Genomic DNA, 57671 nt, shown 5'->3' with positions numbered 1-57671 from the left:
CAGACCGGCAGGAATCATGCCGAAAGGCTCACCGGCAGCAGCCAGCTTATCCCACAGCTCAACAGCCTTCTCATTCGGAACGAACAGCTCAAAACCGTCCTCACCGGTGTAACCGGTACGAGCCAGCAGAACATCAACGCCAGCAACAGTCAGCGGCACCGAAGCGTAGTACTTCAGCTCGCGGACAGCCTCCTCATCAGAGACGCCAGCAGCCAGCAGAATCTCCTCAGCACGAGGACCCTGAACAGCAATCAGAGACGTCTGATCCGACTCATTGACGAACTCAACCTTGAAATCGCCCAGGCGCTCGCTCATCGCAGCAAAGTCAGTGTCAATGTTCGAAGCGTTCGGAACAACCATGAACTCCTCATCGCCCAGACGGTAAGTAATCAGGTCGTCAATCACGCCGCCCTTGTCATTGACCAGGATCGAGTACTTCGCCTTACCGACCTTCAGGATGGACATGTTCGACACCAGAGCGTAATCCAGGAACGCACCCGCATCCGGACCGGTCACACGGAACTCACCCATGTGGGACAGGTCGAAAATACCGGCACGGGTACGGACAGCCTCGTGCTCAGCAACGTCATTAGCGTACTTCAGGGGCATATCCCAGCCGCCGAAGTCGGTGAAAGAAGCGCCAAGCTTCTCGTGGACAGAGTACAGAGAGGTCTTCTTGGGGGACATTAGATTCTCCTCACGCACAGCCTTGTGCTGTTATCGTTCAATCGTCGTAGATTTGATTCACCCCCACAGACACAAGATACGCTGCGGAGGCGACCCCCACCCGCCCCCAGAAACCTGAGGACGGGTGAGGCAGGTAGACCGCTACAGCCTACCCAGGAGCGTTATAGGCTCCTTATGCTTCCAGGTCGAAAGCCTCCATCGGGGGGCATTCGCACACGAAGTTACGGTCACCGCCAGCGCCGTCAATACGACCCACCGAAGTGAAGTACTTGTTAGCGCGCAGGCTCGGAACCGGGAAAGCTGCCTGGGTACGGCTGTAGGGGCGATCCCACTCATCAGCGCTCACCACATCAACGGTGTGCGGTGCGTTGCGCAGAACCGAATCCTCCACAGCGACCTTGCCCTCAGCCACCTCGATAATCTCGTCGTAGATGGTCTCCATTGCCTCAATGAAGCGGTCCAGCTCTTCCTTCGACTCAGACTCAGTCGGCTCAACCATCAGGGTGCCCGGAACCGGGAACGCCAGAGTCGGAGCGTGGAAGCCGAAGTCCATCAGACGCTTGCAGACATCCTCAGCAGTCACGTGAGACTGATCGGTCAGCTGGCGCAGGTCCAGGATGCACTCGTGAGCGACCAGACCGCCGGGGCCGGTGTACAGCACCGGGTACTTGTCGTTGAGCTTCTTCGCAATGTAGTTAGCGTTCAGCACCGCGTACTGCGAAGAGTCCTTCAGACCCTGAGCACCAGTCATCGCAATGTACATCCAGCTAATCGGCAGAACACCGGCAGAGCCGAAGAACGCCTGCGAAATCGGCAGTGCAGCATCGTTGGGGAGCTTACCCTCAGCATCAGCGCGGTATGCGTCACCGGGCAGGAACTTCGCCAGGTGCTCACGAACAGCCAGCGGGCCAACACCGGGGCCGCCACCACCGTGAGGAATGGAGAAGGTCTTGTGCAGGTTCAGGTGCGAAACGTCGCCACCGAACTTACCGGGCTGAGCGAAGCCCATCTGAGCGTTCAGGTTCGCACCGTCCAGGTACACCTGGCCGCCAGCCTCGTGAACCAGCTGGCAAACCTCAGCAACCTGCTCCTCAAACACACCGTGAGTGGAGGGGTAGGTAATCATGATGCCGGCAACCTTGGGACCGTACTTCTCGATCTTTGCCTTCAGGTCGTCAACATCAATAGAACCGTCAGCCGCAGTTGCCACACCGGCAACCTTCAGACCAGCCAGAGCAGCAGATGCCGCGTTAGTACCGTGAGCAGACAGCGGAATCAGGACGGTGTCGCGCTCGTGGTCACCATTAGCCTCGTGGAAGGAACGGATAGCGCGCAGACCAGCGTACTCACCGGTCGCACCCGAGTTCGGCTGCAGGGAGATAGCATCGTAACCGGTAATAGCAACCAGCCACTCGCTCAGGTCCTTAATCAGCTCGTGCCAGCCCTCAGCCTGATCCTCCGGGACCAGCGGGTGAATATTCGCGAACTCGGGCCAAGAGATGGGCTCCATCTCAGCAGCCGCATTCAGCTTCATGGTGCACGAACCCAGCGGAATCATGGTGCGGTCAAGCGCCAGGTCCTTATCAGCGAGGTGACGCAGGTAGCGCATCATCTCGGTCTCGGAGCGGTACTTGTGGAAAATCGGGTGCTGCATGTAATCATCGGTACGCAGCAGCTCAGCGGGCAGATCGTACTGTGCATCTGCCTCACCCAGGGTGCCGCCCAGAGCCTCAACCAGGCTCTTGAGCAGTTCCTCACCGTGAGATTCACCCACGGAAATACCAACACGGTTCTCGTCGAAGCGGCGGATGTTCACGCCAGCTTCCAGAGCCTTCGCAACCAGCTCGTCAGCGCGGCCAGGAGCCTCCACCACAACAGTGTCGAAGAAAGTGTCGTGAGCAATGCCGTAGCCCGCAGCCTTCAGCGCAGTAGCAACACGAGCGGCGTTGGTGTGCAGACGGTTCGCGATAGCGCGCAGACCCTCAGGACCGTGGTACATCGCGTAAGCGCCAGCAACAATCGCCAGCAGAGCCTGAGCAGTACAAATATTGGAAGTAGCCTTCTCACGGCGGATGTGCTGCTCACGAGTCTGCAGAGCCAGACGGTACGCAGGCTTACCGGCAGAGTCCTTAGAAACACCCACCAGACGACCGGGCATAGTACGTTCCATACCCTTATGAACAGCCATGTACGCTGCGTGCGGGCCACCGAAGAAGAAGGGCAGACCGAAACGCTGAGTGTTACCCACAGCAATATCAGCACCCAGCTCACCCGGGGACTTCAGCAGGGTCAGAGCCAGCAGGTCAGCAACAACGGTGACCAGAGCATTACGCTCCTTAGCGGCCTTAATCAGCGGCTCAATATCGCGAATCTCGCCTTCATTACCGGGGTACGCCAGAACGACACCGTACAGGTCGCCCTCGGGCAGGCCCTCAGAGAAATCAGTAATCACGAAAGGAATGCCGAGCATCTCTGCACGACCACGAGTCACCGAAATAACCTGAGGCAGGCAACGGGAGTCAATAGCGAAGAAACCGTTCTTCACCTTGCGGTTTGCACGGTGCATCATGACAGCAGCTTCAGCCACCGCAGAAGCCTCATCCAGCAGGGAAGAGTTAGCAATCTCCAGGCCGGTCAGCTCCATCACGGTGTTCTGGAAGTTCAGCAGAGCCTCCAGACGACCCTGAGAAATCTCAGCCTGGTACGGGGTGTAAGAAGTATAGAAACCGGGGTTCTCCAGAATGTTACGGCGCAGAACCGCGGGAGTTACAGCATCGTAGTATCCGGCACCAATCATCTGGGCGAGAACCTTATTCTTCGCTGCATAGCCGGCAATCTTTGCCTGAGCCTCATGCTCCGACAGCGGAGCAGGCAGCTGCAGATCGCCGTCAAGGCGAATCTGAGAAGGGACAACAGCGTCCATCAGCGCATCCAGGGAAGAATATCCCAGGGTTTCGAGCATCTGCTCTGCGTCTGCGGAACGGGGGCCGAGATGACGTTCAATAAAGGACATAGGGTTCTCCTATTGGTCGGCGCAAACCGTAGAGGGGGCACGTCGCGCTATTGCGACGAGTCGAACATCTTAAGTGTCCCACATCTCCACAAAGTTTTGCCAGCTTTACCAACATTTGACATGCCTAAACATCAAACTCTTCTGCCCCACTAAACCCCCTCCCCGTCAGACGAAAAACAGCAGAAACACACAAAGTCCGGCTCGTTCCCTCCGAAGAGAAAACGAGCCGGACTCAGTCAAAACAAACTTCACATACATCCCGCAGAAGGATGTATTAGAAGACCCTACTTAGCGTGGTTGGGCTTGCCACCGTGCGGCACCAGGAACGCCGACAGGAAAGCCAGAGCCGCAGTCACAGCCAGCAGCATCAGACCGATGAAGTAGTTGTTGTGCTCCTGGTTGTAGGTTGCACCCATCACCAGCGGCGGGAAGAAGCCACCCAGAGCACCAGCAGCAGCAATCACACCGGACACCGCGCCAACGTTCTTCGGGTCAGCTGCACGACCCACCCAGCCGAAGACCGAGCCGTGGCCCAGACCCAGCAGAGCAGCCATCAGAATGAAGACAGCACCATACACGTGCTCAGCATTAGGCTGGAACGCGGTAATAACTGCCAAGATCACCACACCGCCCAGGGAGATGAGGGAGATAACCTTCGGACCGAACTTATCAGCCAGAACACCACCGAAGGGACGAGCGATCACAGCAGCAGCCGCAAAGCCAGCCGCACGCATACCAGCATCGTTAGCGTTGAAGCTGTAGATGTTGCTCAGGTAAGTAGGCAGGTAGTTCGAGAATGCCACGAACGCACCGAACACAACAGCGTAGAGGAAGCACAGCTGCCAAGTGGTCTTCACCTTGAATGCCTGAACAATCTTCGGCATCAGCGGAGTGACCTCACGGCCGATGGTTGCCGGGGAGTCCTTCAGGAACACGAAAGAAATCACAGCGGTCACTGCACAAATCACAGCGACCAGGATGTGAGTCGGGAAGTAACCGATACTCTGCACCAGGCGGGGGGTAGCGAATGCGGAAACCGCAGTACCCACCATGCCCGCACCGAACACGCCGGTTGCGAAGCCCTTCTTCGATACGTCATACCATGCCGAGCTGAAGGGAATACCCACAGCGAACACGGTACCAGCAATACCCAGGCAGAAGGAGACAATCAGCAGCATGGGCAACGAGTTCATCTGACCAGCCACGCCCACCAGCAGAACCAGCGGTGCACTGATAGCCAGAACAACGGTGAACATAATACGACCACCGTAACGGTCAGTCAGACCGCCGATAGGAATACGGCCGATAGCGCCGATAAAAATCGGCATAGCGACCAGAACACTGGTCATACCAGCGTCCAGGTGCATCTGCTTGGCATACATTTTTGCAAGCGGGCCGACGATGGTCCATGCCCAGAAACCAATGGTCGAGGCGAAGGTTGCCAGCAGAACGTTAAAGAGCTGACCCTTCTTTAGGTCGTAGCTCGGTGCAGCAGGGGTGCTCATATTTCCTCTTTTGCAATATGGATGTGTGTATTAGCGGTCGGCGCGCTCACGCGGGAGAGTGCCTACCGGATCCCAACCTCGACGTGCACCAACACGCTGGCCGCCACGAGAGCGGTACACGGTGTAGGGGCGGAAGAGGTAGTGCAGGGGCACAGTCAGTGCGTGCACCAGGCGGGTAAAGGGCCAAATGATGAACAGGACCATAGCCACCACGATGTGAATCTTGAAAGCCACAGGAATATTCACCATCAGGGCCACCTCAGGGTGGAAGTAGAACAGCGAACGGAACCAAACAGCAATGGTCTCACGGTAGTTGAAGTGAACCTCGTGACCATTCACCGGAGGCAAACCGCCCGAGGGGTTCACTGCCGAAAGCAGAGTAGCCGCGGTACCAGCGAGAATCACCAGAACCAAAACGACATACATCAGAACATCATTACGAGTGGTAGCCGAACGAACACGAGAGTTCGAAGCACGGCGACCAATCAGAATAAACATACCAATAATGGTCGCAATTGCTGCGGCAGAACCAACAACCAGCGCCATCATGTGGTAAGCATCTTCCGACAAGACGTAATCAGTCAGGAACTTAGGAACCACCAGGCCACCAACGTGACCAAGGAAAACGGCCGCAAGACCGTAGTGGAACAGGGGCGAAGCGATGCGCAGCAGCTTCGACTCATAGACCTGGGACGAGCGGGTAGTCCATCCGAACTGGTCAGTACGGTAACGCCAAATGGTGCCACCAATCAGAACGACCAGTGCAACATAGGGCAGAACGCCCCACAGCAGGATGTCAACAATACCCGGATCGGCTACAGCCTGTGCAGCATGTCCTGCGTTCTCAGAAGCAAGTACGTACACGTGTTGTCTCCTCACAAGGGATAAAACTAGTTAGAACGAGCCGAAGCCTGCTGAAGTAGCTGATGATCAGCGTAACCATTCAGGCCAACAGTCTCGACGGGAGGGCCGTAGCCAGCCATCTTCTGAACCTCCTCCTGAGTCTGCGGAGAGACGCCAGGAAGGGTATCGCAGATGCTCTGCAACAACCCGTAGTGGGGCAGATTTCCGTCCTTCATGGACAGACGAAGAAGCTCAAGGGACGGACGGTACGCCTGCAAAGCAGAACGGCCCTTACGGCGATCCACCAGCGCACAGAACTCCAGCACCAGCGGCAGGTAATCCGGAAGCTCACCATTCAAAACGGTCAACATACCGGAGTCGCGGTACATCTGCTTAAAACGCAGAAGAGTCTCACCACGGCGGCGGGTATCGCCATCGGTCCAGTAGGACAGATGCAGAGAATGACGGCGCGAAAGGTCGTATTCCTGCACGTACTCAGACTGCACATCCTCCAGGTCCTTAGAAGTCAGCCACTGCTGAACCGCATCAACGGCAGCAATGAAAGCCTCATCCTGGGTGGAAGCGGAGATCTCGACCAGTTCGGGCAGAACCTTCAGAATTTCCTCGTCAGGGTAGCCCAGGAGCATACCGCTCACCTGGTAAATCACCGAGTCCTTATCCTCGCCGGGACCGTAATCGATATCGAACGGGTTCTCCGGCTGAGCCGGCTCCGAGACCGCAGCCTCGGAACCGGCCTTGCCCATGAGCTTGGAAAAAAATCCAGCCACTTATTACTTCTTTCCGGTGGTATTCGGGAAGAGGCCATCAGGACGGGAAGAACCGTCCCAGCTGAACAAGCTGACCTTGTTGTTAGCCTCGTAGACACCGGTGGACACGGGGGTCGGGCGACCCTCCATGTCGTTGAACGCATCGCCGTACATGCCGGGTCCGCCATCCACGCTCAGGGAGCAACCCATTTCCTCAAGGTTGTGGGCGTCTTCCATGTGAGCCTTAGGAATGACGTAACGCTCGTTGTACTTAGCGATAGCCATCAGGCGGTACATCTCGTACACCTGCTGACCGGTCATGCCGACAGCCTGAGCGATCTCCTCGTTGCCTTCGCCACCGAGGTTGATGTCACGCATGTACGAACGCATTGCAGCCAGGCGGCGCAGAACGTTAGTAACAACCTCAGTGTCACCAGCAGTGAACAGCTCAGCCAGGTACTCAACCGGAATACGGAGAGACTCAATAGCGCCGAACAGGTTGTTGCTGTTCTCTGCATCGTGGCCCTGCTCCTTGAGCAGGTCAACAATCGGAGACAGCGGCGGCACGTACCAAACCATCGGCATGGTGCGGTACTCGGGGTGCAGGGGCAGAGCCACCTTCCACTCCTTCGCCAGCTTGTACACGGGCGACTTCTGAGCTGCAGTAATCCACGCATCGGGGATATCGTTCTTACGAGCCTGCTCAATCACAGCCGGATCCGAAGGATCAAGCATCAGCGACAGCTGAGCCTCGTAAAGGTCCTTCTCATCCTCAACCGAAGCAGCCTCAGTCACGCGGTCTGCATCGTAGAGGAAGATACCGATGTAGCGCATACGACCAACACAGGTCTCAGCACACACAGTCGGGATACCAGCCTCAATACGGGGGTAGCAGAAGGTACACTTCTCAGCCTTACCCGTCTTGTGGTTGAAGTACACCTTCTTGTAGGGGCAGCCGGTGATGCACTGACGCCAACCACGGCAACGGTCCTGGTCAACCAGAACGATGCCGTCCTCAGCACGCTTGTAGATAGCGCCGGAGGGGCAAGAAGCCATGCAGGAGGGGTTCAGGCAGTGCTCACAAATACGAGGCAGGTAGAACATGAAGGTCTGCTCGAACTCGAACTTAATCTTGTCCTCAGCCTTCTTGCGAACCTTCTCAACCAGCGGGTCCAGGTGACCGTACTCGGTCGCACCAGCCAGGTTGTCGTCCCAGTTCATACCCCACTCGACCTTGGTGTCCTCACCGGTGATGAGGGAGACCGGCTTAGCAGCCGGGAAGTCATCACCCAGAGGAGCACTGGTCAGGTTCTGGTAATCGTAGGTCCAGGGCTCGTAGTAGTCGTTCAGCTCGGGCTGAATCGGGGAAGCGAAAATCGTGAAGAGCTTCTGGAAGCGGTTACCGCTCTTGAGCTCCAGACGACCGCGCTTGTTCAGCACCCAGCCGCCCTTCCACTTCTCCTGATCCTCGTAACGGCGGGGGTAACCCTGACCGGGACGAGTCTCAACGTTGTTGAACCAGACGTACTCGGTACCGGCTCGGTTCGTCCATGCCTGCTTACAGGTCACGGAGCAGGTGTGGCAGCCGATGCACTTATCGAGCGCCATCACCATAGCAACTTGTGCCATAACGCGCATTAGAAAGTTACCTCCTGGGACTTACGGCGACGGATGTACGAGACGATGTCTCGCTGGTTACCGGTCGGTCCAAGATAGTTGAAGGCGAACGCCTGGTGAGCGTAGCCACCAATCATGTGGGTGGGCTTCAGAAGAATACGGGTCACCGAGTTGTGAATACCACCGCGCTTACCGGTGACTTCAGACTTCGGGCTAACCATACGCTCCTGAGCGTGGTAAACGAAGCAGACGCCCTCGGGCATACGGTGCGAAACAACCGCACGACCCACGAAGACACCGTTGGTGTTCACACACTCAATCCACTCGCCATCCTTGACGCCAATCTTCTCAGCATCCTGCGGGCTCATCCACGCAGTCGGACCACCACGGAACATGCTGAGCATGTAGTGGTTGTCGAAGTACTGCGAGTGAATTGCCCACTTGTTGTGCGGGGTCAGGTAGCGAACAGCAACCGAAACACCATCGGTAGTACCGAGCTCAGGCTCGTTGTACAGGCCGGTCATGTCCAGCGGCGGACGGTAAATCGGCAGAGCCTCGCCCATTTCGTGCATCCAGTCGTGGTCGAGGAAGAAGTGCATACGGCCGGTCAGGGTGTGGAACGGCTTCTTCTTCTCGATGTTGACGGTGAACGGAGCGTAACGGCGACCGCCGGTCTCCGAACCGGACCACTCGGGGGAGGTCATCACGGGCTGCGGTGCGGCCTGGGTCATGGGGAAGGTGATACGACGTTCCTCGTTACCTTCTGCCAGGTCCATCAGGTGCAGACCGGTCTGCTTCTCGAGCTCCTTGAAGCCCTTGATAGCAACCTCACCGTTAGAGGTACCCGAAATCATCATGATGGATTCGGCGATCTTCACATCGGTGTCCAGTGCCGGACGACCTGCGCCCTTACCGGAGTCCATCACACCGAATTCCTTAGCCATCTTGGCAACTTCGTGCTTCAGATCGTAAGTGATGTACTTGGTGGTGGCACCGAGCTTGTCGAACAGCGGGCCAACGGTGGTGTACATGTCGTACAGTGCGCCGTAGTCACGCTCGACAGTGACGAAGTTCGGCATGTTCTTGCCGGGCACACCCACCATACCGGGGGTGTTCTTCCAGTCGGGTGCGTGACCGCCAGGCTGAGCAATCTGGCCGGGGGTGTCGTGCAGCAGCGGGACCGAAACGATGTCCTTGCGGACGCCGAGGTGCTTCTTAGCCAGGCGAGTGAACTCGTACGCCAGTGCCTTGAAGGTCTCGTGGTCGGTCTTTGCCTCCCACGGCGGGTCAATTGCCGGGGAGAACGCGTGCAGGAACGGGTGCATATCGGTCGAGGAGATATCGTGCTTCTCGTACCAGGTAGCAGTCGGCAGAACGATGTCAGACAGCAGGGTCGTGGAGGTCATACGGAAGTCCGAGGTGACCAGCAAATCCAGCTTGCCCTGAGGTGCCTCATCAACCCACTTCACTTCGTTCGGCAGCTTCTCCGAATCGGAGCCCTGGACGTTGTCCATGCTACCGACCAGGTGCTTCAGGAAGTAGCTCTCACCCTTAGCGGAGGAACCGAACAGGTTCGAACGCCACAGGGTCAGGGTACGAGGCCAGTTGATGGGGTTGTCAACGTCCTCAACGGAGAACTCCAGGTCACCGGAGTTCAGGCGCTGTGCAATGTAGTCCGCGTTCGAGGAAGCCTCGCCGCGTGCCACTGCCTGCTCTGCCTTATCGGCCAAGTCCAGCGAGTTCTCGGGGAACTGCGGGTAGAACGGCATCCAGCCCATACGGGTAGAACGTGCCACAACGTCAGCAGTGTGAACATCGCGCAGCTCGCCCTTAGCTAGCGGGGACTGCAGGTAGTCGGTGGAGTATGCATCCTGACGGAACTGGTCAGTGTGCATGTACCAGAAGCCGGTACCGATCATGTGACGCGGCGGACGGCTCCAGTCCAGAGCGTTCGCAATGTTGGTCAGACCAGTCAGCGGACGTGCCTTCTCCTGGCCCACGTAGTGAGCCCAACCGCCACCGTTACGGCCCTGGCAACCGGTCAGGTTCAGCAGGGAGAGAATAGCGCGGTAGGTGGTGTCAGCGTGGTACCACTGGCAGATACCTGCACCGAAGATAACCATAGAGCGGCCGCCGGAATCCAGGGCGCTCTTAGCGAACTCGCGGGCAACGCGGATAACAGCCTCGGCGGGGACAGAAGTAATCTGCTCCTGCCATGCCGGGGTGTTCTGAACGTTCCAGTCCTCGTAGTCCTTAGCCCAGGTGCCGGGCAGACCCTCACGGCCCACACCGTACTGTGCCAGCATGATGTCGAAGACGGTGGTAACCTCGTGGCCTTCAACGTAGGCTACGGGCACACCGCGGGTAATGACGTCGCCGTGACCCTTCGGGTTATCGAAGGTCGGCATCTTAATCTCAACAGCTGCAGACTGGCCCTGAGGCAGGTCGCGGATCGACAGAATCGGCTTACGACCCTGCAGGTCCAGGTTCCACTTGCCCTGATCTTCCTGAGCGTAACGGTGGCCCATGGTGCCGTTGGGCACGAAGACCTCACCGGTCTCGCGGTCCATCAGGACGGGCTTGAAGTCAGCGTTAGCCTGCTCAGCCTCACCAGCGAGCTTAGCTGCGGTCAGGAACTTGGAGGGGACCTTCACGCCGTCTTCGCGGGTTTCCAGGGTGACCAGGAAGGGAAGGTCGGTGTAGGTCAGGGAGAAGTCCTCGAAGAACTCGACACGCTGGTCGACATAGTTCTCCTTGAGGATGACGTGGCCCATTGCCATAGCCAGTGCCGCGTCGGTACCTGCCTGTGCGGGCAGCCACTCGTCAGCGAACTTGGTGTTGTCGGCGTAGTCGGGGCTCACGGTGACAACCTTGGTACCGCGGTAGCGAACCTCGGAGACCCAGTGAGCGTCCGGGGTACGGGTCAGCGGAACGTTTGCACCCCACATGATGAGGTATGCAGCGTCCCACCAGTCGCCGGACTCGGGCACGTCGGTCTGGTCACCGAAGACCTGCGGGGAAGCCACGGGGAGGTCAGCGTACCAGTCGTAGAAGCTGGTCATCACGCCGCCCATCAGCTGGATGTAGCGAACACCCGCGCTGAAGGACACCATAGACATTGCCGGAATCGGGGTGAAGCCGGTGTTACGGTCGGGACCGTAGTACTTGATGGTGTGCACGTGAGCAGCAGCCATCAGCTCGAGAGCCTCAGCCCAGGTCGAGCGCACCAGACCACCCTTACCGCGTGCGTTCACGTAGCGTGCACGCTTAGCGGGGTCGGACACGATGGAATGGAAGGCGTCCACGGGGTCGTTGTGGATTGCCTTCGCTTCGCGGTACATCTCCAGCAGGAGACCGCGAACGTAGGGGTACTTAACGCGAGTGGGAGAGTAGGTGTACCACGAGAATGCTGCACCGCGGGGACAACCACGGGGCTCGTACTCGGGGCGGTCGGGACCAACCGAGGGGTAGTCGGTTTCCTGTGCTTCCCAGGTGATAATGCCGTCCTTGACGTACACCTTCCAGGAGCAGGAGCCGGTGCAGTTCACGCCGTGGGTAGAGCGAACTTCCTTATCGTGGCTCCAACGGTCGCGGTAGAAGGCGTCACCTTCACGGCCGCCTTCACGGAAGACGGCGCGGCCGTCTTCAGTCTCATCCCAGCGGGAGAAGAACTTACCGAACTTGATCAGCTGATCGGTAAGGGGGCCGTCCGGGCCCTTAATCTGTGATGCTTGTTCCATACTGCCCAATATATCGGATATTTGGCATGGAAAATACGAGATAAAAATCTTGCCTAATTCACACTAAATAAGGGTGTTTTAGACCGTAAGCCAGGCGGAAATTCCACCCTCCAGCATGTACACGGGACGCCGTTCCAGAGGCGCTATTTCACGAGCTGCCTCGACTGTTCTGGTGTATCCAGTGCAGTAAATAACGATTTTCTGGGCATTTGCGGGGATTTTACGCTCAATCAGGGCTTTGAGAGCGCCATTTCGACCCGCCTCAAGCAATTCAGTGAGGGGCAGATTAATGGCACCTTCAATAGCGAAAGCGTTGAACTCCACCTGCTCACGAACATCTAAAAGGGCAATATTTTCACTCGCTGACATCTTTTTAAGGTCCTGAGCGTTCATCGAGCGAAGCTCCGAGTTGACGGAAGAGCTTGTAAAATCCTGAGAAATATTACGAATTATTACAGGATTTTTGGGCTTATGACTCGTTTCTTGAGGCAAAACGGCACTTTTCTTAGGTACAGCTTGCACGCTAGCTACAAGAGGTATATATTCCCACCTCCCACTTAACGCCGAATATAGGCCAACCTCACCCATAAGTGGCTCCCCCACTCCGGTCAGCAGCTTCACCGCCTCCATGGCCATCGCAGCACCCACCACGCCAGCCATGGCACCCACCACACCAGCAGTACTACACGACGGCACGCTACCGGCAGCAGGAGCCTGCGGATACAGGTCCTCGTACACCGGACCGTGCCCAGCCCAAAACACACTCAACTGCGCATCAAAACCAAGAATCGCAGCCCATACATGCGGAATCCCGGCACGTGCCGCCGCCGCCGACACCACATAGCGCGACTCAAAATTATCGCTACCGTCCAGCACCAAATCAGCGCCTGACAGAAGCTCATCAACATTCGCCTCCGTCAAACGCTCACGCACCGGCACAACCTCAATAAAAGGATTCAGCGAGCGCAAAGACTCTGCGGCAGACTCAGCCTTAGAATTGCCCACCCTGGCATGCGTATGAATCACCTGGCGGTGTAGATTCGAAGCATCCACGAAGTCATCATCCACCACCACAATCTGACCAGCCCCGGCACCCGCCAGGTACAGCAGAGAGGGAGCGCCCAAACCGCCAGCACCCAGCACCACCACACGCGCGCCCTTGAGCGCCAACTGAGCCTCATAGCCCATTTCGGGCAGAATCAGCTGACGAGAATAGAAGGCACGCTCGGCGGCAGAGAGCTCGCTCGCGCCGGTTGAAGGCTGAGAAGACATAGGGGTTCCTCGAGTCACGTAGTAGAGGCGGCTTGAGATTTCTGGGATCCAAGCCTCAAGGAGAATAAGCCTGCCCGAGAGAAATCCCCCTGACAGGCTTATATAGATATATAAGAATATTCAGAAGGCTAAGCGGGCGAAGTATCCACGCCAACCCACTCGATGCTTCCATCGAGCAGTTCCTGTTCTTTCCAAATCGGCACACGAGCCTTCACACGGTCGGCAACGAGCTCGCAGGCGTCAAACGCGCGGCCGCGGTGAGCAGCCGCCGCCATCACCGTCAGAGCCGACTCGCCGATAGCAATCGGGCCCACGCGGTGCACAGCCCACAAGCGCACGCCGTCCAGCTCGGCAGCAACCTCGGCGGCAACCTCCGCAATATACTCACGAGCCTGCGGATGCGCGCTATAGGACAGCCCGCGTACCGCGCTACCGTGATCATGGTTGCGCACAATGCCGTCAAAAATTACCAGGGCACCCATGGCGTCAGTCATAACCTCAGCCTTAGCCGCCGCGTACAGCGGCTCCAAGGGAGCCTCCGTAATATCGGTGAACACCACGGTCGAGCCGCTCGGCTCAGCACCGTGCGTACCCGAATGGTCGAGGGAATCTTCGTTCTGCGACTTAGTGGTCATGGTAGTCCTCCATCTGACGGCAAATGTGCTCAACAATCGGGTCGAGGGTTGCCACGCCGTCCTTCACGCCGCCGCGAGAACCGGGCAGGGTCATCACGAAGGTGCGGTCAATGACACCCGCCACGCCGCGTGAAAGCACCGCCGCGGGAACGTTCTTCAGACCGTTCATCCAGAAGGCGTGCATAATGCCGGGAACTTCCTTGTCCAGGTGGGGGCGCACAGCCTCCACGGTCTGGTCGTCAGAGTTCAGACCGGTGCCGCCACTGGTCAGGATGAAGGTCGGCAGGGTGCCGTTCTTCTTACCATCGGTCACCAGGGCGTTGAAGTACTCGACAATATCGCGGTCTTCAATGACCACGGCATCCGGGGTGTCGAAGCCGCGCGAGCGCAGCCACTCCACGGCGATGGGGCCGGACTTATCCTCGTACACGCCGCGGGCTGCGCGGGTGGAGGCGACAATGACCAGACCGGTCAGGTTCTCCGGCATGGTGTACTCTTCGCTACTCATTGGAATTCCTTTTCTGTATTTACCAGATGGTGGTGGGGCGATGTTCCGCCGGGGCTTAGGAGTCCTCGCGGACAGACCAGTCGCCGGACTTGCCGCCGCTCTTCTCCAGAACACGAATATCGGTAATAACGGCGTGCTTATCGACTGCCTTAATCATGTCGAAAACGGTCAGTGCTGCCGAGGAGACGGCGGTGAGCGCCTCCATCTCCACACCGGTCACACCGCGGGTCTTCACGGATGCTTCAATACGCACGAAATCGGTGCCGCGCTCGAAGTCCACCGTGATCTTGCCCAGGGGCAGCGGGTGGCAGAGGGGAATGATTTCCGGGGTGCGCTTAGCGCCCATAATGCCGGCGACGCGTGCGACGGGCAGGGCATCACCCTTGGGCAGGTCGGCGTCAAAAATCATGGCGATAACGTCTTCGCGGGTGCGCACGGTCGCCTCAGCCAGGGCGGTGCGGGTGGTAACAGACTTCTCCGTAACATCCACCATGTGTGCCGAGCCGTCGGCACGCACGTGGGTTAGTTCCTGGTTGGGCTGAGAGGTAGAGGTCATCGTTTCTCCTGGCTTCTGTGCGGTGTTCTTCTGCCGCGAATCGTTAGTTAGTGTGAGTCTCAATTATTCCCTGTCGCTCTGGATGGGAACAATGCGGGGGTGCGTCGCCTAGTTATCGGTGAGGCGGATCCGGTGGTAGGGTACTGCTTCTCCCCCGGTGTAGGTGGTTCCGGGCGCCAGCTCAATGAGCACATCCGCCTGTGCGGCGCGGTGTAGCAGGTGCGAGCCGGAGAGCACGTCGGGGTAGAGCTCCACCCGGTAGGTTCCGGGTTCCACCTCCACCATGGCGAGGGTACCGCGCAGGAACTGGCGTTTGGTTGCCGGGGCGGTGAGCGGGGTGTCGGTGACGAGCACGCCTCGGGGAGCATTGTTCAGCGTTGCTTGTTCGGAGGCAACCGCATAGGGCACACCGTAGGGGCCGCCTGCACGCAGGTAGGGGCGCAGGATCAGCGCGTACGAGATGAGGGTGCTCACCGGGTTGCCGGGGAAGGAAATCATGGGCACGCGATGGCCCTTGAAGTCGAGAACGTTTACGCCCTGCGGTCCGCCGGGCTGCTGGCTGACGTGGCCGAACCAGGAGACGGGCACCAGGATGTCGGCTTCGTGTGCCTTGGCGATGGCGTTGCGCACCACTTCGTATTTACCGTGGCTGATGCCTCCGGAGGTGATGATGATGTCCGGTTTGAAGCTCTCATACTCTGCTACGAGGCGGTGCAGTAGCTCGATCGGGTCGTCACCGATAGCGATGCGCCGCACCTCCGCTCCGTCTTCGCGGAGCATGGCGGTGAGCATGGGGCCGTTGGCGTCAAAAATCTGCCCCTGAGCCAGCTCTTGCGAGGTAGCGGTGCCGTCTTCTTCAACACCGGAAAGAATCTCGTCGCCACCGGTGCATACGAGCACGCGGGGGCCTGCCGCAACGGTCAGGCGCGCATAACCCTGGGAGGCGAGCGCACCGAGCAGGGCGGGGGTGACGCGTTCACCGGCACGTGCGAGTACCTGGCCGGTGACGACGTCTTCACCGCGGCGGCGGACGAACTGTCCGGGCTTGCCGGGGGCGAGTTTGACCTTTTCGCTGGGGCGGCCGAAGGATTCGGGCAGGTCGGGGTATTCGATGCGTTCAGACTGTTCGACGGGGATGACGGCGTCGTAGCCCTTGGGGATGGGTGCGCCGGTCATGATGGGGTAGGTCAGGTCGTCGGAGGAGCGGGAGCGCTGTAGCGGGCGTCCGGCGGGGATTTCGCGGCCGACGGTGAAGATACGGTCTTCGCGGTCAACGGCTGCCGCGGTGAGGGCGTAGCCGTCCATTTGGGAGTTGTCGAAGCTGGGTACGTCCATGCGTGCGGTGACGTCTTGCGCGAGGATGCGTCCTGCCGCGTGGTAGAGGGGAACCGTTTCTGCGGTGCCGATAAATACTTCGCGCAACAGTAGCGCCAGGTAGGCGCGGTATTCCTCGGTGCTAGGGGTTCCATTGAATTCGGGGGAAATCATGGCGGTTCCAATCGTGCGGTGGCGGTTATGACTAGTGTAGGTGTGTGTTTGTGGGCTGGTAAATGCAGTTTTGCCTAAGGACCGGTGTATGCCGGGTGGTATGCGGGGCAGGCGGCGGAGTGGCTTATCGGGTGCTTTCGCGTAGTTTTTTGAGGGCGCGAATCAGGCCGAGGACCCCAAAGATTCCCAGGTAGAGGCTGATGAGGATCAGGGCGCTTCCGAGGGCGCTGGGAATGTCGCTGCTGTTGATGGCTAGGTCAATGGCGAGGGGTATGGTTTGGGTTTTGCCTTGCACGTTGCCGGCGAAGGTGACGGTTGCACCGTATTCACCGAGTGCACGAGCGAAGGAGAGGAGAAAGGCGGTGGCGAGTCCCGGCGCGGCGAGGGGCAACAACACTTTGAAAGTGATTTCTGCGGGTTTAGCGCCTTCGACGAGAGCGATTTCCTCATACTCACGGGGTATGGCTTGCAGGGTGGTAACCGCGGTGGCGACAAAGAAGGGCAGGGCGACGAAGACCTGGGCGATAATCACCGCGTTCGAGGTGAACGGGATAGAGATTCCTGCCTGGTAGAGGTAGGTACCGATCATGCCTTTGCGTCCCCAGAAGAAGAGTAGCCCAAGGCCGGAGACCACCGGTGAGAGAATCACCGGGGTGTAGATGATGGCGTAGAGGACCGACCCGAAACGGTGCAGCCGCGAGCGGTTGAGCACTTTAGAAAGCACGAGTGCCAGGGGTGCGCCGAGAAGACCACAGATGAGGGTGGATGCGGCGGCGGTGCCGAGAGAGAGGTTAGCCGCCCCGAGCACCTGCGGGGTGAAGATGCTGCCGAGCTGGCTCCAGGGGATGTTGAGGAAGAGCCCGAGAAGCGGACCCGCGATGAGGAAAATACCCAGCGACGCCGGAACCAGGAAGAGCACGGGCACGGAGGCGAAGAGGCTGCTCCCGGGCGTGCGTGAGGCGCCGGCGCGGCGGCGGGTGGTTGCGGTGCTGTCTGTCATGGGTATTTCTCGGCGTATTTCTTCGGGGTCTTGAGAGCGCGGCAGGAGACGCGTTCAGGATGCGGCGGCTTGCTCGTTGAGCGTGCCGCCGCATCCTGCGGGTGTCCGTTCTGCGCTCCGGGTTTCAGCGGTGCGGAACGGCGCTAGCGTTACTTGGCGGTGCTGAAGCCGTAGTCGGTGAGGATCTTCTTCGCCTCATCGGAGTTCTTCAGCCATTCGTTGAACTTCTTTGCGGCTTCGGAGGAGGAGCCGGTCTTGCTCAGCGCTGCGGGGTATTCGTTGCGTTCCACGTCGGTCAGTTCGACGGAACCGAGGTTGGCGCCCTTCTTCTTGGCGGCGGCGAGGTCGGTGGTGTAGATGAAGCCCGCGTCCGCGTTACCGGTGGTGACCTTGGTCGCTACGTCGGTGACCTTGCTTTCGGTGGTTGCGTTCTTGAGGGTGATGTCGTGCTTCTTCAGTTCCTGGTGGGCGATGGTGCCGCAGGGAACGTCTTCCTTGCAGACAGCGACGACGCCTTCGGTGGTCTTGAGGTCGTCAAGGCTGTTGATCTTGCCGGGGTTACCTTCGGCGGTGACGAGCACGAGCTTGTTGGTGACCAGAACGTTGGTTTCGGAAGTCGAGAACTGGTCGAGCTTCTTTGCCTTGTCCATGTTCTTGGTGTCTGCGGTGATGAGCAGGTCGGGGGTTGCACCCTGCTCGATCTGGTTGACGAGCTTTGCGGAGCCTTCGTAGACGAAGGTGACGTCTACGCCCGGGTTGGCGGCTTCGTATGCCTTTTCGAGGTCTGCACCGGCGTTGTTCAGGGAGGCTGCGGCGAAGACTTCGACCTTGCCGGAGGCTGCCTGGCTGCTTGCTGCAGATGCGGTGGACGATGAGGAGCTCTGGGTGGCGCCGCATCCGGTGAGGGCGAGGGTTGCTGCCGCGAGCGCGCTGAGGGCTGCGAGGGGGCTCTTCATGAGGTATTTCCTTGGTTGGTTCGTACTGCTATTGGAGGTGAGGTGCGTCCATGTGCGGGCTCTATGTGACGTTCCGTGTACGTCCCTAGCTTGTACACGTGTTGTTGCGTTGTCACGGTAGTCTGCGGTGGCGCAGTTGTAACTTACCCTTCACACACTATGTAAGGGGCGCCGGAACATGGAATAATCATATTGTCACCTGAAATATGCAAATTTTCCACATAGGTTTTACATGGCGTACACGGCGAATTCGGCCTCTTCTGAACTCATTGCGGGCCCAACGTTAAGCACCTTATCTTCTGCGGAGGGTAACGGGGCTGCTTTTGTTACGCCCGAAAAATCTGAGAGCGGCGTCAAGCCTGCGCGTAAGCTCCCTAATATTACGAACAGCGGTCCGCTCTTGGACCGTTGGGGTCGCGTGGCGACGGATCTGCGTATCTCTCTGACCGATAAATGTAATCTTCGTTGCATTTATTGCATGCCGGCGGATGGTTTGCAGTGGCTTCCGAAGGATAATCTGCTCTCCGCCGAGGAGATTGCGCGCCTTGCCGATATTGCGATCACTGAGCTGGGCGTGGAGGAGATCCGCTTTACCGGTGGTGAGCCGCTGGTCCGCGCTGATTTGGTGGACATTATTTCTCGCATCCATGAGGCGCATCCGAGCATTCCGTTGGCGATTACGACGAACGGTATTGGTTTGGAGAAGCGTGCCGCCGCCCTGGCGGAGGCTGGTCTGACCCGCATCAATGTTTCTCTGGATACGATTTGCCGTGAGACCTTTGCCGAGCTGACCCGCCGCGATAAGCTCGACGCCGTGCTGAAGGGCATTGACGGCGCTGCGGAGGCTGGTCTGTGGCCCATCAAGATTAATGCTGTGCTGATGCCGGATCTGAATGATGATCAGGCTCCGGAGCTTCTGCGCTGGGCGTTGGCGGGCGGCTATCAGCTGCGTTTCATCGAGCAGATGCCGCTGGATGCCGATAACCGTTGGACCCGCGAGGGCACGATTACTGCCGCTGAGATTCGCGAGAAGCTGTCGGCTGAGTACGTCCTGGGTTCGGTAGCTGAGGCGCGTGGTGACTCCCCCGCTCAACTGTGGGAGGTGTACCCGCTCGGTACTGCCCTGGATGAGGCGGGCTTCCCGACTGACGGTACCGAGTCGCTGGGCCGCGTGGGCATTATCGCCTCGGTGACGGAATCGTTCTGCAATGCGTGCACCCGCACCCGTCTGACGGCGGACGGCAAGATTCGCTCGTGCTTGTTCTCTGACACTGAGACTGACCTGATGCAGCTTCTACGTTCCGGCGCTGACGATAAGGAGCTGGCTCTGCGCTGGCGTGAGGGCATGTGGTTTAAGCCGCGTGCGCACGGTAAGGAAGACGCTGACTTCGATATTGAGGAGTTCGCGAAGGCGAGCCGCTCGATGAGCGCTATTGGTGGCTAAGACGCTACCCTATTTATTAGCCGAATATACAGTCAGATATGCGTGGGACAAGGTCTTTTACTGGCACCTTGCACCCCCTGGCTTTCGGCTACCCTACTCAGAGTTTGATCAAGGATTGAGGAGCATTATGCAGGTTCATTTTTTCGCTGCCGCACGTGCCGCGGCGGGTACCGCGCAGCTGTCGGTGCCCCTGGCTGAGCTGCCGTCTGCAACTCTTGGCGCGCTGATTGAGTATCTGGGCCAGAACTCGGAGGGCACGACCCCGTCGGGCCTGACTCTTGCGCAGGTCATGGAGCAGTGCTCGTTCCTGGTCAATGGCGCCCGTTCTGATGCGCAGGCACCCCTGCAGGATACCGATCGTGTGGACGTTCTGCCTCCCTTTGCGGGTGGATAATGCGGGCGGATAAGATGCCCGGTTCTGAGCTTGCCGCTGAGGGTGATTTTTCGTGCGCCGCGGTCGTTGTTGCCGGAGGCGCTTCTCGCCGTCTGAACCATGTGCCGAAGGCGTCCCTGTCTGATGGCACGAGCACCCTACTGGATTGCGCCCTGGAGGCGGTGGCCGCCGCGTCCCCGCGTGTGGTGGTGGGTCCTGAGAGCCTGCCGTTGCCTACCGGGGTGTTGCGTACTCGTGAGGATCCGCCGTTTTCGGGTCCTGCCGCGGCGATTCATGCCGGGTTGGAGTGTATTGCGGCGGATTGCGAGCGCTCGCAGACCCCGTTGCCGGGCTGGTGCCTGATTTTGGGTGTGGATACTCCGCGTATTGCTCCGGCGGTTCAGCAGTTGCTTACCGCTGCGCGGGGTGCCGAGCAGACCGCGACTACCTTCTCCACCACCGGTTCTGAAGCGCCCAGTGACTCTGAAGCTTCTGAGGGCTTCTGGGGTGTCTCTGAGGGCATCTATCAGCCGCTGGTGGGTATTTACCGCTTTGAGGCGATTCGTTCGGTCTTTTCGACCGGTACGACTGACGCTTCTGTTCGTTCTTTTTTGCGCCGTTTGAGCCCGGTGGCGGTTCAGATGTCTGCCGCTGACACCGCCGATGTTGATACGTGGGAGCAGGCGCAGGCTCTCGGCTATACGACCTCGCTCTGGTCGAGTTATTAGCACGAGTTATTAGCATCTGAGGCGCGCAGGAGCGCTAGTTGCCAAGCTACGAGTACCCTAGTGGTAGGTCTCAGTTCTTAACGCCCGACCGGGCGATGTTTTTGAGCTCGCGCGCTGTTGCGCGTCCCGCACACACTTTTATGAGGTACGATGTCTCACCATATTCCTTCTGTTTCGTGGCAGCAGGCCCGCCAGATTCTGCATGAGCAGGGTCTGGAGATTGCTCACCATGTGAAGACGGAGTCTTTGCCGCTGTTGGCGACGATTGGCCACTATTTGGCGGACGACGTTTATTCGATGATGCCGGTGCCCCACTACAGCTCTTCGGCGATGGACGGTTACGCGGTGGCGGGTGCGCCTCCGTGGCGTCTGGTGACCCCGGCGTACCCGGAGGATTCTCGCGCGAATATTCACCGCCTGACCGTGCCGATTGCACCGGGCGAGGCGACCCCGATTCTGACGGGTGGTTTGATTCCGGAGGGTGCTGAGGCGATTGTGCGTGAGGAGCATTCCCGCCTATATGAGGGTGCGGAGGCTTCTTTGCGTCCGGGCGTGAGCGCTCATTTGGAGACTCAGTCGAGCATTCATTACCTGGATATGGCGGAGGGTTTTGAGCCTCCGGCACCGGGTGCTGATATTCGCCATGCCGGTGCTGAGTTGGAGCGTGGCGAGCTGTTGGCGCGCCACGGCGACCGTATTTCTGCGCGTATGGCGGCGTTCTTGGGCACGAATGGTTTTGATGAGTTGCCGGTGTATGCTCCGATTCCGGTGCGTTGCGCGTTTACGGGTAATGAGGTCATTACGTTTGGTGTGCCTGCGCCGGGTCAGGTGCGTGATGCGTTTGGCGGCTTTATGGAGCATGCGATTATTTCTGCTGGCTGTGAGGCGCGCCCTTCGATTCGCCTGGCGGATGTTGAGTCTGAGTTCCGCACGTTCTTGTCCACGTCGACGGCTCGTGTGCTGGTGTTTACGGGCGGGTCGAGCACTTCGGGTGTTGATTTGGTGCGTAAGGTGCTCAACGATATGGGTGCGACGTATCTGTTTGAGTCGGTGGATGTGCGTCCGGGGCACCCTGCATTGGCTGCGCGCCTGCCGGTTCCGGAGACAGGCCCGAATTCGGGTCGTGAGCGTTTTGTGCTGGGTCTGCCGGGTAATCCTTTGGCGGCTTACACTGCCCTGTATTCGTATTTGCCGCCGCTTCTGGCTGGTATGAGGGACATGCCTCTACCGGAGCTGGATTCTGCGGTTCTGGGTGAGCCTGTTGATACGTTGCGTAAGCCGGCGGGGGCTCGTCTGCTTCCCGTGTCGGTGCGTGATGGTGTGGCGTATCCTCTGCCGAAGTCGGCGTCGCATATGCTGTCGTCGTTGGCGGCGGCTACTCACTGCGCGGTGTTGGATGATTCTTCGGTTCGGGGTTCTGCCCATGAGGTGGGGGCTCGGGTTCCGATTATTCCGGTGCTGTAGTAAGGCGCTATTTTCCGGCGTTGGAATGTTTATGCGGTATGCGGTCGGGGTATAGTAGAGAGATATGTCAATCGTTTAGCATACCGAAGGGAGCCTCCGTGGCTAAGCCCAAACTCAGCGACGTTGCGGCCCTGGCGGGAGTCTCCCCCACCACGGTCTCCCGCGTGCTCAACAACCGCGGCTACCTGAGCGAAAGCACCCGCACCAAGGTCCACGAGGCAATGCGGGAACTCGGCTACCGGCCCAACGCCATCGCCCGTAGCCTGCAAGGTCAGCGCTCGCAGATGGTGGGCCTCATCTTCCCCACGGTCGCTAACCCCTTCTACGGGGAGATGGTGTACCGACTCGAAAGCTACCTCGCCGAGGCCGGATACCGGGTCATTCTCTGCAATAGCGACGATCACCCCGAGCAGGAAAAGCGCTACCTCGAGATGCTTTTCTCCAATCAGGTGGACGGCATTATCAGCGGCGCTCACTCCGACGCATTGGTGAATATTCCGCATGCCCAGGCTCCCCTGGTGACCGTGGACCGCCTCGAAAGCGGCTTTTACCCGAATATCCGTTCCGATAACTACGGAGGCGCTCGCGCCGCCACGGAGCACCTGATCGCCACGGGTGCGCAGAATATTGTGCACGTGACGTCGACCCTGGGTGAGCACAATGAGCGTCAGCGCGGATACCGTGAGGCAATGCTCGAAGCCGGACTCATGCCGGAGTTCCTGGAGCTGGGTTTCCGCCCCTCCCTGGGCATTAAGCGTGAGGTGCTCTACCGCTACCTCGACGAACGCGCCGATAGCCCGGAGCCGGTGGATGCGGTCTTCGCCTCCAACGATAATTACGCCGCGTTGGCGCTGGGCTGGGCGCGCGCACGCGGTATTCGCGTTCCTGAGGATTTCCAGGTGATTGGCTACGACGGCACGCAGAGCGTTCAGCTGCTCATGCCGGAGTTGGCGACCGTGGTTCAGCCGATTGAGGGTATTGCGAAGCGTACCGCGCAGCGTCTACTGGAGCTCATTGAGCTACAGCAGGAGGAATCTTCAGAGAAGACCGCTCCCCCAATTACCCAACCCGAGGACGTACTCCCCGTTGAGCTGCATTTGGGGGCGACGGTGCGTTCTATCCCGAATCTGGATCAGATTCAGCCTGATACCTCTGCCCCGGACGAGCTCCAATAAGAGGCTCCTCTTCTGACAATAAAAATCCGCCCCACCGTGCGAGTGCTCACGGTGGGGCGGATTTTTCATATACATTTATCGGTTCTGCGCGCGTCCGGAAGTTTAGGAGGTGCGCTGCACAATCTCGGTGGGACCGGTGCCGGGGTAGACCATGCCGACGGCGTGTGCCTTGGAGAAGATTCCGTGGAGCGGGCCGAGGGAGAAGAATCCGCGGCGCTCGTAGAGGCGGGCACTGTCGTAGGTCGATGCTTCGAGGTAGGCGGGGTAGTCGCCGATGCGTTCGGTACCGTAGTCGAGTAGCTGGGAGCCAATGCCCCGGCCACGATACTCTTCGAGAACACCAATGTTGAAGAGGTACCAGTGCTTGTACGCGGGGCGGTACTTGAGCAGGTGCAGCTCCATCATGACTGCCCGCAGCAGGCTCTTGACGCCAAGTGCCTTGTAGTACGCGCTGATCTGCTTGAGCTCGTTCAGGAAGGAACCTTCGTGGGATTCGGGGGTGCTCCAGAGGCAGACGCCTACGATCTTGCCGGTGGATTCTTCGATGCCGATATCGATGCGGCCACGGTCGGAAAAGTTGCCGTAGACCTGAAGGGTCATGATGGCGCGGAGCCTGGCGAGTTCCTGTCGGCGGCTACCGCCTGCGATGACTGCCATCATGGCGGGATCCCCGTCGAATGCGGCAATCAGTACTTCGAGCGCTTCGGCATATTCATGAGGCTCGGCGGTGCGGACGGTATAGGAAGCTGAGGTCATATTCACCCTTTACAAAAGCTTGAAACTATACATAAATATTAGCTGGATTATTCACTCCTGGCTAATAGATTGTGCCTTATCAAGACATTTTTCATGACCATGCACCATTGTGCGCTAGCTAATATTGCACCAATATGCATAATTTTAATGCATATGTATTCACACACTTTTTTCACAGCATTGCAGGAAAAATTGAACACCCCGCACCAGCTCTAGGAAGAGCGGTACGGGGTGTACATCACGTTGAGGTTATCTACTCACTAAGAGTGCAGACTATGCGTTAGCCTTTGCCTTCAGTGCAACCTTCAGGAGCGAATCTGCATTAGTCACAGAAGCGCCCGAAGCCTGGACATCTTCAACCGAAGTAGCTGCCTTCTTGGCGTTGGTGATCACCATGGGGGTTGCCAGCGGGCAACCAGCCGCCTTGATGGCGGGGATATCAAACTCAGCGATGACGTCGCCGCGCTTGACGGTGTCGCCCTTAGCAACCTTGGGCTCGAAGTGCTTGCCGTCGAGCTCAACGGTGTCCATGCCTATGTGCATCAGCAGATCCAGGCCATCTTCGGTGCGCAGACCGTAGGCGTGGCCGGTGGGGAATGCAACGGTAATCTTACCGTCAGCCGGTGCGTAGAGCTTACCTTCGGTGGGCTCCACTGCGGTGCCTGCGCCCAGCGCGCCGGAGGAGAAGGTGGGGTCCTTAACGTCAGCCAGCAGAACCACGGAGCCGACCATGTGGGAGCCGATTTCGACGCTCTCGCCAGCCTCAGTTGCTACGGCAGCAGCGGGGGTTGCGGCAGCTGCCACGGGAGCCGCAGCAGCGGGCGCCGCAGCTTCCTCAGTGTTGCCAGCTTCGACCTTCTTACCCCAGATGAAGGAGGCAACGAAGGCGATGACGGTGGTCAGGACGAGGCAGCCCAAGAAGCCCGGGATACCGGCACCGACGGTTGCTTCAATCGAGGGGAAGCCAAGGTAACCAGCAGCGCCCAGCTTACCCGCCTTAATTCCAAGGATAGAGGTAACCATCGAACCAATACCCGCGGAAACGATTGCAATGTAGAAGGGCCAGCGCAGAGCCAGGTTTACACCGAACATTGCGGGCTCGGTAATGCCCAGGAATGCGGAAGGTGCGGCTGCCGAAGCAATACCCTTAATCTTCTTGTTCTTGGTGGTCAGCGCAACACCGGCCGCAGCAGCACCCTGAGCCACGTTAGACATGGAAGCAACGACGAAGATGAAGGAACCGCCGGTTGCCCACAGGCTCATCTCGATGGGCGGGAATGCCTGGTGCATACCGGTCATCACGATGAATGCGTAGAAGGTACCGAAGATCAGACCACCCAACGGGCCGGCAACGGTGTAGAGCCAGTTGATGCTTTCACCCAGCCAGGTACCGGCTGCGAACATGGGCGGGCCAACCAGGATAAAGGTCAGGAAGCCGGTGATGAGGATGGTCAGGGTGGGGGTGAAGATGAAGTCGATGGTGCCCTTGAGGATCTTGTGGAAGAACTTCTCAATGTTCGCCAGGATGAAGGCGACCAGCATGATGGGTAGCACGGTACCCTGGTAGCCCGCCTGCTGAACCTGCAGACCGAAGAGGTTCCAGTACTTCATCGGGTCGGCGCCTTCAGCACCCGCCAGAGATGCTGCGACCTTGTAGCCGTTCATCAGTGCCGGGGAGACCATTGCGGCACCCATGGTCAGACCGAGGTAGGGGTTACCGCCAAAGACCTTGGTGGCGGAGAAGCCGACCAGCACGGGCAGGAATGCAAAGGGAGCAGCGGAGAGCAGGTTGACAATGTCTGCAAAGTCAGCCCATTCGGGGAAAAGTTCAATAACAGCCTGAGGACCGAAAATACCCTTAGAGGTCAGGAGGCTATTGAGCGCCATCAGCATACCGCCGCCGACCAGCACCGGAATCAGCGGGACGAAGATGTCGGCAATGGTTTTGATGAAGCGGGAGACAAGGTTACCCTGCTTCGCGGCGATGCTCTTGAGGTCATCCTTGGATGCCTCGGGTGCGCCAGCGGCGATGAGGTGCTTGTGTACCTCGTTGACGTCGCCGGGGCCGACGATGATCTGGAACTGGCCAGCGTTGAGGAAGCTGCCCTTGAGGTCTTCGTCGTTGTCGATTGCTGCCTGGTCGACCTTGTCCTGGTTCTTCAGGACGAGGCGAAGGCGGGTTGCGCAGTGCGCGGCAGCAAGGATGTTGCCGACGCCACCGACGTCCTTCAGCACGCGCTGTGCCACTGACTTGTGGTCCACGCTCGCTCTCCTTTGTTTGGAGCACCACCGTATGATGCTTTGTGAATGAGGTGAGATATGTCTGTGTGTGCATGTCATGCATATGTCATACGTTTGACATATCGGATGTAAAACATGGTATCACGGGAAAGTTCTTAAAAGCGAGGACCCACCCTCCACATGGAAAGTGGGCCCTCAGATATATTTCCCCAACACAAATGCCACGCAGGAAACGCCCCTAAAGACAATACAAAACAAAAACTCCAGCGCATCCCCCCGACTGCAGCATCTTGTGCTATATTGAGTAACAACAATTTGCAGAAAGGTGCAACGATGCGTCGTCGATTTTTTGGAGTAGCCACCACTCTGGCGCTCCTTGCTGGGTTTATCCAGACTCCTGCTCAAGCATACAAGTGGTCTCCTCCTAGCTGGGGTGAGCTTACCTCTACCCAATATTACATGGGATATGATCTGCGTACTGGTCTTGATTGGGTTTCTGGTGGTGGGTACCATGCATGCATGAACCGCTATGGATATATTTCTCGATTTGGGGTGTACAAGATTACGTTCACACAACGCTACGCTATTGGAAGGGCCGACATCGTAGGACTCCCTCCTTATAATTTCAAGTGTTCTCTCTATTACAACAGCAACGGCGCTGGCCATATGTCAGTTACTGATTTGTACCAATAAATAATAAAGGTTGGAGGATCACTGGACTTTCCAGTGCTCCTCCAACCTTATTTTGTCGTTTCTAGAGGCGGCCGTACTCCAGGGACAGCACCTCGCCACCGGTCAGGCGGACGCGGCGCTTATCGCCCTTGAAGAAGGTGCGAGCGGTCATGACCTCAGCACCCATGGATGCGACCAGCTTGCCACCCACGTACAGTTCGGTTGCCGAGCCATCCACGAGCAGGTCAAACTCGCGAATCTTCGAACGCTTTAGGGTGCGGCGGCGCAGGCTACCGCCCTCGGTGTAGCGGGTACCGCCACGGTCCATCTGTACAAAGTCCTTATCCAGGACGATGCTCAGTGCCACGCCGTGGGTGTCCTTAATCTTCAGCTTCACGCGCTCATCAGAGACGTTCACACGACCGCGCAGGCGGAAGGTCAGGGCGTTCTTCAGCTCCACGAGCTTGCCCTTCTCCTCCTCGCGGTACAGCGGCTTCATCTCCATCGCGTCATTGAGCTGCGGCACCGGGCGCTGGAACAGCTTGCCGTTACGCAGGTGCAGCTCACGCGGGTAGGTGAACATGTGCACCCAGCGGTGGCTCCACGAGGGCAGGTCGTCCTGGTCTGCGTTGCCCAGCCACGCGATCATCACCGGGGCATCGCCGCTCACGGTGTGCGGTGCCTTCGGGTCAGCGGTCAGGCCGGTACCGGAGATGGTCTGCGGGGCGTAGAACTCGAAACCTGCATCCAGCTCGGTGAAGGGGGTCTCCACGGTGAACTTGAGGGTCTCGTTATCCAGCGAACCGACAATGTAGCCGCTCTGGAAAATGTTGTTGTACTTCTCGCCGAGGGGCTGCATGCCCTGCGGGCTGAAAATCAGCACGTCGCGAATTTCGCCGGTCAGCTCATCGCGCATGCTCAGCAACGAGGGGCACTCGTACATGTAGGTGCCTTTGAGGGTCTTATCCTTGATGCCCAGCTCGCCGCGGAAGGTCCACTCGCGGCGGTCCTTGGAGGTGTACACGACCACGGCGCCGGTCAGGTCCTCACGCTGAGCGCCAATGACCATCCACCATTCGCCGTTACGTTCAAAGACGTGCGGGTCGCGGTAGTGCGCAGTGTAGCCCTTTGCGGGGCCGGAAATCAGCGGAGGCAGCTGACGGGTCGGCTTCGCGTCCTCACCCGCGGTAGCAAGAATCTGGTAGGTTTCGCGGTTGCCTTCTTCGTCCTTCACGTTACCGGTGTAGAAGAACTCAAAACCGCCGGGAACCTTAATGCCGGAGCCGGAGTAGCAGCCGTGCGAATCGTAGCGGCTATCGGGAACCAGCGCGGTACCCTCATCGGTCCAGTGAGTCAGGTCCTCACTGACGGCGTGGCGCCAGTAGACCATACGCTCCGGGTGCAGGGGCGAGTACTGGTAGAAGGCGTGGTAGCGCTTACCGTCGAAGACCAGGCCGTTCGGGTCGTTCAGACGGCCCACGGGAGGTGCCAGGTGCAGAGCCGGGTAGTCGCGGTCTTCACGAACACCGGCACCGAAAGCGTCCAGAACCTGCTGTGCTTCAGCCGCCAAGTCGCGGGCGGGTCGCTCGGTTGCGCTCTTCTTCTTTTTCTTCTGCTCGCTCATGTCTATCCGCTTTCGTGCAAAGGAATGTCTGGGTTGTCTCATCCCATCATACGGCACCTCTCCCCCATTGCCGGGCTCCAGGAGAGAGGAACCACAGTGCTCTCAGCCTCTCTCATCCGAGGCACAGGGCGGCCACAGCGGCTTATACCGCCACCTGCCGATTATGTGGCGCATGCCCCGTTTGCTACAGGAGAAAAGAGCGGGCACGACGAAGCCCCGAACCTCCCCCAGTCTTCATACCGGAGTAGGTGCGGGGCCGTTAAATGCCGCGAGGCGGCGCATCCGATGGATGCACCGCCCGCGTAAGAATCGAGAAGAAGTCGATTACTTGAGGGTGATGGTTGCGCCAGCAGCCTCGAGCTGCTCCTTAGCCTTCTCAGCGTCTTCCTTGGAAACGCCCTCGAGCAGAGCCTTGGGAGCGCTGTCAACCAGGTCCTTTGCTTCCTTCAGGCCGAGGGAGGTCAGGGCACGAACTTCCTTGATCACTGCGATCTTCTTGTCGCCAGCGGACTCCAGGATAACGTCGAACTCGGACTTCTCTTCAGCAGCCTCGCCTGCTGCGCCGCCTGCTACAACTGCAACGGGAGCAGCTGCGGTGACGTCGAACTCTTCCTCGAATGCCTTGACGAACTCGGAAACCTCAACGAGGGACAGTTCCTTGAATGCTGCAATGAGTTCTTCGATGGACAGCTTAGCCATTGTTTGGCTCCTTCACTATCTGGTGCGGACTGACGCCCGCGGTGTAAAACTTCAGTACCTACCCGGAAAGGGTCGGTCAAATTTAGGGTGCGTTACACGCTATTCGCGTTCACGCTGCTGAGTATCTCAGCGCTGGTGCAGTAGCACGAAAGGGGCTTATGCCTCTTCCGAAGCCTCTTCGGCTGCAGCGGGAGCTGCGCCTTCCTGCTCCTCCAGCTTGACGCGCAGTGCGTCTGCAACCTGTGCGATACGTGCGATGGCTGCCTTTGCGCCACCTGCAACCTTGGACAGCAGAACCTCGCGGGATTCCAGGTCAGCGTAACGCTTGACGTCGTCCTCGGTCAGAGCGGCACCTTCGTAGTAACCGTTCTTCACGATCAGCTGGGGGTTAGCCTTGGCAAAGTCACGCAGGCCCTTAGCAGCATCAATCAGGTCACCCTTGATGAATGCCAGTGCGGAGGGACCCTGGAGGTGGCCTTCGAATGCGTCGATGCCAGCTTCCTTAGCTGCGATAGCAGCCAGCGTGTTCTTCACCACGGCGTATTCGGTCTCTGCACCGAGTGCGCGGCGCAGCTCCTTGAGCTGTGCAACAGTGAGACCGCGGTATTCGGTCAGGATGACTGCGTTCGAAGCTTCGAAGAGTTCCTTCAGCTCGGATACTGCAGCGATCTTTTCCTGAGTCGCCATGGTAGTTCCTTCTTCCGATTCTTGTAAGGTCGCCGGTAGAGCCTCGAAGCACTATTGCAAGCAATAAAAAATGCCCCGACGCGTAGGCGTACGAGGCACGATAGACGGCGCCCTACATGAGGGCAACGGCTATTCACTTCGAGTTACCTACGCGGGCGGCGATTTCTAGTGAAATCTGCTCTTATCAGAACTCTGTTCTTCGTCTCCATCGAGGTGGCGATAAAGGACATAGTTCTAGACCGGCGGTCTTTGGTTTATTCATCATCTCAGGTTAAAGCCCGAGTCGCAAGTTAAAAACGTGATTAAGCGGGGTTAATCACTTAAAGCTCCTCTTTAAGTCGATTAACCCGTGCTTTATCCCCTCTGAAAGGCCCGGTAAACCGTGTTTTAGAGGTAAAAACGCTTTCCCTCAGAGAACAAGAAGCAGCGCTCAGCAGCCACACCCAGGTGCACCTGCTCCCCCACGTTTAGGGAGGCGCCAGTCAGGGAGGTGCCATGCGCATCCGGGATAAAGAACTCAAGTTCCTGACAGGCACGCACACGGGCACACATTCGGGCGCTCAGCTCAGTTCCTGCTTGAGCCCGTTGAGATTCCAGAGGGAGGAACACCGCCTCCAACAGACGCCCGCGGTACAGCATGCCACCGACCAGGTGACGGTAGCCGAGCACCTGCACCGGCAGTGCGTGAGCAGCATCAGCCGCCACCGGATGCAAGGCGGTCGCACGAATCGCCAGCTCGCACCCGGCAGGTAGAGACGCAGAGTCCTCCAGCACCAATAGATTCAGCGCGGGCGCCGCCAAAAGCTTCGCCACCTGCAGAGTATGCGGATGCGCCAACAGATGCTCCGGAGTATCCACCTGCACCAGGTAACCGGCATCCATCACCGCAACCCGCTGACCCAGCATGAGCGCCTCATTCTGATCGTGGGTCACGTACAGGCCCGTAAAACCGTAGCGCTCGTGCAGACGCACAATATCCGCACGGATACTCGCGCTCATCTCCTCGTCCACGCTCGCCAGCGGCTCATCAAAAAGCACCACCGGAGCACGGCGAATCAGGGCGCGCGCAATACCCACACGCTGCGCTTGACCACCCGATAGCTGCGAGGGCTTACGAGACTCCAGACCCTCAAGCTTCAACGCATCCAGCAGCTCGCGGTAGTAGTCCATATCGACCCCACCGGAGAACGCTCCCAGACGGGTCGGGAACAGGATATTGTCCTTCACGCTCAGGTGCGGGTACAGAATCGGGCGCTGAAACACCACACCCACCGAGCCGCGCTCCAGCGGCTGACCGGCATAGGTCACCCTGCCGGCGCTCGGCTCCTCCAAACCGGCAATAATGCGTAGCAGAGTCGACTTACCCGTACCCGAAGAACCCACGAGGGAAATCAGCTCGCCGGGGTGCACATCCAGGTCAATCTCGTTCAGAACCGTCGTATCGGCGCCAAAGGTCTTAGCGACACCTCGAATACGCAGACCCTCAAAAGGCTCCGCCGCGGCAGAAGAATAGGATGCAGAAGTCATTCCCCCATTATCGCCGAAACTCACCCACAGCACCGGCACAGAAGATAAGCGCCGTCATACAACAGCACGCGAGCCTCGCGCCAGAATCTCATTGAGCACCCTAGCTCGGTCGTACCAGCAAACGCCCTTTCAACGCCAAATGCAGCGTGCCCGCCCACAGGAAAATCAGGAAAGCCGTACCCACCACCGTTAGCACAGGACCCGCCAATCCCAGCGAGCCAGCAGCCGTCAAGCGAATACCGCTCGCCACCATGGAAGCCATACCGAACGAGAAGCCCCACATGCTCATCGAGAAACCACCCTCAAGAGTCCACGGGAGCAAACGCATCAAGAAGAACAGCTGCAGAATGCCATAACCGGTCAGCACCAAAAAGAACCAGTCCACCGTGCCGCCATTAGCCGCCAGGTACGCGTTACCGCCCACAAAAGGCGGCGCCATCTGAATACCAATAATGCCGCGCTCCCCCTGAGGTAGCGGAGTCAGGGTGCGCAGGCGGCTCAGAATCGCGGCCTCAACGCTAAACCACGAAATCAGACCCGCACCGAAGAAGAGCATCGCCATATCGTGCCACCCCACAAAACCCATCGCCGTAGCGGTCGCAAAATTTGTCGCCACAGTCGGCAGATACAGCACCGGCGAGGCAGCTTCAGGCGCATACCCACCACGCCACGTACCGGCAATGCGGTGAGAGGCAAAGTACAGCTGGCCCACGCCTCCCAGTACCACCAAAGCGAGAGCCGGAGTCTCCGCATAGGGGTAGAGAGCCGCACCCACCTGCGCCGTCGTTGCCGGAATCAGCGAAAAGAAGCAAGTACGTGCCGGATGCTCCCAAAAACTGCACACCCACGCACGATACTTCACCACCGAGTGAACCAGAAAACCCATCAGGAGCAGCCACACCACAGCGTTAAAAGCCAGGATGCTCTCCCCCACCCATCCAGGAGCCATACCTTTCGAGGCTCCGGTACGCCAGGCAGCACCCAACGCGCCGGTACCCAGCGCCACCGCAAAATAATTGACCGGCACGCTGAGGCCGCGGCGGGCGCTCTGCTCGCTCTGAAGGGAAGAAGGCATTAGGTTTTACCTCTCATGGTTGTAGGGCAGACTGTGGGCACGCAGCCCCAATATATGTTTCGACGGTGCCGGGGCATGGGCAACGACCATAGGAACCAGGGACCAGAAAATCATTCTATGTTTTAAGCCTATACAAGCTGGAAGTCCGTGACGTACTTTAACCGATTCCGGTCACGCAATGTCTTGAATCTTCACGCTGTGTTTTGAATCTTCACACAGACAAAATCATGCACAAAAAATCGCCCCCGACGCCTAAACGTCGGGGGCGACTACTAGCTAATGCTAGAAGCTACAGGTGCATACCTTAGGCAGCAACGGAAGCCGGATCAACGGGGATACCGGGGCCGAAGGTGGTAGCAACGGTTGCCTTGGAGATGTAACGACCCTTAGCCGAAGAGGGCTTCAGACGGTTAACCTCTTCCAGAGCTGCCTGGAAGTTCTCCTCGAGCTGCTCAGCGGTGAAGGAAGCCTTACCGATGATGAAGTGCAGGTTGGAGTTACGGTCAACACGGAAGTCGATCTTACCGCCCTTGATGTCTGCAACAGCCTTTGCAACATCCATGGTCACGGTACCGGTCTTGGGGTTCGGCATCAGGTTACGGGGACCCAGGATCTTACCCAGGCGACCAACCTTGCCCATCATGTCGGGGGTTGCAACCGCTGCGTCGAAGTCAGTCCAGCCGCCAGCGATCTTTGCAATCAGCTCGTCGGAACCAACGTAGTCAGCGCCAGCTGCCTCAGCCTCAGCAGCCTTGGGGCCTGCTGCGATAACGACCACGCGAGCGGTCTTACCGGTGCCGTGGGGCAGGTTCACGGTACCGCGAACCATCTGGTCTGCCTTACGGGGGTCAACGGACAGACGCATTGCAACCTCAACGGTTGCGTCGGTCTTGGTGGAAGAGGTTTCCTTCGCCAGGGCAACTGCCTCAGCGGGGGTGTAGAGCTTACCCTCTTCAATCTTGGCTACAGCTGCCTTGTACGCCTTGCTGCGCTTTGCCATCTGCTTTTCTCCTTATGCAGTTGTGGTCTCGTGAGCCGCGCTCGGCTCTGCCACATCCCGTCCATACGACGGGCATTTACAAGTTCTGTGTAGAAAAATCTACGGTGCCGATTACTCGGCTATTCGGCGAACCGAAATTACTCGACGGTGATACCCATGGAACGAGCGGTACCTGCGATGATCTTGGATGCTGCATCCAGGTCGTTTGCGTTCAGGTCGGGCATCTTGGTCTCAGCGATTTCGCGCACCTGAGCCTCGGTCAGCGAGCCAACCTTGGTGGTGTGAGGAACAGCGGAGCCCTTAGCAACGCCAGCAGCCTTCTTGATCAGCTGGGAAGCCGGAGGGGTCTTGGTGATGAAGGTGAAGGAGCGATCCTCGTAGACGGTAATCTCAACGGGGATGATGTTACCGCGCTGCGACTCAGTTGCAGCGTTGTATGCCTTGCAGAACTCCATGATGTTCACACCGTGCGAGCCCAGTGCGGGGCCGACGGGGGGAGCCGGGTTAGCGGCGCCTGCCTGGATCTGCAGCTTGATGAGGCCAGTGACCTTCTTCTTGGGAGCCAATGTAGGGTCCTTTTCTTAGCTGGGAACCGACGCACAGGAGCGTACGCCGGCAAGATGGTGACCGTGGCGCGGTCACCCGTGCATCCGCATGAAAGCGTGACATGCGCATACACAAACCAACATTCTAGCGTTAATCAGCGACTTAATCCAGCGCCAGCCAGCAGAAAGAGTAAACCCACCCACACAGCTCGCATAGTTCAAGACGCCCATACGCAATATGAGCCCCGCACCGAAGTGTGAGGCTCATATTCACGCGCTAGAAGCGTTAAATCTTTTCGATCTCGGTGAAGCTCAAGGTCACCGGGGTGTCGCGACCGAAGACGGAAATCATCACGACAATCTGCTGGGACTCGCCCTTGATCTCCGAAACGGTAGCGTCCATGCCCTCGAAAGCACCGGACTTCACGCGGACGTTCTCGCCCACAGTGTAGTCGGACTCGATAACGGGCTTGGAAACGGGCAGGCCCTGGCTCTGCTGCTGCTCTTCAAAGACCGGCAGGAGCATGTCAAAGACCTCGTCCATACGCAGCGGGACCGGGTTGTACGCATCCTGGCCCACGAAGCCAGTCACACCCGGGGTGTGGCGGACAACGCCCCACGAGTGGTCGGTCAGTTCCATACGAACCAGAACGTAACCGGGAACGCGCACGCGGCGGATGGTCTTCTTCACGGTGTTCTTGAACTCAACCACGGTCTCCATGGGAACCTGAACCTCGAAGATCTCATCTTCAGCTTCCAGGTTCTGGATACGGGTCTCGATACCGGTCTTCACCTTGTTCTCGTAACCGGAGTAGGTGTGCACCACGTACCAGTCGCCCATCTGACGGCGCAGCTTGGACTTGAATTCTTCCAGAGCGTCGACTTCCTCAGCCGCCTCAGCAGCTGCTTCAGCCACCTCGACAGCCTCGGTAGCTTCCTCAGCCTGCTGCTCAATAGCCGCAGACTCCTCAGTAGCCTCAGCAGCGGCTACCTCGACCTCTTCAATCTCGGATACCAGTTCCTGCTCGGACACGTCGCTCCTACTTTCTATCGTTAATCATCTAGAGGGGACTCCCACTCGCCAATACGCTGAGGGAAATCACTGATGGGGCACCCAGATTAAGGATGCAGCCAGTACTAGTTACGCTGAATCGTTCCGTTACCGAAAATCCAGAATGCTCCCTGGCCGAAAAGATAATCCAGACCAGAAATAAGCAGGAGCATCACCACGACGAAGAACAGAACTCCGAAGAAGTAACCAACCAGTTCACGTCCGGTGGGAGTAGTAACCTTCTTCAACTCCGCAAAAACTTCACGGAGGAATGCAAAAATACGGCCGAAGAAACCGAGCTTCTTATCGCTCTTCGACGATGCGCCGGGCTGAACAGCCTTTTCGGCGGTAGCAGACGATGCCATTTCTTCTGCCCCTTTCTGAGTCTAAAAAAGTACGCCCGGGGTGCGGGCGTACAAATTATTTATTGAGGCAATAAAAGCAGGGCGGACAGGACTCGAACCTGCAACCTGCGGTTTTGGAGACCGCTGCTCTACCAATTGAGCCACCACCCTTTGAAGCGTTAACTTCAGGCGTGAGAGTTGCTTCTCACGTGTCTACTCCTCCACTGCCTCCTAAGCCGTGGCTTTAGAGGGGCAAACAATTACACCCTTGCGGGTGCAGAACTAACTGTAAACCATCTTTCGGGGCCGATGCAACTTCAGAATGTAATATTTTTCGAAAAACCTCTTGAGATACCTTGACGAGGGGTTCCGCATCGCTACTAGTGGACCGTATCCTATTACAAGGAACGCCGCACACACCCGCGCCCATCACGCGCGGATTGGTCCCACACGTGCATTCCCATCACCTATTTCCTTGTCGACTTCACGCCGGCAGCGCACAAGAAGAAAGAGAAGAGAGCCCCATGGCGCGTATTTCAAGCCGCATCGGTGCCATCGCACCCTCCGCAACCCTTGCCGTCGACGCAAAGGCAAAAGCACTCAAGGCTCAGGGACGCCCCGTCATCGGTTTCGGCGCAGGCGAACCGGACTTCCCCACCCCCGCGCACATTGTGGACGCCGCACGCGAAGCGCTCAACGACCCCAAGAACTTCCGATACTCCCCCGCCTCCGGTCTTCCCGAACTGAAGAAGGCAATCGCGGAAAAGACCCTGCGCGACTCCGGCGTAGAGATTGACCCCTCCCAGGTTGTCATCACCAACGGCGGTAAGCAGGCGGTCTACCAGGCATTCGCAACCGTCATTGACGAAGGCGACGACGTCCTGTTGCCCGCACCCTACTGGACCACCTACCCCGAATGCATCCGCCTGGCAGGCGGCAACCCCATCGAGGTATTCGCCGGTAGCGACCAGCACTACAAGGTCACCGTCGAGCAGCTCGAAGCCGCCTACACCCCCGCAACCAAGGCGCTCATCTTCGTCTCCCCCTCCAACCCGACCGGTGCCGTCTACACCGAAGAGGAAACCCGCGCCATCGGCGAATGGGCTCTGTCCAAGGGCATTTTCGTTCTGACCGACGAAATCTACGAGCACCTCACCTATGACGGTGTTCAGGCTGTCTCCATCCTGAAGGCGGTGCCCGAGCTCGCTGACCTGTGTGTCATCCTCAACGGCGTGGCAAAGACCTACGCCATGACCGGTTGGCGTGTGGGCTGGATGATTGGCCCGCGCGACGTCATCGCCGCAGCTTCCAACCTGCAGTCCCACATGACCTCCAACGTCAACAACATCGCCCAGCGCGCAGCCCTTGCCGCTCTGACCGGTCCGCAGGACGACGTGGAAATCATGCACGCCGCCTTCGACCGCCGCCGCCGCACCATCGTCGACGGCCTGAACGCTATTGAAGGCGTGCACTGCCCCGTACCCACCGGTGCGTTCTACGCATACCCGGACGTACGCGAACTGCTCGGCAAGGAAATCGCGGGCGTACGCCCCCAGACCTCCGCAGAGCTCGCCGAGCTCATCCTCGAAAAGGCTGAGGTCGCCGTAGTTCCCGGCGAGGCATTCGGCCCCAGCGGCTACCTGCGCCTCTCCTACGCTCTGAGCGACGATGACCTGGCAGAGGGCCTGGCTCGCCTGCAGAAGTTCCTTGGTCAGGCACGCGACTAGTTCCGTCCCCCTCTGAACGCGCCTGCTAAACCTGCAACTCACCCCGTGGGAAGCGGTTCAGACGTGGGATAAACCGGTGCGAAACGATCAATCACAGGACTATTGACCGTTTTTTGCCCTAAAAACGGAGAATCCCACAAATATTTAAAAATATTTTTAAAACGAATGAGGCTTCCCGCATCTTTACAGATGTGAGGAAGCCTCATTCGCCTCTTCGGTGCCATAGGTGGGAAAGGGCGGCTATTTGTGTTTCAAACCCAAACATACAGGTACTAAAAACCTGAACTTTTCAGCACCAAAACGGGCGTTCCCACGGCTTTCCACCACTACCCACACAACCCAAACATCGCTAAAATAGAGACCAAGAGAACGACCTCCCGACCGGCGCACACCCATGCGCCGAATTCGTGGAGGTCATAGTTATATACACGCGCGCACAACACCTAAAACGCGCAGACATTAGGAGCCAACCATGAAGATCGGTCTGCTTACTTCCGGCGGCGACTGCCCCGGCCTGAACGCTGTCATCCGCGGCGCTGTCCTCAACGGCGTCAAGAAGTACGGCTACGAATTCGTCGGCTTCCGCGATGGCTGGCGCGGCGTCGTCGAAGGCGACTACATGGACCTGCCCCGTCAGAAGGTCCGCGGCTTGGCATCCCAGGGCGGCACCATCATCGGTACCTCCCGCACCAACCCCTTCAACGGCCCCAACGGTGGCCCCGAAAACATCGAAATCATGATGGAACGCCACGGCATCGACGCAATCGTCGCTATCGGCGGTGAAGGCACCCTCGCAGGCGCAAAGCGCCTGGCAGACGCAGGCCTGCCCGTCATCGGTGTCCCCAAGACCATCGACAACGACCTGCGCGCAACCGACTACACCTTCGGCTTCGACACCGCAGTGTCCATCGCAACCGAGGCAATGGACCGCATCCGCACCACCGGTGAATCTCACCACCGCTGCATGGTCGCCGAGGTCATGGGCCGCCACGTCGGCTGGATTGCACTGCACTCCGGTATGGCAGCAGGCGCACACGCCATCCTGATCCCCGAGGTCAAGGTCTCCATGGAGCAGGTTGCTGAATGGGTCAAGGAAGTGCACGACCGCGGCCGCTCTCCCCTGGTTGTTGTTGCTGAAGGCTTCATCCCCGAAGGCTTCGACGACGTCATGGCAAACAAGGGTACCGAGAAGGACGGTCGTCCCCGCCTCGGTGGTATCGGTGAGTACATCACCCACGAAATCGAGAAGCTGACCGGCGTCGAAACCCGTAACACCATCCTGGGCCACATCCAGCGCGGTGGCGCACCCACCGGCTACGACCGCGTGCTCGCAACCCGCCTCGGCATGGGCGCAGTCGATATGGTCGCACAGAAGCAGTGGGGCAAGATGGTCTCCGTGCAGGGCACCGAGATCAAGTACGTACCCCTCGAAGAGGCACTGGACGGCCTGAAGTCCGTACCTCAGGAACGCTGGGAAGAAGCAGCCGTCCTCTTCGGTCGCTAAACCCCACAGACTCAGCAAGCTCGCTGAGCACTCATACTAAAACCGCGGAGGCGGGCACTCACAACGAGTGTCCGCCTCCGCGGCTTTTAGTTGGGGTGGGTCTAGTTCAGGCGGTTTTGGGTCGGGGAGCGCCTAGCGCTTCAGGAAGTCCTGACCCGCCAAAGAACGACGCGCCACCTCACCGGACTCCGGCGAAACCACCGTCGTCTGAGCCACCGCGTACTCGGTCGCCGGCGCTGGCGAACCATCGGGCAGGAAGTCACCACCATCAACCGCACGCAAAGGCGCCTGCGGGTCAACGCCGCGCTTAATCACAGCCAGAGCAATCGGGCCCGCCTCGTGATGCAACGCCACCGAGGTAATACGACCGACCGGGCGGGACTTGCCCTCCACGAACAGCTCGCTACCTGCCGCCGGCAGGGTGTGCTCCGAACCGTCAATATCCAAGAACACCAGGCGGCGCGGCGGGCGGCCCAGGTTATGCACGCGAGCCACCGTCTCCTGCCCCTTGTAGCAGCCCTTATCGAAGTGCACCGCCGTACGGGTGTAATCCAGCTCCTGGGGGATCGTCTTATCGTCAGCCTCGGTGCCGTAGCGGGGGCGCCAGGCCTCGATACGCAGAGCCTCGGCGGCCCACAGGCCCGCAAAACGCGCATCCGCAGATTCAGCCAGGGCGGGCAGAGCAGAACGCGGCACAATGCTCAAGAAACGCACATAGTCCGCGCCGGGGTGGGCGTCACCCGCCTCATCGTAACGGTAACTACCCGGTGCCGGAGTGTGCCAAGGATCCTCCCACACCAGCGGCTTACCCTCAGCGAGCGCCGGATGCACCGAACCGTCCTGCAGGATCGGGTTGCGAGCGCTCTCCAGCACGGCGTATTCGTCGCTGAGGTTCTGCACCTCAACGCGCATCATGAACTTCATGCGGTTCAGGTAATCGGTCAGCGGCTGAGCCTGGTAGCCCTCCACAATCAGCCAGAGCGCCTCGCCATCTTCAATCGCAGCGGGGGCATACTCCACGCGGCCCTGAGGTGAAAGCAGCAGGAACTCGCGGCTCTCCCCGGCGGTCATGCCGGTCAGAATCTGCGAGGCGATGGAGGTCAGCCAGGTCTGGCGGTCCGCACCCTCAACACGCACCACGCCCAGGGAAGAGCGGTCCACCAACACCAGCGGCTCCTCCGCACCGGCGGAGCGATCAAAGCTGAGGGAACGCTGTTCCAGCATGGGGTTGCCGTAGTGTGCGGCGACGCCGGCATCCAGCCCGGAGGCAGCAAAAGCGCCGTGCAGGCTCAGCAGGGGGCTCGCCGGGCGGGCGGCATCGGGCTGGGGTACCTCAGCCTGAGGCGCTTCAAGCGAAGATTCAGTCACGGAAGGTGTACCTTTCACGCAAAGAGTCTGCCCCGCCGACCGGCGGGGCAGACACAAGTTAGTTATTAGGCGGTGGGCTCGGAGCCGGGCTCGCCGGTGGGCTCTTCGCCATCCAGGGAACCGAACATCGAGGTGCCCAGGGAGTCACCGGTCATCGACGAGGTCTTACGCAGCTCAGCGGAAGCGTGCTTGTGCAGCTTGCCCTCAGCGTCTGCGACCTCCCAGTCCCACATGAGGTTGCCGTTGACCAGGCCCCACAGGCGCACGGAACCCGCGTACTCGTGGGAGATGTCGTCGCGCAGCAGGTTGCCGGTCTGCATGCGAATGACCGGGCCCTTGACCATGCCCACGTAGTTCTCGCTAATGCCGCCGGGGTGCGCGATGGTTGCCAGCAGGGAGAAGCCGTCGTCCTCGTTGCGCAGGGTCTCAACGCTCTCAGCATCGGGGAATGCGGGGACAACGTCCTTGGGCACGATACCGAAGCCGCCGTCGGCATCGGTCAGGGGGCGGTCAATCTGCCAGAAGCCGGTCTCAACGGTGATGGGGCGCAGCTTCTGACCCTCGTCATCGAGCAGGAAAGACTCAGCACGGTATTCGATGAAGGGCAGGCCGTCCTGCTCAAAAGTAATAATCTGGCCGAAGGGGGTGTTTTCCTGGCCTTCGTACCACATGGTTCCGGTACCCTCCCAGGTGCCGAGCAGCCATGCAAAGGGAACAAGTTCAGGGGTTAGGTTGGTAGGGATTTCAATAGCCATACCCTCTATTTTAGTACCCGAGAGTAAAACGGCGCCCCGTTCGTTCGCCCTCGACGCGGGATAATTCCCCGTCCACGCCCGGCATCAGACATATAGAAAACCCCCAACCGGAGGGGACCGGGTGGGGGTTCACGCCGTCATTGGCGAGGCGGTACGAACCGTACGACCGCCTAAAGCCCTGTGTGGGCGATGCTTCTGCTCTGTGCGGGAAGACTACTTCTGGCCGCTGAAGAGGCCACGCAACACTGCGAATGCACCGATACCGATGCACACGGAGATGATAGCCATCAGCGACATGAAGAGAGCTTCAAGAGCCATAAGATTGTTTTCCATGCCTTAAACCTACCATAGACCCGCCACGAAAGGGCGCAGAATCAGCGGCAGAAACATAGTGAACAGCACGATTCTCAACATGCATACGCCCCGACCGGCACCAGCAAAATAATAGCCCCGCAGAATCCGGGTAGGTGCCCCATCATGGCCAGCTGAGAAGCCCGTACGAACAGTCCGGAATACGATATTCGGCCCGGTCTACACCGGCGCCCACAGCCGCGTCACAGCCTGGCGAGTACACTAGAAAGAGCCCAAAAGTTTTACACGGGAAATACACGAAAAATACGCGGGAAAGGAGAGGGTGTGTACCGTATTGCGCTCATGAGCGACACCGCCGCGCAGGATATGATCCCCTCGCTGAGCCTGCTCAGCCACAAGGTACACGTCTTCCCCCTCGACACCGCCCACACCGCCCTCGAATCCGAGACCTTCGACCTGCTCATGGTCGATGCCCGCACCGCACTCGTCAAGGCACGCCAATGCGCACAGCTGTTGCGCGCAGCCGGTGTGCAGTTGCCGCTCATCGCACTCCTGAACGAAGGCGGCATGGCGGCGGTTGCCGCCTCCTGGCAGGTGGACGATATTGTTTCTGACCAGGCATCCCCCTCCGAAATGGATGCGCGCCTGCGCCTCGCCATCAAGAGCGACGCAGCCGCGGAAGAAGAAAGCTCGGAAGAGCGCATCGTGCGCGCGGGCAACCTCGTCATTGACACCCAGGCGTACTCGGCACACCTTTCCGGCGCGGCGCTGAACCTGACCTTCAAAGAGTTTGAACTACTCAAGTTCATGGCTCAGCACCCAGGACGCGTCTTCTCCCGCGCCCAGCTGCTCTCTGAAGTGTGGGGTTACGACTCCTACTACGGCGGCACCCGCACCGTGGACGTGCACGTGCGTCGTCTGCGTTCCAAGCTCGGCACCGAGTACGAACAGATGATTTCGACCGTGCGTAACGTGGGCTATTCCTTCAACAGCACCCGCTAAATTTTGCGGTACCAACCGCTGTTTTGGTGTGCCCGTTCTCGGGTAGACTCGCCGCTGAACCAGGTACCAGAGTGTGTAAATGTTCCGGTTCTTGTCATATTCGCCCAAGACGAAGAGCAAACTCTTCAAAGAGCAATCATCCCCGGTAGAGTTGAATCAGAAGGCTACGAAAGAAGGCGATGATGGTACACAGTCAGACACCCAATCCCTCCACCCTGCCCGCTGAAAGCTCCCTTGTTTACGCGGAACCGCAGCTCGCCGAAGAGCTGCTGGAACGATTCGATTCCTTTGCCCAGGCGGTTGCCAAGCACGACGGCGTTTCGGCGTTCTCCGAGCAGACCCGCATCGAGCTGAGCAAGGCGCTACGCGAAAGCACCCTCACCCCTCCGCGTTTCTTTGTCGCCGAGGACAACGGCACCCTCGCTGCTGTCTTCGTGGCGCTCACCCCCGCACATGACGAAGATACCGGCGTGATTGAGGCCGCCGTCGCCCCCGAATACCGCGGACGAGGCGCCGGCAGCGCATTCTTCGACCACGCCGTCCGCCAGCTGGGTGAAGACGCCGTACGCTACCGCCTCTGGGTTCACGGCAGCGCCACCGACACCGGCATTGAAAGCCCCGCCCACGCGTTCGCGACCCTGCACGGTTTCGAGCCGGTACGTGTGCTGTACAAGATGGTTCTGCCCCTGGACGCGCAGACCCGCGAAGAGCTCGTGGAACGCTCCGATGCGCGCACTCTGCCGGAGAACCTGCGGATGCGCACCTTTACCGGCGCGGACGAATTCCCCTGGCTACGTGTGAACGCCGCAGCGTTTGCGCACCACCCCGAGCAGGGCAAGCTCACCCTCGCCGACCTGCGCGAGCGCACTGGCTCCCCCTGGTTCCGTCCCGAGGGTTTCTTCATCGCCTCCGAGGTGGAGGATGACTCCGCTATTGCGGCGTTCACCTGGACGAAGATCCCCACCGGCCAGGAGCAGGGCGAGCTGTCCCCCTCCGGCGAGATTTATGTGGTGGGTGTGAGCCCGCAGGCACAGGGAGGCGGCCTGGGCCGAACCCTCACCCTGCGCGCGCTGGCGTACCTGGCTTGTACGGAGGATGAGAACGGTGAGCCGCTGCGCGCCATCGACCTGTACGTGGATGCCGATAACACCGCCGCATACTCCCTCTACACTTCGTTGGGTTTCGGTGTGGCGACGGTTGACCGCATGTACGCCCCCGCCCAGCAGGCTGAGCCTGCCGCCTAGTTTTGGTGCGCCACAGTTGGCGTGCCTCTTCACGACTTATCCCCGAGCAGAAAGGCAAGTACAGTATGGTACCCGCCCCCAATGGCCTGAATAAGGCGCCTAAGCCTAAGCCGTCTGAGCCGGCACCCATGACCGGTGTCATTCATATCGGCCACGATATTTCGAAGATTGAGCGTGCCGAGTCCCGCGGCGACCGCATTGAGAAGGGCGAGAAGCGCTCCTACTTCAGTCTGGAAGAGGAGTTCGGCCCGGAGCGTTTCTTCGACCGTGAGAGCAGCTGGCTGGACTTCAACACCCGCGTGCTGGAGCTCGCGGAGGACCCGAACCTGTTCCTGCTGGAGCGTCTGAACTTCCTGTCGATTGTGGCGTCCAACCTGGACGAGTTCTTCATGGTGCGTGTGGCGGGTCTGAAGCGCCGCATTGCGACCGGTCTGGCGGTGCCTTCGGCTGCCGGTCTGAGCCCCGAGGAGCAGATGGAAGAGATTGCTGAGCGTGCCCATAAGCTGCAGGAGCGCCACGCCGATGTGTTCCACAACCAGGTTCTGCCTGCTCTGGAGGAGCAGAACATCCGCATTGTCGGTTGGGACGACTTGGATGCGGACGCTAAGCAGCGCCTGCGTCAGGAGTTCATGCAGGACATCTTCCCGATTCTGACCCCGCTGGCGGTTGACCCGGCGCACCCCTTCCCCTACATTTCGGGTCTGTCGCTGAACCTTGCGGTGCTGGTGCGTAACCCGCAGACCGGCAAGGAGCTGTTCGCCCGCGTGAAGGTGCCCGATCAGCTGGACCGCATGGTCTCTGTGGATGGTTCCCGCGCCGCTAATACTGCGGGCCGCGAGAGCCGCTACATTGCGCTCGAAGACATCATTGCTGAGCATCTGGACGCCCTCTTCCCGGGCATGGAGGTCGTGGAGCACCACGTCTTCCGCGTGACCCGTAACGAGGATCTTGAGGTGGAAGAGGACGATGCAGAGAACCTGCTGAAGGCCCTGGAGAAGGAGCTTCTGCGCCGTCGTTTCGGTCCTCCGGTCCGCCTGGAGGTTGAGGACACCATCAACCCGACCATCCTGGATCTGCTGATTTCTGAGCTGAACATTGACGAGTCCGAGGTGTACCGCCTGCCGGCTCCGTTGGATTTGCGCGGCATGAGTGCGATTGTTCGCGCGAACCGCCCGGCTCTGCACTACCCCAAGCACATTGCGCACACCTCCCGCTGGCTCAACGCCACCGAGACCGCGAAGGCTGCGGACGTTTTCGCTGCCGCCCGCGACCACGACGTGCTGCTGCACCACCCGTACGACTCGTTCGCGACCAGTGTGCAGGCATTCCTGGCTCAGGCAGCCGCTGACCCGCGTGTTCAGGCGATTAAGCAGACCCTGTACCGCACCAGTGGCGACTCCCCCATCGTGGATGCGCTGATTGAGGCGGCTGAGGCAGGCAAGCAGGTTGTGGCGCTGGTTGAGATTAAGGCTCGTTTTGATGAGGAAGCCAACATCTCGTGGGCTCGTAAGCTGGAGCGCGCCGGCGTGCACGTGGTGTACGGCATCGTGGGTCTGAAGACTCACTGCAAGCTGTCGCTGGTGGTGCGCCGCGAGGGTAACCACCTGCGCCGTTACGCTCACATCGGCACCGGTAACTACCACCCGTCGACCGCTCGTTTCTACGAGGATTTGGGTCTGATTACCTGTGACGAGCAGATTTGTGAGGATGTTTCGCGTCTGTTCAACCAGCTGTCCGGTTACGCGCCGAAGACCAACTACCAGTCGCTGCTGGTCGCACCGCGTACTCTGCGTAGCGGCCTGATTGAGTGCATTGATCAGGAGATTGAGAACCACAAGGCTGGCCGCCCGGCGAAGATTCAGATTAAGTGCAACTCCATGGTGGATGAGGCCGTGATCGATTCGCTGTACCGTGCTTCGCAGGCTGGTGTGCCGGTGGATGTGGTGGTTCGCGGTATTTGTGCTCTGCGCCCGGGCGTTAAGGGTCTGAGCGAGAATATTCGCGTCCGTTCGGTGCTGGGTCGTTTCTTGGAGCACTCGCGTGTGTTTGCTTTCGAGAATGGTGGCGATCCGATTGTCTACATTGGCTCTGCCGATATGATGCACCGCAACCTGGACCGCCGCATTGAGGCTCTGGTTCCGGTGAAGGATCCGCGCCACGTGAAGTATCTGCGTGATATGTTCACCATCTACATGAGTGATTCTTCGCGTACCTGGCACCTGGATTCTGAGGGCAACTGGACCCGCCACGACACCGACGACCAGGGCAACCCGCTGCAGGACGTGCAGTCGTACTACCTGAGCTCGCGTTCCCGTAAGAACGTGGTCGATAAGGTCTAAGGATGTACCGCTGACCTACCGGTGATTTCTGGTTGTGAACCCCGTCTGTTCTCGCGCTTTATGGCGTGGGGCAGGCGGGGTTTTCCGCGTGTCGTGCAAAAACGTGCGGTGGACTAGTGCACTTAGCGCAAAAGTGAACAACAGGTTACGTTGAGATTACAACTTGACCGTTCTCTCGCCTACAATTAGACGCGGAGCATGGTGCCCTCTGGCATTGTGCACAAGCCTAGCGAAGAGGTTCAGAGAGAGATATGGCACCGCTGGATTCCCCCTCCATCTACTACTCGGCACGACGTTTTGACGCGGTCAACAGCATTGACCGCGCCCCCGCGAACACTGCGGATATTGTTGCTTCTGGCGCACTGATTTGGCGTATGCGCGATGGTGCGCTTGAGGTCCTGATCATTCACCGCCCTCGTTATGACGACTGGTCCTGGCCTAAGGGCAAGCAGGATCCGGGCGAGTCCCTGGCTGAGACTGCTATTCGTGAGATTCGCGAAGAGGTCGGCCTGCAGGTTGTTCTGGGTGTGCCTCTGGCGGTGACTTCCTACCCGGTGGGTGGCCGCCCGAAGGATGTCTTCTACTGGTCCGCTGAGCTTCCCGAGGGTGCCCGCGCCCTGGCGGATGAGGGTGAAGTGGATGAGCTGCGCTGGGTATCCACCGAGGTTGCTCGCGCCCTGCTGACTAACGAGGACGACCTGGCTCCCCTGGAGTCCCTGGAGGCTCTCGCGGAGGCGGACGCGCTGCGCACCCGCCCGGTGCTGATTGCCCGCCACGCGAAGGCTAAGCCGCGTTCGAACTGGGCTGCTGCTGAGGATGACCGCCCGCTTGCGGCTACCGGCAAGCGTCAGGCGCTGGCTTCTAGCCGTCTCTTTGCGGCATGGGCTCCGAGCCGTATTATTTCTTCCCCGTGGCTGCGTTGCGTTCAGACCGTGACCCCGTACTCGGTGGATTACGGTGTTTCGGTGAAGGAGAAGAAGTCCCTGTCGGAGGCTGGCGCTCAGCGTCACCCGGCGCGTACTGCCCGCGTGGTGGCGTCGCTGTTCGATAAGGATTCTTCGTCCCTGCTGTGCACCCACCGCCCGGTATTGCCGCAGGTGATGGACGTTCTGCGCGAGTACCTGTTTGAGGGTTCCGCGGAGGTTCTTCCGACCGAGGACCCGTACCTGGAGCCTGGCGATGCCCTGGTTCTGCAGGTGACCGAGGGCGATGACCCGCGTATTGTCTCGGTGGAGCGTGTACGCGCGGCGCTGGACTAGCACCCATCTCTTTTATCTTCTAACGGCGAGCGCGCTGGGCTTTATGCTCAGCGCGTTTGCTCTACCTGCACCCCGTTTGCGGGTTTTACAATAGAGGGGCGGTTGCTTCTTTGCCGCCTCTCACGTCTACTGACAGGATTCAAGGTTTTTCTTATGACTCACGCAATCCCTACGCCCTATGAAGATCTTCTGCGCGAAATCCTCGAGGAGAACAAGGACGCTATTGCGGCGGATGCGCAGCGTTCCGACCGTACCGGCACCGGTACCTTCGGTGTTTTTGGCCGTCAGATGCGTTTTGATTTGCGTGAGTCGTTCCCGCTGATTACCACCAAGCGTGTGCACTTCAAGTCGGTGGCGATTGAGCTGCTGTGGTTCCTGCGCGGTTCCTCGAATGTGCGTTGGTTGCAGGAGCGCGGCGTGACCATTTGGGATGAGTGGGCTGACGAGAACGGCGATTTGGGCCCGGTATACGGCGTGCAGTGGCGTTCGTGGCCGACCCCCGATGGTGGCACGATTGACCAGATCGCGAAGGTCATTGAGTCGCTGAAGAACAACCCGAGCTCTCGCCGCCACATTGTTTCGGCGTGGAACCCCGCCGAAGTGGATAGCATGGCGCTTCCGCCTTGCCACGCGCTGTTCCAGTTCTACGTACACGAGCGCGCCGATGGTGTGAAGGAGCTGTCCTGCCAGCTGTACCAGCGTAGTGCCGACATGTTCCTGGGCGTGCCCTTCAACATCGCTTCCTACGCGTTGCTGACCTACCTGATTGCTGAAGAGGTCGGCATGGTGCCGGGCGAGTTCATCTGGACCGGCGGCGACTGCCACATCTATTCGAACCACCTGGAGCAGGTGAAGAAGCAGCTGGGCTACGGCACCGACCCGGAGGGCAACCCCTACCCGCCGCGCGAACCGTACCCGTACCCGAAGCTGGTCATTAAGACCAAGAAGCCTTCTATTTTCGATTACGAGTATGAAGACTTTGAGCTGGTGGATTATAAGCACCACCCCGGTATTGCCGCCCCGATTGCGGTCTAACTGCAGGTAGCTCTAGGAGGCATAATGTTTCGTCTGGGCGCTATTTGGGCTCAAACTGATGCCGGCATCATTGGTCGTAACGGGGATATGCCCTGGTACGCGCCGGAGGATTTGGCGCACTTCAAGAAGGTGACGCTGGGTGCTCCGGTGATTATGGGTCGCCGCACGTGGGAGTCGTTTCCGCCGCGGTTTCGCCCTCTGCCGGGCCGTACGAATATTGTGATTAGCCGTTCTGTTTCTGAGGCACAAGAGCGCGATGGCGCCCTGTGGGTTCCTTCGCTGGATGCGGCGCTGTACGCGGCGCGTGACGCCGCGGGTGCAGCGGTCGAAGATATCCCCGCAGATACCGCCGAAGTTGATGCTTGGATTATTGGCGGCGGCTTCGTGTACGCGGAGGCGCTCTCCCGCACCGATCTGCCCGCCTTCGGTCGGGTAGAGACGGTGGAGCGTACCCTCTTCTACTGCCAGGAAGGTAACGAGATCACCGGCGATACGCGAGCGCCCGAACTGCAGCTTGCAGATTCTGCGGGTAACTGCGAGGGCAGCTCCCCGAACGGGTGCTGGCGGGTTACCTCCGAGAGTGCCTGGGAGAAGAGCGAGAAGGGCTACCTGCTCGATGAGTCGGGCACGAAAAACCCCATGTACTTCTCGTTCCAGCGGCTCGAGCGTCTGTAGCTCTCGCGTACGTGCCGGTACCGGACCGTTCCGAATATCAGATTTTTTGTACGGTGTTAGTCCACACCCGCCAGCCTGAGAGTACACTGGGAACCATGAACTTTAATCCCGGTGACTCTGTAGGTTTTGTTGGCTGGCGCGGCATGGTGGGCTCGGTCCTCATGAAGCGCATGGTTGAGGAAGGCGACTTCGAGGGCATTACCCCCGTCTTCTTCACCACCTCTAATGTTGGTGGCGCTGCGCCCACTTTCGACGGTGTTCTTGAGCCGTCCGAGCTGAAGGACGCATACGACATTGACGAGCTGCGCAAGCACTCGATTATTGTGACCGCTCAGGGCGGTGGCTACACCGAGGCTGTGCACCCGAAGCTGCGTGCGGCTGGCTGGGACGGCCTGTGGATTGACGCAGCTTCCACCCTGCGCATGAACGATGACTCCATCATCGTGCTGGACCCCATCAACCGCGACGTCATCGACCGCGGCCTGGCATCCGGCGTGAAGGACTTCGTCGGCGGTAACTGCACCGTCTCCTGCCTGCTGATGGGTCTGGGCGGCCTCTTCAAGAACGACCTGGTCGAGTGGGCAACCTCCATGACCTACCAGGCAGCATCCGGCGGCGGTGCCCGCCACATGCGCGAGGTGCTCGCGCAGTTCCGTGACCTGGGCAACGAGGTCTCCGAGGAGCTGAACGACCCCGCATCCGCAATTCTGGACATCGACCGCAAAATTCTCGCTAAGCAGCGTTCCGGTGAGCTGGATGCCACCCAGTTCGGTGTGCCGCTCTCCGGCTCCCTGATTCCCTGGATTGACTCTGACCTGGGTAACGGTCAGTCCCGCGAGGAGTGGAAGGCTGAGGTCGAGACCAACAAGATCCTGGGCCGCTCCGAGGACGAGAAGATCACCATGGACGGCCTGTGCGTCCGTATCGCTGCGATGCGCTCGCACTCTCAGGCGCTGACCATCAAGCTTAAGAAGGACCTGCCGCTCGAGGAGATTGAGCGCATCATCGCTGAGGACAACCCCTGGGTTCGCTTCGTGCCGAACGAGCGTGAGGCTTCCATGGAGCAGCTGACCCCCGTGGCTGCTTCCGGTTCTCTGGAGATTCCGGTTGGTCGCGTGCGTAAGCTCGCGATGGGCCCCGAGTACATTAGCGCGTTCACCGTGGGTGACCAGCTGCTCTGGGGTGCTGCTGAGCCGATTCGCCGCATGCTGCAGATTGCTATTGGCAAGCTCTAAAGCTCACTGACAAGCTATAACAAAAGCCCTCGCTACCATTCTTATCGGATGGGAGCGAGGGCTTTTGTGTCTGCGTATATCTTGCGCGGACCGGGTTAATGAGAGCTGGGTTAGCGCTGGTTTGCGGCGGCCGCCTTACGTTCTGCTTTGCGTGCAGCTTTGCGTTCCTTGCGTTGCTGTCGCCAGGCGCGGTAGCGGTACCAGGCGGTGAGCACCACGTGCTTCATGAAAATATTGGCGCGGCGTGCCCAGGTGAATTCGGTACCCCAAATGCCCAGGCCGATAAAGATGAACAGCCAGCCGGGGCCGGGGGTGACGAGCATAATCAGTCCGGCGATAAAGCAGAAGGCGCCCACGCCGATGACGAGGGGCTTGTAGAGATGACGCATGACCGGATGCGCGTGCATGCGCTCCTTGCGGGCTTCGAGCCAGCGGTGAAAGCGGCTGGTTTCGCTTTCTTTGACTTCATCTTCAATGGTTTTCAGGGGTGGTCCTTCCAAACGTGCCGTAGGTGAGTTTCACCGGGCGGCGGTGGTTAGAGAATAGCATTCACTGCTGGATGGCGGCTGTGAAAGTTTTCTTCATGTATGAGATTTTTTGTCATCTTCAAAATTTTTTCGTTTCAATAGTGTTCAAGTCGAAAGTACCTTTATACACTGTAAGGGAACAATTCGCCCGGCATCATGCCTAAACATTAAGGAAGCGACCCACTACCGTGTCCTCCTCACGTCCCGTATCAACGGACTCACCCCGCACCAACGCTGCTGCACCCGCTGGCACCTCTACACCCGCTGCTGAACGCAATGCCGCACCGACTCTCAACGAACGCCTCGAAAACCTGCCCTTCACCCGCGCCCACGGCAAGCTCCTGGGCATCTCGGGTCTCGGCTGGGCTCTAGACGCCATGGACGTCGGCCTCATCTCCTTCGTCATGGCAGCCCTCATCAAGGAATGGCAGCTCAGCCCCACCGAAGCCTCCTGGCTCGGATCCATCGGATTCGTAGGCATGGCGCTCGGCGCAACCTTCGGCGGTCTACTCGCCGACAAGCTCGGCCGCCGCTACATCTTCGCACTCACCCTGCTGATTTACGGTCTGGCGACCGGCGCCTCCGCGCTTGCCACCTCCCTGGGTGTGTTGCTCGTCTTCCGTTTCCTGGTCGGTCTGGGCCTGGGAGCGGAACTTCCCGTAGCGTCCACCCTGATTTCTGAGTTCTCACCGCGCGCTATTCGCGGCCGTGTCGTGGTTGCCCTGGAGGCTTTCTGGGCTCTGGGCTGGATCCTCGCCGCTCTCATCGGCACCTTCATCGTTCCGCAGGCGAACGGCTGGCGCTGGGCACTTGCCATCGGCCTGATTCCCGCCATCTACTCGCTCGTGATCCGCATGGGAACCCCGGAGTCGGTGCGTTTCCTGGAGTCGGTCGGCAAGCACGATCAGGCACGCCAGATTGTTGAACGTTTCGAGGCGTCCCCCGCGCTCTTCTCCCGAACCAATAAGAAGCAGACCGAAGACGCTTCCGTACATGGCGCGGCAGAAAGCGCCGACAACGCAGAATCCGCGAAGATCCACTCGATCTGGGCTGCCGGTCAGCGCCGCAAGACCATCGCCCTGTGCGTCATCTGGTTCTGCATTAACCTCTCCTACTACGGCGCGTTCATCTGGATTCCGGCGCTGCTGAACGCCCAGGGCTTCAGCCTCGTGAAGTCCTTCGCGTTCACGCTCATCATGACCCTCGCCCAGCTACCCGGCTACGCGGTCGCCGCCTACCTCATCGAAAAGTGGGGCCGACGCGCAACCCTGGCGACCTTCCTGCTCGGCTCCGCGCTGGCGGCTGCCGGCTACGGTATGGCGCACGCCGAGGTATTCATTATCCTCGCCGGCTGCATGCTCTCCTTCTTCAACCTCGGCGCGTGGGGTGCCCTCTACGCCCTGAGCCCGGAGATCTTCCCGACCCACCTGCGAGGAACCGGCACCGGCGCCGCCGCCGGTATCGGTCGTATCGCCTCCATCGCGGCACCGCTTATTGTGCCGCCGCTGGTCGCATTCGGTGGAACCCCGCTGCTCTTTACGCTCTTCTCCACCGCGTTCCTGGTAGCGGCAACCACCGTGTTCCTGTTGCCTGAACGCCGCGGTGAATCCCTCTAACAAGCCGCGCACCCTACACAATGAGCTGTCCCTTCTGAACACTCTTTCTGAGCAACCAGGAGGGACAGCTCATTTGTCATTTAAGCCCTCTAACCATGCACCATAACCTCAAACTATGAGAGGATACGTTCTATGCTCGATTCCTTCCTCTCCAACCTCTACCGCACAGAGTTCAGCCCCTGGCCCGTGAGCGAACACTACGCCGCAGAACGCGCTGGCGGCGCGCCCGAAGCTATGCTGCTGCCGGGCGAACTCACCGTGTACCGTGGCGACGGGGCACAAATGAGCTACTACCTGGACTGGCCCGAGGAATTCAACGAATACACCCGCGCAATCACCCTGCGCCCGCGCACCAAAAACGGCTACCCGCAAGACTTTACGCTCAGCGTCGCCGTACGCGACGGCCAGGCTGTCTTCACCGCAACCGCCCTCAGCTTCTGGGAGCTGCGCGACGGCCGCCCTCACGACCGCGAGCCCATCGCCCGCGGCTACGTGGACGTCGCCTCCTACGAATCCTGCGAGGAATACGCAGGCAGTTCCGCCGCGCCCGCCCTCATCGGCTGGGACATCGCAGACCTCTACCCGGCACGTATGGCGCTCATCCGCGCCCTCTGCGAAGGAATCGCCAGCAGTATCACGATGGACACCCAAATCCTCGCGGACGGGCAGGTACAGGTAGACCACAAGGACGGGGACCTACTCGCCCTACATGTGAACGCGGTCAGCACCGTAGGCGGTATGGTCCGTGCCCTCGTCATCGAGCAGGACCGCGTACCCGGCGGCGTATCTACCGGCACCTCCGAGCGCACCGACCTGCAGGCACGCGCCTACTACGCCAACGTGCTCTCCCCCGTTCCCGGCGAGTTCGGCAACCTGGTCTGGTCCCACAGCGAGGACGCGGAATACTACCCGTACCGACCCACGCGCCATAAGCCGATTTTCCACGCCCCCAGCCCTCCGCAGAAGCTTCCCCTGGCGGTTCAGGTGTTGATGGAGCACCTACCCGCCGCTCCCCTGGCAGCAACGCGCACAGCGCCCAAGCGCAGGCCGTACCTGCCGGGGCAGGCGCGCCTCTCCTCCCCTCGCCACTAGCTCAGCGGGTCAATACAACGGTCAATACAACGCTTCGGGCGGTCTCCAATGAAGAGACCGCCCGAAGCGTTTGTTGTATCTGCCCTCGCAGTTGGGAGGGTGCTTAGATTTCGCCGTTGACCACGACAGGCTCAGGAACCAGGGTCACGCCAAAACGTTCACGCACGCCGTCGCGCACAGCGCGGGCAATAGCGAAGATATCCTCAGCGGATGCGCCGCCGCGGTTCGTAATCGCCAGGGTGTGCTTGGTCGACAGGCTTGCACGGCCCTGAGCAATCTCGCGGGACTCACCGTCCAGGCCGAAGCCCTTATCGAAACCTGCGTGCTGAATCAGCCAAGCAGCCGAGAGCTTCACGTGATCGGGGTCCTCGACACCCGCGGTGAACGGGGAAGTCTTCACGACCACCGGGAAGTTCGGGGCGCCCTCAGGCAGAGACTTCAGGGTAGAACGCGGAACAATCGGGTTGGTGAAGAAGGAACCGGTGGAGAAGGTGTCACGGTCCTCGGGGTTGAGCACCATGCCCTTGGAACCGCGCAGCTCCAGCACCTTCTGGCGCACCAGGGCGGATTCGGCGCGCTGACCGGGCTCAACGCCCAGGCTCTTCGCCAGCTCAGCGTAACGAATCGGGGAGGACAGGCTACCGAGGGTGAACTGGAAATCAACGGTCAGCACCACGTAGCGGGGAGAGCCGTTGACGGTTGCGCGCTTGAGTACCGAGTCGCGGTAGCCGAAGCGCAGGTCTGCGCTCACGAAGGTCTTCTGAGTGTTCTTTTCGCGGTCCCAGGTGCGTACGGAGGCGATGAACTCGCCCACCTCAACGCCGTATGCGCCGACGTTCTGCACGGGGGTTGCACCAACGGTGCCGGGAATGCCGGAGAGAGCCGCGGGGCCGACCCATTCATTCTCGATGCTGAGCTTCACAAAGTCGTCCCAGATGGTGCCTGCCTGCACGCGCACGTTCGCGCCGCCGCATGCGGGGATGGGCAGAACCTCTACACCTTCGGAGGCGATGTGCACGACGGTTCCGTTGAAGCCTTCGTCGGAAACCAGCAGGTTGGAGCCGCCGCCCACAATGAGGACAGGTTCGCCTGCGGCGTCTGCAGCGGAGACTGCTTCGATAATTTCTGCTTCGGAGGTGGCGCGGACGTAGGTCTTAGCGGGGCCGCCTACCTGGGCGGTGGTCAGTTCGCTCAACAGCTTTTCAGTCATAGGTTAAGAATACCGGTCGTTGTGCGGGGTCAATACCCACCACGCGTTAAAGTCACGAAAACCTTATGGTGATTTTGCCTTCATTTTCCACCGCACCTTTCTCAGAAAAACGCCACCGCCCCGCCGATAAGCACACAACCTCGGCGAGCAGATAAAATCGGCGAGCACGCAAAAGCCCCGGCACCACCGCATCGGGTAGCACCGAGGCCTTCACGCAAGCTATCTGCGAGCGCAGAAACTCCATGCCCAGAGACTATGCCGAGAGACGAACCACAGCCTGGCTCTTCATCAGAACCTTCTGCTCCTTGCCGTCCTCGTCACGCGCGGTGACGGTCAGGTCAATGCGGGCGGTGCGCTCCTCCTCATTCAGAGCACCCACCTTACCGCTAATAGTCAGGGCGTTCGTGGGGGTGTCAGGGTTTTCACCGCCGGGCGCATCCGCCACGGGAACGGGCTTGGTGAAGCGAGTCTGATAGTCCACGATCGCGCCGGGGTCGCCCACCCAGTCGCTCACGAGCTGCACGGCGGTGCCCATGGTCAGCATGCCGTGCGCAATCACGCCGGACAGACCCACCGACTGGGCAAAACGCTCGTTCCAGTGAATCGGGTTGAAGTCACCGGAGGCGCCAGCGTAACGCACCAGCGAAGCGCGGGAGAGCTCCACGGTACGCGAACCAATCTCCTGGCCCTTTTCAAGATCTTCAAAACGCACCATTAGTTCTCCTCCTCAGCACGAACCAGCAGGGAAGAAATGCAGGTGGTGACCGGCTCGCCCTGCGCGTCAACGATTTCTTCGCGGGTGGTCAGCATTGCGCCGGCACCCATCGCACGCACGGAGTCCACGTGAACTTCGGTGCGCAGCTCATCACCGGCAACGATGGGGCGGTGGTGAGTGAAGCGCTGGTCGGCGTGCACCACGCGGGAGAAATCAATACCGGCGGAATCGTCGTTGATGAGTGCCGCGTCGGCTACCTGCGCCAGGATAATGGCGAAGGTCGGCGGGGCAATCACATCTGCGTACCCTGCCGCGCGGGCTGCCTCAACGTCGTGGTGGAGGGGGTTTTCTGCGTGAACTGCTCGGGCAAATTCGCGGATCTTCTCACGGCCGACAACGTAGGTGTTCTCGGACGGGTAGACCCTGCCCACAATCTCAGGGTTAATGCTCATGGTTTCAGTCTACCGTTCTTGTGCACAGTGTTCAGCTTGGGCGCACAGAGTGGACGGCGCATCAACGATTCAGAGCGCACGCGCGCCGTATTTCTTCGCATTATTTACCTGCTAGCGAAGGCGCGCAATATGCCCCTACACTTCTCGCCCAGGCGAGAGTAGGCTGAACGGGTACCCGCAATCTACTTCAGAAGGAAAACCCATGTCTTCTAACGTAAAAATTTCGGTTCTTGACCTGATGCCGCACCGCTCCGATCAGAGCCAGCATCAGACCATGCTCAACACCATCGATGCGGCGCGCGCGGCTGAGTCCTACGGCTACGAGCGTTTCTGGGTCGCTGAGCACCATAACGCCGGTTCCCTGCTGTCTTCGGCGACCGTGGTGGTCATGGCGGAGATTGCCGCCGCAACCGAGCGCATTCGCGTGGGTTCGGGCGGCATCATGCTCCCCAACCACGCACCCTACGTGATGGCAGAGCAGTTCGGCACCCTCAACGCCTTCCACCCCGGCCGCATCGACCTGGGTCTGGGCCGTGCGCCCGGCACCGACCCGATGACCGCCGCCGCCCTACGCCGCGACGATTCTGCCGCCATGAGCTTCCCCGCCGAGGTGCAGCAGCTGCAGCGCTTCCTGGGTGAACCCTCCCCCATGCACCGCGTGCACGCCATTCCCGGTCAGGGCTCGAAGGTGCCCCTGTACATTCTGGGTTCTTCCCTGTTCGGTGCGCAGCTTGCCGCTCAGCTGGGTCTGCCCTACGCGTTCGCCTCGCACTTCGCACCCGCCATGCTGCAGGAGGCGGTCGATACCTACCGCGCGAACTTCAAGCCCTCCGAGCACCTGGAGCAGCCCTACGTCATGGTGGGCGCCAGTGCCATGCTCGCTGATACTGACGAGCGCGCCCGCTACCTGTACACGAGCCAGCAGCAGCACTTCCTGGGCGTGGTGCGCGGCAACCTGTCGTTCGCGCCTCCCGTGGAGAATATGGACGCCATCTGGACCGACACCGAGAAGATGCACATTGAACGCATGACCGCCGAGGCGATTGTGGGCTCCCCCGCCACCGCCCAGGCTCGTATTGAGGACCTGGTGGCACGCACGGGCGCTGACGAGCTGATTGTCATGACCGAGGCGTGGGAGCACGAGGACCGCCTGCGCTCCTACGAGCTGCTCTCCCAGCTGCCGGTGGTAAGCCGCGCCTCCTAACGCTTTCGTAAGAGCATAAAGATGAAGCCCCCGAGTTCTTCTTGGGGGCTTTGCTGTACCCGGTACTGGGCCGTGCACTGAGCACATACTAAGCACCTGCGTGTACCGGTTTTAGGCAGGCAAAATAGGCAAACAAAAAAGCCTGCCTCCGAAGAGACAGGCTTATCTGAGCCCCGACCGGGAATCGATCCCGGGACCTCCATCTTACCAAGATGGCGCTCTACCACTGAGCTATCGGGGCGTAGCGGTGGACGGGCTCGATCCGTCGACCTCACGATTATGAGTCGTGCGCTCTAACCAGCTGAGCTACACCGCCACATCATTAATACGTGCTCTCGCATGAATTAATGAGAGAGCCCCGACCGGGAATCGATCCCGGGACCTCCATCTTACCAAGATGGCGCTCTA

Annotated in this window: 48 protein-coding genes and 3 tRNA genes (1 of these 51 running past the window's edge); 17 read left to right on the top strand and 34 right to left on the bottom strand. The window is 59.5% G+C overall.

The features are described from left to right. The 14 genes from gcvT to modA all read right to left on the bottom strand — a co-directional run. A protein-coding gene (gene gcvT, locus QZ822_RS05535; protein ID WP_294643206.1) for a glycine cleavage system aminomethyltransferase GcvT crosses the window boundary here: on the bottom strand, positions 1 to 687 show its 5' portion. 432 nt of this gene lie to the left of the window's left edge; the window shows 687 of its 1119 coding nt (coding positions 1–687); the start codon lies at positions 685 to 687; its stop codon lies beyond the left edge, outside the window. A 172-nt stretch (positions 688 to 859) separates the two neighbouring features. Beyond that, positions 860 to 3700 (bottom strand): aminomethyl-transferring glycine dehydrogenase, encoded by a 2841-nt coding sequence (gcvP, locus tag QZ822_RS05530; RefSeq protein ID WP_294643204.1) that lies wholly within the window; start codon positions 3698 to 3700, stop codon positions 860 to 862. A 284-nt stretch (positions 3701 to 3984) separates the two neighbouring features. Next, the gene (locus QZ822_RS05525; protein ID WP_294643202.1) at positions 3985 to 5205 is read right to left on the bottom strand and encodes a nitrate/nitrite transporter; all 1221 of its coding nucleotides are present in this window, start codon (positions 5203 to 5205) and stop codon (positions 3985 to 3987) included. A gap of 30 nt (positions 5206 to 5235) precedes the next feature. Further along, on the bottom strand, positions 5236 to 6069 hold the full coding sequence (gene narI / locus QZ822_RS05520; RefSeq protein WP_294643200.1) for a respiratory nitrate reductase subunit gamma: 834 nt from the start codon (positions 6067 to 6069) through the stop codon (positions 5236 to 5238). Between the two features lie 26 nt (positions 6070 to 6095). Beyond that, the gene (gene narJ, locus QZ822_RS05515; protein WP_294643198.1) at positions 6096 to 6836 is read right to left on the bottom strand and encodes a nitrate reductase molybdenum cofactor assembly chaperone; all 741 of its coding nucleotides are present in this window, start codon (positions 6834 to 6836) and stop codon (positions 6096 to 6098) included. A 3-nt stretch (positions 6837 to 6839) separates the two neighbouring features. After that, complete coding sequence (narH, locus tag QZ822_RS05510; RefSeq protein ID WP_005504921.1) at positions 6840 to 8453, bottom strand: nitrate reductase subunit beta; 1614 nt, start codon at positions 8451 to 8453, stop codon at positions 6840 to 6842. Continuing rightward, positions 8453 to 12172 carry a nitrate reductase subunit alpha gene (locus QZ822_RS05505; RefSeq protein WP_294643196.1) on the bottom strand — a complete coding sequence of 1240 codons (3720 nt, stop codon included), beginning with the start codon at positions 12170 to 12172 and terminating at the stop codon, positions 8453 to 8455. Before QZ822_RS05505 ends, narH begins: the two co-directional genes overlap by 1 nt. Positions 12173 to 12250: 78 nt before the next feature. Beyond that, positions 12251 to 13444 (bottom strand): ThiF family adenylyltransferase, encoded by a 1194-nt coding sequence (locus QZ822_RS05500; protein ID WP_294643194.1) that lies wholly within the window; start codon positions 13442 to 13444, stop codon positions 12251 to 12253. Positions 13445 to 13572: 128 nt separating this feature from the next. Next, complete coding sequence (locus QZ822_RS05495) at positions 13573 to 14079, bottom strand: molybdenum cofactor biosynthesis protein MoaE (protein ID WP_070675902.1); 507 nt, start codon at positions 14077 to 14079, stop codon at positions 13573 to 13575. Further along, entirely contained in the window at positions 14069 to 14587 is a 519-nt protein-coding gene (locus tag QZ822_RS05490; RefSeq protein WP_294643192.1) for a molybdenum cofactor biosynthesis protein B, read from the bottom strand. Before QZ822_RS05490 ends, QZ822_RS05495 begins: the two co-directional genes overlap by 11 nt. Before the next feature lie 55 nt (positions 14588 to 14642). Further along, positions 14643 to 15143, bottom strand: coding sequence for a cyclic pyranopterin monophosphate synthase MoaC (gene moaC, locus QZ822_RS05485; RefSeq protein WP_044150196.1), 501 nt, complete (start codon positions 15141 to 15143; stop codon positions 14643 to 14645). A gap of 108 nt (positions 15144 to 15251) precedes the next feature. Continuing rightward, on the bottom strand, positions 15252 to 16631 hold the full coding sequence (locus QZ822_RS05480; RefSeq protein ID WP_294643190.1) for a molybdopterin molybdotransferase MoeA: 1380 nt from the start codon (positions 16629 to 16631) through the stop codon (positions 15252 to 15254). Between the two features lie 124 nt (positions 16632 to 16755). Beyond that, complete coding sequence (locus tag QZ822_RS05475; RefSeq protein WP_219100812.1) at positions 16756 to 17631, bottom strand: ABC transporter permease; 876 nt, start codon at positions 17629 to 17631, stop codon at positions 16756 to 16758. Between the two features lie 149 nt (positions 17632 to 17780). Continuing rightward, complete coding sequence (gene modA / locus QZ822_RS05470) at positions 17781 to 18587, bottom strand: molybdate ABC transporter substrate-binding protein (protein WP_070846813.1); 807 nt, start codon at positions 18585 to 18587, stop codon at positions 17781 to 17783. 232 nt (positions 18588 to 18819) lie between these two features. Here modA and moaA point away from each other — a divergent pair, with 232 nt between their 5' ends. The 5 genes from moaA (at position 18820) to QZ822_RS05445 (ending at position 23771) form a co-directional block, all read left to right on the top strand. After that, positions 18820 to 20031: a GTP 3',8-cyclase MoaA gene (gene moaA / locus QZ822_RS05465; protein WP_294643188.1), complete on the top strand. Its 1212-nt coding sequence runs from the start codon at positions 18820 to 18822 to the stop codon at positions 20029 to 20031. 127 nt (positions 20032 to 20158) lie between these two features. After that, positions 20159 to 20425 carry a MoaD/ThiS family protein gene (locus tag QZ822_RS05460; protein WP_294643186.1) on the top strand — a complete coding sequence of 89 codons (267 nt, stop codon included), beginning with the start codon at positions 20159 to 20161 and terminating at the stop codon, positions 20423 to 20425. Continuing rightward, entirely contained in the window at positions 20425 to 21132 is a 708-nt protein-coding gene (locus tag QZ822_RS05455; protein ID WP_294643185.1) for a molybdenum cofactor guanylyltransferase, read from the top strand. The genes QZ822_RS05460 and QZ822_RS05455 overlap by 1 nt, the downstream gene beginning before the upstream one ends. Positions 21133 to 21282: 150 nt before the next feature. Next, entirely contained in the window at positions 21283 to 22596 is a 1314-nt protein-coding gene (locus QZ822_RS05450; protein ID WP_070831798.1) for a molybdopterin molybdotransferase MoeA, read from the top strand. A gap of 98 nt (positions 22597 to 22694) precedes the next feature. Then, the gene (locus tag QZ822_RS05445; protein WP_294643181.1) at positions 22695 to 23771 is read left to right on the top strand and encodes a LacI family DNA-binding transcriptional regulator; all 1077 of its coding nucleotides are present in this window, start codon (positions 22695 to 22697) and stop codon (positions 23769 to 23771) included. A 102-nt stretch (positions 23772 to 23873) separates the two neighbouring features. On the opposite strand, the gene QZ822_RS05440 is transcribed toward QZ822_RS05445, so the two are convergent. From QZ822_RS05440 to QZ822_RS05385, 12 genes are all read right to left on the bottom strand, one after another. Continuing rightward, positions 23874 to 24527, bottom strand: a complete 654-nt coding sequence (locus QZ822_RS05440) for an N-acetyltransferase (RefSeq protein ID WP_294643179.1) — start codon at positions 24525 to 24527, stop codon at positions 23874 to 23876. Positions 24528 to 24800: 273 nt separating this feature from the next. Then, positions 24801 to 26789 carry a PTS beta-glucoside transporter subunit IIBCA gene (locus QZ822_RS05435; RefSeq protein ID WP_294643177.1) on the bottom strand — a complete coding sequence of 663 codons (1989 nt, stop codon included), beginning with the start codon at positions 26787 to 26789 and terminating at the stop codon, positions 24801 to 24803. A 733-nt stretch (positions 26790 to 27522) separates the two neighbouring features. Further along, on the bottom strand, positions 27523 to 29064 hold the full coding sequence (locus tag QZ822_RS05430; protein WP_049338066.1) for a glycoside hydrolase family 32 protein: 1542 nt from the start codon (positions 29062 to 29064) through the stop codon (positions 27523 to 27525). Positions 29065 to 29388: 324 nt separating this feature from the next. Next, on the bottom strand, positions 29389 to 29763 hold the full coding sequence (gene rplL / locus QZ822_RS05425; protein ID WP_005504884.1) for a 50S ribosomal protein L7/L12: 375 nt from the start codon (positions 29761 to 29763) through the stop codon (positions 29389 to 29391). Between the two features lie 156 nt (positions 29764 to 29919). After that, positions 29920 to 30450: a 50S ribosomal protein L10 gene (gene rplJ / locus QZ822_RS05420; protein WP_049338065.1), complete on the bottom strand. Its 531-nt coding sequence runs from the start codon at positions 30448 to 30450 to the stop codon at positions 29920 to 29922. Between the two features lie 387 nt (positions 30451 to 30837). Beyond that, the gene (locus tag QZ822_RS05415; RefSeq protein ID WP_294643174.1) at positions 30838 to 31977 is read right to left on the bottom strand and encodes an ABC transporter ATP-binding protein; all 1140 of its coding nucleotides are present in this window, start codon (positions 31975 to 31977) and stop codon (positions 30838 to 30840) included. A 100-nt stretch (positions 31978 to 32077) separates the two neighbouring features. Beyond that, positions 32078 to 33052 (bottom strand): TDT family transporter, encoded by a 975-nt coding sequence (locus tag QZ822_RS05410; RefSeq protein ID WP_294643172.1) that lies wholly within the window; start codon positions 33050 to 33052, stop codon positions 32078 to 32080. A gap of 304 nt (positions 33053 to 33356) precedes the next feature. Beyond that, positions 33357 to 34052, bottom strand: coding sequence for a 50S ribosomal protein L1 (rplA, locus tag QZ822_RS05405; protein WP_049327540.1), 696 nt, complete (start codon positions 34050 to 34052; stop codon positions 33357 to 33359). Between the two features lie 137 nt (positions 34053 to 34189). Beyond that, positions 34190 to 34618, bottom strand: a complete 429-nt coding sequence (gene rplK, locus QZ822_RS05400; RefSeq protein WP_005504870.1) for a 50S ribosomal protein L11 — start codon at positions 34616 to 34618, stop codon at positions 34190 to 34192. Positions 34619 to 34883: 265 nt separating this feature from the next. Further along, positions 34884 to 35630, bottom strand: coding sequence for a transcription termination/antitermination protein NusG (gene nusG, locus QZ822_RS05395; protein ID WP_049338063.1), 747 nt, complete (start codon positions 35628 to 35630; stop codon positions 34884 to 34886). A gap of 104 nt (positions 35631 to 35734) precedes the next feature. Further along, positions 35735 to 36013, bottom strand: coding sequence for a preprotein translocase subunit SecE (gene secE, locus QZ822_RS05390; RefSeq protein ID WP_005504868.1), 279 nt, complete (start codon positions 36011 to 36013; stop codon positions 35735 to 35737). 77 nt (positions 36014 to 36090) lie between these two features. Next, positions 36091 to 36163 (bottom strand) — tRNA-Trp (locus QZ822_RS05385). Between the two features lie 353 nt (positions 36164 to 36516). On the opposite strand from QZ822_RS05385, the gene QZ822_RS05380 reads away from it, so the two are divergent. Both QZ822_RS05380 and QZ822_RS05375 read left to right on the top strand, forming a co-directional pair. Beyond that, entirely contained in the window at positions 36517 to 37719 is a 1203-nt protein-coding gene (locus tag QZ822_RS05380) for a pyridoxal phosphate-dependent aminotransferase (protein WP_294643170.1), read from the top strand. A 472-nt stretch (positions 37720 to 38191) separates the two neighbouring features. After that, positions 38192 to 39223 (top strand): 6-phosphofructokinase, encoded by a 1032-nt coding sequence (locus QZ822_RS05375; protein WP_294643168.1) that lies wholly within the window; start codon positions 38192 to 38194, stop codon positions 39221 to 39223. A 132-nt stretch (positions 39224 to 39355) separates the two neighbouring features. On the opposite strand, the gene QZ822_RS05370 is transcribed toward QZ822_RS05375, so the two are convergent. Next, positions 39356 to 40591, bottom strand: a complete 1236-nt coding sequence (locus QZ822_RS05370; protein WP_294643166.1) for a folate-binding protein YgfZ — start codon at positions 40589 to 40591, stop codon at positions 39356 to 39358. A gap of 65 nt (positions 40592 to 40656) precedes the next feature. After that, positions 40657 to 41346, bottom strand: coding sequence for an FABP family protein (locus QZ822_RS05365; protein ID WP_294643164.1), 690 nt, complete (start codon positions 41344 to 41346; stop codon positions 40657 to 40659). A 636-nt stretch (positions 41347 to 41982) separates the two neighbouring features. Between QZ822_RS05365 and QZ822_RS05360 the strand changes: the two genes are divergently transcribed. The 7 genes from QZ822_RS05360 (at position 41983) to asd (ending at position 50447) form a co-directional block, all read left to right on the top strand. Continuing rightward, positions 41983 to 42660, top strand: a complete 678-nt coding sequence (locus QZ822_RS05360) for a response regulator transcription factor (RefSeq protein ID WP_294455534.1) — start codon at positions 41983 to 41985, stop codon at positions 42658 to 42660. 179 nt (positions 42661 to 42839) lie between these two features. Beyond that, complete coding sequence (gene mshD, locus QZ822_RS05355) at positions 42840 to 43904, top strand: mycothiol synthase (RefSeq protein ID WP_294643162.1); 1065 nt, start codon at positions 42840 to 42842, stop codon at positions 43902 to 43904. Positions 43905 to 43969: 65 nt separating this feature from the next. Then, a complete protein-coding gene (locus QZ822_RS05350; RefSeq protein ID WP_083324836.1) occupies positions 43970 to 46243 on the top strand; it encodes an RNA degradosome polyphosphate kinase in 2274 nt (757 codons plus the stop codon). 251 nt (positions 46244 to 46494) lie between these two features. Beyond that, positions 46495 to 47502 carry an NUDIX hydrolase gene (locus tag QZ822_RS05345; protein WP_294643159.1) on the top strand — a complete coding sequence of 336 codons (1008 nt, stop codon included), beginning with the start codon at positions 46495 to 46497 and terminating at the stop codon, positions 47500 to 47502. A 153-nt stretch (positions 47503 to 47655) separates the two neighbouring features. After that, on the top strand, positions 47656 to 48537 hold the full coding sequence (locus QZ822_RS05340; RefSeq protein ID WP_070846802.1) for a thymidylate synthase: 882 nt from the start codon (positions 47656 to 47658) through the stop codon (positions 48535 to 48537). 24 nt (positions 48538 to 48561) lie between these two features. Then, complete coding sequence (locus QZ822_RS05335) at positions 48562 to 49212, top strand: dihydrofolate reductase (RefSeq protein WP_294643157.1); 651 nt, start codon at positions 48562 to 48564, stop codon at positions 49210 to 49212. Between the two features lie 95 nt (positions 49213 to 49307). After that, the gene (gene asd / locus QZ822_RS05330) at positions 49308 to 50447 is read left to right on the top strand and encodes an aspartate-semialdehyde dehydrogenase (protein WP_294643155.1); all 1140 of its coding nucleotides are present in this window, start codon (positions 49308 to 49310) and stop codon (positions 50445 to 50447) included. 110 nt (positions 50448 to 50557) lie between these two features. On the opposite strand, the gene QZ822_RS05325 is transcribed toward asd, so the two are convergent. Further along, on the bottom strand, positions 50558 to 50854 hold the full coding sequence (locus QZ822_RS05325; protein WP_005504836.1) for a PGPGW domain-containing protein: 297 nt from the start codon (positions 50852 to 50854) through the stop codon (positions 50558 to 50560). Between the two features lie 308 nt (positions 50855 to 51162). Here QZ822_RS05325 and QZ822_RS05320 point away from each other — a divergent pair, with 308 nt between their 5' ends. Both QZ822_RS05320 and QZ822_RS05315 read left to right on the top strand, forming a co-directional pair. Beyond that, positions 51163 to 52590, top strand: a complete 1428-nt coding sequence (locus tag QZ822_RS05320) for an MFS transporter (RefSeq protein ID WP_294643152.1) — start codon at positions 51163 to 51165, stop codon at positions 52588 to 52590. A gap of 132 nt (positions 52591 to 52722) precedes the next feature. Next, positions 52723 to 53682: a histidine kinase gene (locus QZ822_RS05315; RefSeq protein WP_294643150.1), complete on the top strand. Its 960-nt coding sequence runs from the start codon at positions 52723 to 52725 to the stop codon at positions 53680 to 53682. 103 nt (positions 53683 to 53785) lie between these two features. Here the strand turns inward: QZ822_RS05315 and QZ822_RS05310 are convergent, their stop codons facing one another. The 3 genes from QZ822_RS05310 to QZ822_RS05300 form a co-directional block, all read right to left on the bottom strand. Continuing rightward, the gene (locus QZ822_RS05310; protein ID WP_294643148.1) at positions 53786 to 54892 is read right to left on the bottom strand and encodes a UDP-N-acetylmuramate dehydrogenase; all 1107 of its coding nucleotides are present in this window, start codon (positions 54890 to 54892) and stop codon (positions 53786 to 53788) included. 253 nt (positions 54893 to 55145) lie between these two features. Beyond that, entirely contained in the window at positions 55146 to 55607 is a 462-nt protein-coding gene (locus tag QZ822_RS05305) for a MaoC family dehydratase (protein WP_294643146.1), read from the bottom strand. Beyond that, a complete protein-coding gene (locus tag QZ822_RS05300) occupies positions 55607 to 56059 on the bottom strand; it encodes a MaoC family dehydratase N-terminal domain-containing protein (RefSeq protein WP_294643144.1) in 453 nt (150 codons plus the stop codon). The genes QZ822_RS05305 and QZ822_RS05300 overlap by 1 nt, the downstream gene beginning before the upstream one ends. A 202-nt stretch (positions 56060 to 56261) precedes the next feature. Here QZ822_RS05300 and QZ822_RS05295 point away from each other — a divergent pair, with 202 nt between their 5' ends. Next, the gene (locus tag QZ822_RS05295; protein WP_294643141.1) at positions 56262 to 57263 is read left to right on the top strand and encodes an LLM class flavin-dependent oxidoreductase; all 1002 of its coding nucleotides are present in this window, start codon (positions 56262 to 56264) and stop codon (positions 57261 to 57263) included. A gap of 169 nt (positions 57264 to 57432) precedes the next feature. Here the strand turns inward: QZ822_RS05295 and QZ822_RS05290 are convergent. Then, positions 57433 to 57504: transfer RNA gene (locus QZ822_RS05290), tRNA-Thr, on the bottom strand. A gap of 1 nt (position 57505) precedes the next feature. Continuing rightward, positions 57506 to 57579, bottom strand: a tRNA-Met gene (locus QZ822_RS05285). Positions 57580 to 57671 lie beyond the last annotated feature (92 nt).

It is taken from the genome of uncultured Rothia sp. (assembly GCF_916715725.1).
Lineage (GTDB): Bacteria > Actinomycetota > Actinomycetes > Actinomycetales > Micrococcaceae > Rothia.
Note: the sequence above shows the minus strand (reverse complement) of the source record. Positions and strands in the feature narration are given on the sequence as shown.

Coding starts and splice junctions, on each gene's coding strand:
- gcvP (WP_294643204.1), bottom strand. CDS start 3,700: ATGTCCTTTATTGAACGTCATCTCGGCCCCCGTTCCGCAGACGCAGAG.
- QZ822_RS05525 (WP_294643202.1), bottom strand. CDS start 5,205: ATGAGCACCCCTGCTGCACCGAGCTACGACCTAAAGAAGGGTCAGCTC.
- narH (WP_005504921.1), bottom strand. CDS start 8,453: ATGCGCGTTATGGCACAAGTTGCTATGGTGATGGCGCTCGATAAGTGC.
- QZ822_RS05505 (WP_294643196.1), bottom strand. CDS start 12,172: ATGGAACAAGCATCACAGATTAAGGGCCCGGACGGCCCCCTTACCGAT.
- QZ822_RS05500 (WP_294643194.1), bottom strand. CDS start 13,444: ATGTCTTCTCAGCCTTCAACCGGCGCGAGCGAGCTCTCTGCCGCCGAG.
- QZ822_RS05495 (WP_070675902.1), bottom strand. CDS start 14,079: ATGACCACTAAGTCGCAGAACGAAGATTCCCTCGACCATTCGGGTACG.
- QZ822_RS05490 (WP_294643192.1), bottom strand. CDS start 14,587: ATGAGTAGCGAAGAGTACACCATGCCGGAGAACCTGACCGGTCTGGTC.
- moaC (WP_044150196.1), bottom strand. CDS start 15,143: ATGACCTCTACCTCTCAGCCCAACCAGGAACTAACCCACGTGCGTGCC.
- QZ822_RS05480 (WP_294643190.1), bottom strand. CDS start 16,631: ATGATTTCCCCCGAATTCAATGGAACCCCTAGCACCGAGGAATACCGC.
- QZ822_RS05475 (WP_219100812.1), bottom strand. CDS start 17,631: ATGACAGACAGCACCGCAACCACCCGCCGCCGCGCCGGCGCCTCACGC.
- modA (WP_070846813.1), bottom strand. CDS start 18,587: ATGAAGAGCCCCCTCGCAGCCCTCAGCGCGCTCGCGGCAGCAACCCTC.
- moaA (WP_294643188.1), top strand. CDS start 18,820: ATGGCGTACACGGCGAATTCGGCCTCTTCTGAACTCATTGCGGGCCCA.
- QZ822_RS05460 (WP_294643186.1), top strand. CDS start 20,159: ATGCAGGTTCATTTTTTCGCTGCCGCACGTGCCGCGGCGGGTACCGCG.
- QZ822_RS05455 (WP_294643185.1), top strand. CDS start 20,425: ATGCGGGCGGATAAGATGCCCGGTTCTGAGCTTGCCGCTGAGGGTGAT.
- QZ822_RS05450 (WP_070831798.1), top strand. CDS start 21,283: ATGTCTCACCATATTCCTTCTGTTTCGTGGCAGCAGGCCCGCCAGATT.
- QZ822_RS05440 (WP_294643179.1), bottom strand. CDS start 24,527: ATGACCTCAGCTTCCTATACCGTCCGCACCGCCGAGCCTCATGAATAT.
- QZ822_RS05430 (WP_049338066.1), bottom strand. CDS start 29,064: ATGAGCGAGCAGAAGAAAAAGAAGAAGAGCGCAACCGAGCGACCCGCC.
- rplL (WP_005504884.1), bottom strand. CDS start 29,763: ATGGCTAAGCTGTCCATCGAAGAACTCATTGCAGCATTCAAGGAACTG.
- rplJ (WP_049338065.1), bottom strand. CDS start 30,450: ATGGCGACTCAGGAAAAGATCGCTGCAGTATCCGAGCTGAAGGAACTC.
- QZ822_RS05415 (WP_294643174.1), bottom strand. CDS start 31,977: ATGACTTCTGCATCCTATTCTTCTGCCGCGGCGGAGCCTTTTGAGGGT.
- QZ822_RS05410 (WP_294643172.1), bottom strand. CDS start 33,052: ATGCCTTCTTCCCTTCAGAGCGAGCAGAGCGCCCGCCGCGGCCTCAGC.
- rplA (WP_049327540.1), bottom strand. CDS start 34,052: ATGGCAAAGCGCAGCAAGGCGTACAAGGCAGCTGTAGCCAAGATTGAA.
- secE (WP_005504868.1), bottom strand. CDS start 36,013: ATGGCATCGTCTGCTACCGCCGAAAAGGCTGTTCAGCCCGGCGCATCG.
- QZ822_RS05380 (WP_294643170.1), top strand. CDS start 36,517: ATGGCGCGTATTTCAAGCCGCATCGGTGCCATCGCACCCTCCGCAACC.
- QZ822_RS05375 (WP_294643168.1), top strand. CDS start 38,192: ATGAAGATCGGTCTGCTTACTTCCGGCGGCGACTGCCCCGGCCTGAAC.
- QZ822_RS05365 (WP_294643164.1), bottom strand. CDS start 41,346: ATGGCTATTGAAATCCCTACCAACCTAACCCCTGAACTTGTTCCCTTT.
- mshD (WP_294643162.1), top strand. CDS start 42,840: ATGATGGTACACAGTCAGACACCCAATCCCTCCACCCTGCCCGCTGAA.
- QZ822_RS05350 (WP_083324836.1), top strand. CDS start 43,970: ATGGTACCCGCCCCCAATGGCCTGAATAAGGCGCCTAAGCCTAAGCCG.
- QZ822_RS05345 (WP_294643159.1), top strand. CDS start 46,495: ATGGCACCGCTGGATTCCCCCTCCATCTACTACTCGGCACGACGTTTT.
- QZ822_RS05340 (WP_070846802.1), top strand. CDS start 47,656: ATGACTCACGCAATCCCTACGCCCTATGAAGATCTTCTGCGCGAAATC.
- QZ822_RS05335 (WP_294643157.1), top strand. CDS start 48,562: ATGTTTCGTCTGGGCGCTATTTGGGCTCAAACTGATGCCGGCATCATT.
- asd (WP_294643155.1), top strand. CDS start 49,308: ATGAACTTTAATCCCGGTGACTCTGTAGGTTTTGTTGGCTGGCGCGGC.
- QZ822_RS05325 (WP_005504836.1), bottom strand. CDS start 50,854: ATGCACGCGCATCCGGTCATGCGTCATCTCTACAAGCCCCTCGTCATC.
- QZ822_RS05315 (WP_294643150.1), top strand. CDS start 52,723: ATGCTCGATTCCTTCCTCTCCAACCTCTACCGCACAGAGTTCAGCCCC.
- QZ822_RS05310 (WP_294643148.1), bottom strand. CDS start 54,892: ATGACTGAAAAGCTGTTGAGCGAACTGACCACCGCCCAGGTAGGCGGC.
- QZ822_RS05305 (WP_294643146.1), bottom strand. CDS start 55,607: ATGGTGCGTTTTGAAGATCTTGAAAAGGGCCAGGAGATTGGTTCGCGT.
- QZ822_RS05300 (WP_294643144.1), bottom strand. CDS start 56,059: ATGAGCATTAACCCTGAGATTGTGGGCAGGGTCTACCCGTCCGAGAAC.
- QZ822_RS05295 (WP_294643141.1), top strand. CDS start 56,262: ATGTCTTCTAACGTAAAAATTTCGGTTCTTGACCTGATGCCGCACCGC.